Source organism: Maritimimonas sp. 2205BS37-2, assembly GCF_056591755.1.
Genome location: NZ_JBWQOI010000001.1, coordinates 1,384,112 through 1,441,782, shown reverse-complemented (window position 1 = coordinate 1,441,782; position 57,671 = coordinate 1,384,112). Strand labels below are relative to the sequence as shown.

Sequence of the window (57,671 nt, the reverse complement as noted above, 5' to 3'; positions counted from 1 at the left end):
AACTTCCGCATCAATTTCTTCCATTGAAGTTAATTGAACTCTATGTGTGCACATGGTGCCAAACGGACCTGAATCACCCAATCTGCCTTGAGTGGGTTTATCTTTTAATTTTAACCCAAGGTCAATGCGCGTTTTGGTTGCCGGTTTAATTAAGGCAAACTGTCGTTTTCTAATTAAACTTACACTTCCTTTTTTAGGAGTTTTAGTAACGTCATTACCAAATTTCATTATTTCTTCAACTAGTTTATTATAGATTGGTATTAGCGCTTCCTTTCCTTGGTATTGATTCGTAACGAGATCATCTGGTGTATCGTTACTTTGTTTTGATAAGGTTACAATTGTATTGGCAAAACCATGGGTAACACCATGTTCGGTTTTTAAAAACTTTACTGATTCACCATGTTTAGCAAAATTTTTGGTCTTTAAAATTTTAATCCATTCTTCTAATGATTTACCCGTTTTTTCTGGCATGTTACTGATCATTGTTTGCAATGCTTTATCCATTTTTTTGATTTAAAAGTGAATCTAATTTGTTTTTAAAGTTTTTAACGTCATCTATCTGTGCTAAAATAGTAGTATATCTTTTTTGTGAACCGTAGAATCCGTTAAGGATGTTTTCTTTTTTAAGTTTAATACTAATATTATGTCCTTCCATATGTGAAAAAGGAGATAGCTTTTTAATTTTTTTATCTGTTTTAACTTCTTTAGTTGTTATGGTGGCAGATTCAATATCTTTAACATTAATGATGGTTTCATTAAGGATGCCGTATTTTAAATATAATTTATTTTTTTCAATACGAATTGGTCTTTTTGGAATCGACTTTATAATGGCGATTATCTGAAGCATGGTATAAATACTAACCCCTGTAATGATCCATGCTACAATTGTATTCCACTTAGCAAGAAGTATGTGCACTACAACAGTTTCAATACCAATAATAAAAACAATACTCATTAAAAGTGTTATGCTCCCAGTATTTTTATGATAGGAAAACTCGTTATTGCCTAATTTTCTCTTTTTCCAATTAAAAAAGGTGTAATAAATAACTGCTATTTCTGTGGTCAAAAGCATTGCTATTTTCTTAGGTGCTATTTCATTACATACTTCTTTTGCAACAATAAAAAAATCTGTAGAATTTTTTTTTGTTTGGTTAAATAACTGAATTGTTCTATAAACTTTATACCCAACATAAGATAGTACTCCTAATTCTACCAAGGGTAATATCCAAGTTTTTGCCAGTTCTAATAATTGTTGATTTTCTTTGGGGATTATCATTGATCCTACAACTATTCCAAGAATAAAAACAAGAACAACCGTAGTTTTGGGTATCTTTCTTTTTCTAATGAGTAGATAGTAAATAAGAGGTGTAGATAATAAAAGGTCTATAGTTACAGCGAAAGACAAGGTGCTTTGATTGGCTTTAAAAGCTGGAATATGTATCAAAGCAATACAACTTACGATAAATAATATTGGTATTACGAAAACTACAAACGAACTATTAAAAAGAGTTGTTTTTGTCATTGTTATTTGAAATTTATAGTTCTATTTATTAGTTTCATTTCTGAGCTATTTGTTACAACTATTTTAAGTTTTACCAAGCTCCTAAAATAAGCCCCATTAAAGTTAGTGCTACAGTGCAGTATCCCGCATTTACTAGAAACGCTTTTAATGATTTCATTTCAAAGAGATATAAAATACCAAGCATGGTCGCTACCCACCCAAAACCAGCAAAGAACCCTGCTAATACGCCAAAAGTAATATCTGCTTTCGCACCAATAAAGAGATCTAAAATAAAGGCGGCAATAAATGCTAATATTAATGAAATACCAAAAGTTTTAGGGATGTTTCGTTGCTTTAAGTTTTCTTCATTAAAACCAAATTCGGTCATCCAGAGCTTTCCGAATAACGGCCCATACCAAATACCTCCTAATAGAAATGCAGAAATAGCGGCTATTAATACAGATAGCCAATTAATGTTTGAAAAAGCTGTTGTTAAATCCATGATAAATGTGGTTTAGTTTCTGCAAGTTTAACAACAGTTAGGTGTTTTGTATAGTAAAAAATTAACCTTGCTTATCAACAGGGAAAAAGTTCTTTTCGCCTTCTTGGTGGAAATCATTAGAAATAAATTCTTGCGGATTAAAACCCGAAAAATGGTTAAATTCTTTGATAAAATGTGATTGGTCTGAAAATCCGCTTTGATAAGCTATTTGAGCCCAGGAAATTTTTTCTTTCTGATAGATCTTTTGAAGAATTTCATTAAAACGTTGAATTCGCTGATAATACTTAGGTGTTAGGCCAACATATTTCTTAAACTGATCTATTAGATGTTTTTGAGTGTTAGGATAGTTATCTACAATCTTTTGGTAATTGGCAGACGAATCAGTACTTAATTTATCTAAGGCATCAATGATTTCTTCAGGAGGCTGTTTTTGATCATCATACTTATTGAGTAGCCAATTTTCTGCTTCGATAAATTTTTCCTCTGATGTGGTTTTCTGCACTATTGACTCTCTAAGTTTTAGAATTTCATTTCCAAAAACTTCTTCGGCTGGAAGAATTTTTTCGTTCAATAACACTATTGGTTTATGAATAAAGGGATAAGCCCCATAGGGTTTGAATTGGACAACAAACATTTCTGAATTTTCGTGTGCCGAAATTGAAATGTAATTTTTATGTGTTCCAGAAACCCAAACTTTGGTGAATTCTTTGTTGGGTTTTAAAGTCTCATTATCAAAAGTATTTCTTAGAAAACCATCAAGTTCAAAAATCAAGAAGATATGCCCTGTGGGCACCACACGTTCTATAGAATGATCTGGCACAAAGCCTTTAAAATGAAAAATAGATTCTATATACTTCTTTATTGGACTTTTTAAAACATGCGTATTAAATATCATTTTTTTGATTTAAAGTATATGACCAAAACAAAGAACATAACCGTCTATATCTTCTATTTCGAAATCACGATTGCCATATACAGTGTTTTGAATTTCTTTAATAAATATGATGTTTTTCTTTTTAAATTCATTGTATAACTCATCTGCATCATCGACCCACACATAAATATCCCAGGCCTCCTCTCCTTTAGTATGCCACCCAGCTTCCATAAGAGGAATTTTATTGGGTCGCACAAGATTTCCCTTCTTTAACTGTCGTAACATAAGTGAAAAATTGTCACGACTTAAAATAGCAAACAAGGGATTGTTCTCGCTGATCCAATCAACTTCAAAACCTAATTTTTCAGTATAAAATTTGATAGAATTTTTAAGATTTTCAACAATCCATTGTGGTGCTATTTTAGTAATCATGAGTGCTTATTTAATCGCGATGACCAAGACCACACCCGCAACCAGGTAATGTAAAGCTTTGTGCATCTTCATGCCATTCAAAAGATTGATTATACCTGTTATTTTCCCAATAAAATTTAGTTCTATTTTTTTCAGTATTGCCAATTTCGTTCATCGTTTCCGTATCATATAGCCTACCGTTAACCATGGTATATTTAACACTATCAGTGTTTAGAATATCATCTAACGGGTTTTTATCTAGCACTATTAAATCTGCTAGTTTGCCAGCCTTTAGTGATCCGATTTCTTTACCCAATCCAATATATTCAGCACCATTTAGGGTTGCCGCTCGTAAAGCTTCTAGATTTGTCATTCCTCCTTGTTGTAACATCCATAACTCCCAATGTGCACCTAATCCTTGTAATTGTCCATGTGCACCTAAGTTTACTTTTACACCAACGTCTGTTAGTGCCTTACAAGTTTTAGAGGTAAGAATATGTCCATTTTCATATTCTTCCATCGGCACCATTGTTCTATGTCGAGAACGGGCATCAACAACGCGTCTTGGAGTATATTTTAAGAGCTTTTCATTTTCCCAAATATTATCTTTTTGATACCAATAATATTCGCCGCTCATACCCGCATAATTAACAACTAATGTAGGAGTATAACCCGTTTTACTATTGCTCCATAAAGTAATTACATCTTTATAAACAGGAGCGATGGGTATATTGTGTTCTATGCCGGTATGACCATCCATAATCATATTCATATTATGATAGAAAGTAGAACCTCCTTCAGGAACTACAAAAATTCCTTCTTCGCGAGCTGCTTGTAAAACCTGTTGCCGTTGATTTCTTCGTGGTTGGTTATAACTTTTAACAGATTTTGCTCCGAAAGCTTTAGTTCTTCTTATGGCAGAACGTGCATCGTCTAAGCTATTTACTACAGCTTTAAAATCGCCATCTGCACCGTATAAAATCACGCCGGTAGAGTAGAGGCGAGGGCCCACCATAGTTCCATTTTTTATGAGTTCAGACATGGCGAAAATAGATTCTGAATTAGCCGATGGGTCATGCGCCGTTGTCACCCCGTAGGCAAGATTGGCATAGAATTGCCAATGTTTTTGTGTTGAGAGGCCATATCGGAACCCACCTACGTGTGCATGTGCATCAACGATACCAGGCATAATTGTTTTACCCGCTACGTCATATACTTTTGCATTACTAGGTATTGCAACTTCTCCAGTGTTTCCGATGGCTTCAATTTTATTCTCATTGATAACGATCGTGCCATTTTCAATTATTTGATCACCTTCCATTGTAATGATTCTGGCATTTGTAAAGACAATACGCCCTTTAGGCTTATCACTTTTAGATGTTAAACCAATTTTAAGACCTTTTTCGGTAACTGGAGGAATACTATCGGGTGAACCATTCAAAAAAGTAAATCTGTCGGTTACTTTATTTGAGAAATATTCATCACCTAAGGTCCAATATACTTTTTTACTGTCTTTAGACCAGTGTAAATTAATACCTGCATCTTTAGAAATTTGTGATACAGGAATAGCTTTTGTTTTATTATCTAGATTTATGGATTTGCCAGTTAATAATAATGGAGCGATATAAGCTTTGTGTAGATGACTGAACGCTATCCATTTATTATCAGGGCTAGGCACCAATCGATTTGCATACTTAGATTTTATATGTGTCTTCTCATCTTTCCCGTTAAGATCAACACTTTTTAATTGCTTGGTCAAGTTACCAAAGAGATAACCGCCTGTTTGATATAAAACACGTGAATCGTCTTTACTGAATGAAGGATAATTACCTGATTTTGTTAAACGCTTTGAGTTTGAACCGTTAGAATTTATTAAATAAATACCTGATTCTTTTGAAAAAGTTCTTCCCTGGTCTCCATTACCATTTTGCTTTACATAAGCGATTTTGGAGCCACTATTATTGAATTTTGGATTTCTATAAATTCCTTTTTGAGAGGTTAACTTTACAGGAGTTCCTCCTTTGGCAGGAATTCTATAAACTGCTCCTAAACTCTCATCATTCCAAGTAACATAAACGATAGATTTTCCATCTGAAGAAAAGCAAGGTTCAGATTCAAAATCTGTGCCTTTTGTCAGTCTTTTTGGTTTTCCATTTGGAAGTTTCTTCGTCCATAAATATCCTAATGCATTAAAAACAATAGATTTTTCATCAGGGGAGGTAACTGTACCACGAATTACTTTTGCTGTAAAATCATCTTCAAAAACGGGGTAATCAAAAGCTACTGTTTCCGCGATTTTAATTTTTGCTTCAGCTTCAAATGGAATAGTATCAATTTTGAGAGTATTGATATCTATTTTATGGATTTTACCGCCGGCCCAAAAAACGATTTCTTCGTTATTAGGCATCCAGCTAAATCCTGGATATACGCCAAAAATCGCCCAAGCTTCTTGTTGATCTTTATTTAAATTATCATAAACGGGCCATTCTTCACCAGTTTCTAGGTTATGTATAAACAATACAGATTTGGTTCTAACTCGTTTAACAAAGGCTAATTTTTTACCATCTCTAGATATTTGTGGTCTGGCTGCACCTCCAGGCCCCCCAGTAATAGTTTCAGTTTCACCATTTTCAAAATTATAACGTTTAATTACATAAATCTGCTTGTTTGGATCTTTGTTGTATTGAAAGAATCCTCCTGGGTATACATCTTCACTGTAGTACAAATATTTACCATCAAGAGAAGCATTCGGCTCATTAACATCTTGTTGATCATTTTTCCGCTTAGTGATTTGTGTTCCTGCGCCTCCGGTAATGTGGTATATCCACATTTCACCAGCACCCAATGAACGCTGTGAAGTGAAATGCTTACGAGCAATAATATAATTACCGTCAGACGCCCAAGTACCGTTATTTAATAATCGAAATTTTTCTTTAGTAATCTGTTTTGCATCTGAGCCATCAGTATTCATCATCCAGATATTATCACCACCGCCAGCGTCACTTGTAAATAATATTTTTGAACCATCGGGGCTAAATCGAGGTTGAACTTCAAAAGGAAGACCTTCGCGTAATAGTTTTGCTTTTCCCCCTGTAATAGGCATTTTATAGATATCACCTAATAGATCAAAAACAATTTCTTTTCCATTAGGGCTTACATCTAAATTCATCCAAGTGCCTTCATCAGTATTAAGAAGTATTTCCTTAAAATTAAAATCACCTTCGGGATTGGAAACATCCCATTTTTTATCCTTTTTATCTTGAGCGTTTATTCCAAAAAGGGATAACACCCCGATGAGGATGAAAAGTTGAATTTTGTACATAATATATTTGAATTAGTTGTTTAGTTTGATGTTAAAGTCTAATTTTTAATGGCTTTCCTATTATATAATTTTACGCCGGCATTATAATATTTATCACCTTCCTTCCAGAATGGAATTTCGGGATCATTGGCAATTAGCCTACACGCCAATACATATGATTGAAAGAATTTCTCAAGATAATCATAATCTAGACTATCAGGATTATCTGCTTGTTGGTGATAATATTTTCCGATTTCCGCATCAAAAGCTGTAAACCCTAAACTAAATGTTGGAGCGGGCACGCCTTTAGAGGCGAAGTGCACATTATCTGAACGATCAAATAGGCCTTGCTCTGGAGCTGGATCATCTGTTGCTTTTAAGCCAAAGGTCTCTGTTGCTTTTTTAATATGCTTGTCAGCCGTAGTCCTTTCTAAACCAATAATAGTGGCAATGCCAGTATCGTTATAACCACCATTGTCGCTGTTAAAACAGTAAACCATCTTATCAAGTGGTACCACCGGGTGCTCTACATACCATTTACTTCCTAATAGGCCTTTTTCTTCCGCAGTAAATAATATAAATAAAGCAGAACGCTTAGTAGGGTATTTTGCAATATTTTCTGCTGCACTTAAAACGGTAACTACGCCAACAGCATTATCTCGAGCGCCGTTAAAAATTGAATCTTTTTGAGCATTCGGTTTACCAACACCAACATGATCGTAGTGCGCAGAATAAATTACAAATTGATCTTTTAATTTAGGGTCTGTACCCTCAACCATGCCCACTACATTCTTTGCCTTTACCGGAGTTTTGGTAATTCCTTCTATATTTAAATTGGCATTTATTTTTTTATCATTTGCCAATTTATTTTGAATGGCTCCATCAGTATCTTGCAACCATAAGTGAATTGATTTTTCGGTATCATTATTGGCTAAGCCCATTTTATCATTATTGAAGAAATGGGCGAAACGTTCCCATAATTGATCATTTGCATCGCTTAATTCAATTAAACCGGTAGCTCCATTTTTTTTAGCAAGTTCTCTTTTAGTGGTACCAGCACCAAATGCTGCTTGCGGATTTGAACTTTCTGGTGTACCGGCTTTTGCTACAACAAGTTTCCCTTTTACATCTTTTCCCTTGTAGTCATCCTCTAATCCATAATTAAGATAAATAGCTTGGCCATTAAAAAAAGTGTTGCGCCCTCTTAATTGCATCAGTTTATTAGACGAAAAATCATTTAATCTAATGCCGAGTTTGGTTGGGGCAGAAGTATTTTGTAATTCAACTTCTTGATAGTAACTTCCATTATTAGCTGGTTTTGCGCCATATCTTCTTAAGGTATTGGCTAAATATGATGCAGCGATATCAATTTCTGGTGTTCCGGTTTGTCTTCCTCGTAATTCATCGGAAGCTAAAAAATAAATATGTCCTTCGATGTCATTTTTTGAAATCGTTTCTTTTGTTTTTTCTGCATCCGACTGCGAATTAAGAGCAATTGTTGGTATTAAAAATAGTAAGGTTAGTAGCGTTTTTTTCATGATTAAAATTTAAAGGATGCTAAAGGTAATTTAATATTGAATGATTTTCAAAAATTTAACAAAAACCAGATTTATTTAGAGCCTAGAATCTCTTTAGACATGTGCATAGTAACTAACATGTGAGGTACATCTACTGTTTCAGCTATTTTTAAATCACCTGCAAGAGAACATAATGCATAGGCTTCATGCTCAGTCAAGCTATGTTCTCGTTGAAGGTAATCTATCATATATAATGTTGCTTTTTTAGCTGCCTCATCTATAGTTGTGCCAAAACCAGTGGTTGCATAGTAGGTGTCGGTTTCATATTGAGGTTCTTTAATTGATTTGTCTTTAATCACCTCAAGTTGATAAATAAAACGCATGGGTGCCTCAATAGCTGTACCACAAACTTCACCAAGCCCTTGAACTGCATGTGCGTCACCAATAGAAAATAATGCACCCTCTACAAAAATAGGAAAGTATATGGTTGTTCCTTCTACGAGATTCGGATCATCCATATTGCCACCATTTGCCCTGGGTGGAATGGTTGATAGCATCTCACCGGTAGCAGGAGCAACACCCATTACTCCAGGAAAAGGATTTAACGGTATTTTCATGCGATCATTAAAATCGATGTGTTTTTTATCTTTACCAAGGCTATAGGTTTTTAGGTAAGCGCCTTTAATGGAGTCGGCGACAAAACTAAACCCAGGAAAGATTGCATTCCAACCCCATTCGCCCATTTCAATTTTATGTAGGGTTACTTTTAATACATCACCAGGCTTTGCATTTTCTACATAGACAGGGCCTGTTAGTGGGTGTATCGGATCAAATTTTAAGGAATCTAAAACTGAAACATCTGAATCTATTGAAATTTGCTCATCACTGGCATCTTCGGTGAAAGCCTCTATTATGGCACCCGATTTTACCTTAAGAATAGGAGGTATCTTACTACTAAATTTATTGTGAGTTTGATCTTTTGTTAAGGTGAAATCAGGTTTAATCTCTTGTTTTTGTATTTCAGAAGTGTTTTTAACACCTTCTTTTTGCTGATCACAAGAGATGAGCATTATAGATGTAAAAAATGTAATGATATAAATATTGATTTGTTTTAATTGATTCATTTTTATTGGGTTAAAGAATTGAATTTAAAACTACTAAAATATTTTCTATTTAATACCTTTGCAGGCTTAATGTAAACGATAAGATTTGAACGTTGAAATTATAACAATTGGTGACGAGATATTAATTGGTCAAATTGCTGACACGAACTCGCAATGGATTGCGCAAGAGTTAAATAAAATTGGTATTTCTGTTTTTCAGATAACTTCCATCCAAGATAAAAAATCGCATATTCTTAAGGCTTTATCTGAAGCCGAATCGAATGCTAATATTGTAATTGTTACAGGGGGCTTAGGTCCAACAAAAGATGATGTTACCAAGCATACTATGTCTCAATATTTTGATTCTTCACTTGAAATCAATGAAGAAATTGAAACGCATATCAAAGAAATGTTTGCAAAAATTGGCTACGAGTTTACAGAACTTAATAGGCAGCAGGCATTATTGCCAGTAAAGGCTACAATCTTAAAAAATTATTTAGGCACCGCTTCTGGGATGTGGTTTGAGAAGAATGGAAAGATTTTTATTTCATTACCAGGTGTTCCAAATGAAATGAAAGGTTTGATGTTAAGAAAGGTATTGCCTAAGTTAAAAGAATCATTTAATCTACCATATATAATTCATAAAACAATTCTTACCTATGGTATGGGTGAAAGCAAGGTTGCTGAGCGCATTGAAGATTGGGAAAATAACTTACCACATTTCATTAAACTGGCTTATTTACCAAATTATGGACAGCTACGCTTGCGTTTATCTGCTAAAGGGAACGATGAAAAATTAGTACAGAACACTCTAAACGAAGAAGTAGCAAAGCTTATGGAGTTGATTAGTGACATCGCGATAGGATTTGATGAAGGCGAAAGTCTAGAAGCCAAAGTGGGCAATTTGCTAAAAGAAAAGAATCAAACAGTATCAATTGCCGAGAGTTGTACTGGAGGAGCTATTGCCAAAATGATTACTTCGGTCTCTGGAGCCTCAAAGTATTTTATTGGATCTATAACAAGCTATCACGAACGTGTGAAAACGGAGTTTTTAAATGTTCCACAGGAAATTATTGATAAAAACTCGGTGGTGAGCGCTGAAGTTGCTAAAGCAATGGCCTTAGGAATGCAAAAAGTTTATGGAACAGATTACGCGATCGGTGTTACAGGAAATGCTGGGCCAACTAAAGATAAAACTGATGAATCTGTCGGGATGGTTTACATAGCAATTGCTTCACCAAGTGAGGTTTATGTAAAGGATTATTTATTTGGCCCTCCACGACAGAAGGTGATTCAAAAGGCGTCTGTTAAAGCATTGGAACTGCTAAAAAAGTCAATTTTAAAAAACAGTTAAAATAGTTTGCTGGGTTTCTTAAAATTTTCTATTTTTGCACCTCGTTTTAGAACAACCATAAAAACAGTTAAGAAATGTCAAGAGTTTGTGAGTTAACCGGGAAGAAAGCGATGGTAGGGAATAACGTTTCTCATGCCATGAATAAAACGAAACGTAAGTTCGATGCGAACTTAATAAAAAAACGTTTTTATATTCCTGAAGAAGATAAATGGATTACGTTAAAAATCTCTACTTCTGCTTTAAAGAATATCAATAAAAAGGGTATTTCTGCTGTAATTAAAGAAGCAAGAGCAAAAGGTTTTTTGAAAAAATAATAGTAGACAATGGCAAAGAAAGGTAACAGAATACAGGTTATTTTAGAATGTACAGAGCATAAGAATAGCGGTATGCCAGGTACTTCTAGATATATTACTACCAAGAGTAAAAAGAATACTCCTGATAGAATGGAATTGAAGAAATTCAATCCTATTTTAAAAAAAATGACAATTCACAAAGAAATTAAATAATTTCAGATAACACATTTTTGAATCATGGCAAAGAAAGCAGTAGCGTCGTTACAGACAGGTTCTAAAAGATTAACTAAAGCTATCAAAATGGTTAAGTCACCAAAAACAGGTGCTTATACTTTTGTTGAAGCGATTATGGATCCTTCTAAAGTAAACGATTTTTTAAAGAAATAAATAGCTGTAAAGCATATATATTAAGCTACTTTCATTCTATTGAGAGTAGCTTTTCTTTTTTATATTTACAGATGGGTTTTAAGAAGATTCAAATAAGCTAATACTATATTGTTTCTGATAAATTTTAAACTAAATAACGATAAGTCTATAAACACATCAATTAAAAATGAGTTTATTTAAAAATATATTTACAAAAGAAAAGAAAGAAACCTTAGATAAAGGTTTAGAAAAAAGTAAAACAACTTTCTTTTCTAAACTTTCTAAGGCAGTTGCCGGTAAGTCTAAGGTTGACGATGATGTTTTAGATAACCTGGAAGAGGTATTAGTAGCTTCAGATGTTGGAGTCGCTACAACTTTAAAGATTATTGAAAGAATTGAGGCACGTGTAGCACGTGATAAGTATCTTGGTACAGATGAGCTCAATCAGATTCTTCGCGATGAAATTGCAGGACTACTTTCGGAAACTAATATTGGCGAGGCAACCGAATTTTCCATTCCAAAAGATAAAAAACCTTATATAATTATGGTAGTTGGTGTCAATGGAGTAGGGAAGACTACTACTATTGGTAAACTGGCCGCCCAATTTAAACGCCAAGGACTAAAAGTTGTATTGGGGGCAGGAGATACATTTAGAGCTGCCGCTATTGATCAATTACAAGTTTGGGCAGATAGAGTAGGTGTACCCATAGTAAAGCAAAAAATGGGTTCGGACCCAGCTTCTGTAGCATTCGATACGGTACAGTCTGCAGTAAATCAAGATGCAGATGTGGTAATTATTGATACTGCTGGGCGTTTGCATAATAAGGTAAACCTAATGAATGAATTGTCTAAAATTAAGCGTGTAATGCAAAAGACCGTTGCTGATGCTCCACATGACGTATTATTGGTGTTGGACGGATCTACTGGTCAAAATGCTTTTGAACAAGCTAAACAGTTTACCAAAGCGACCGAAGTTACTTCGTTGGCAGTAACTAAATTGGATGGAACAGCAAAAGGAGGCGTTGTTATAGGTATTTCAGATCAATTTCAAATTCCAGTAAAATATATCGGTGTTGGAGAAGGTATCGATGATTTACAAGTGTTTAATAAACATGAATTTGTAGATTCTTTCTTTAAATAATGGAGAATTCTACGAGAAATTTAATGATCTTATATGCAATTGTTGTATTGTTTTCAATTGCGGGTGTTGCTTTAAATATTATCCCAATATTTAATTTAAGATCGGCAGAAGACCCTAAATTTTCTGAAGAGATAGCGAACCTTTTTATTAAAGCATTTTATACAAAAGCTTTACTCTATTTGATTATAGCTTTAATAGCCTCAAGTGCAATCATAAAAAGAAGATTTTCAAAACCACTTTTAATCATTTTGGCCATATTTCTTATTTCAATTTTTGTTTTCGGGCCATTAATACTCGAATTTTTTCTAGGAGATAGTGCGCTTGATGTAAATGTTAATTAAATGCGAACAAAGTCAACGAAGCAAAATAAAATCAATGTAGTTACTTTAGGATGCTCAAAAAATATATATGATTCTGAAGTTTTAATGGGGCAGCTTAAAGCCAATGGTAAAGAAGTTGTACATGAAGATGAGCAAGATGATGGAAATATAGTGGTTATTAATACTTGCGGGTTTATTGGTAAAGCCAAAGAAGAATCAGTAAACACCATTTTACATTATGCCCATAAAAAAGAGAGAGGTGAGGTTGATAAAGTATTCGTTACTGGTTGTTTAAGTGAACGCTATAAACCAGATTTAGAAAATGAAATTCCGGATGTAGACCAATATTTTGGAACACATGATCTGCCCAACCTTTTAAAAGTTTTAGAAGCCGATTATAAACATGAATTATTAGGAGAGCGCCTAACTACCACTCCAAAACATTATGCATATTTAAAAATTGCAGAAGGCTGTGATAGGCCTTGTTCGTTTTGTGCAATACCGTTAATGCGCGGTAAACATAAATCTACTCCAATAGAAGAGCTTGTAATTGAAGCCACTAAATTAGCAGAAAAAGGTATTAAGGAGTTAATTCTTATTGCACAAGATTTGACGTATTATGGTCTTGATATTTATAAGAAAAGAGCCCTTGCAGATCTCTTAAAAGAATTGATCAAGATTGATGGAATTGAATGGATTCGTTTACATTATGCTTTTCCAACCGGATTTCCACTTGATGTTTTAGAGGTTATGAAGAATGAGCCTAAAGTTTGTAATTATTTAGATATTCCGTTACAGCATATCAATACGCAACTTCTGAAATCAATGCGTAGAGGTACTACATTCGAAAAAACAAATAAACTCTTAGAACAATTTAGAGAAGCCGTGCCAAATATGGCAATAAGAACAACATTGATTGTAGGATATCCCGGTGAGACAGATGAAATTTTTAACGAATTAAAACAGTGGGTCATAGATACAAGGTTTGATCGTTTAGGAGCTTTTGCATATTCACATGAAGAAAATACACATGCAGCAACGCTAGAAGATGACGTTCCAGAGGAAGTAAAGGAAAAGCGTGTTGCCGAAATTATGGAGATTCAAAGTCAAATATCTTGGGAATTGAATCAAGAAAAAATAGGAAGAACCTATAAATGTATTTTTGATAGAAAAGAAGGTAATTATTTCTTTGGGCGTACAGAGTTTGACTCACCCGATGTAGATAATGATGTTATTGTAGATGCTCGTAATCATTATGTCCAAATAGGACAATTCGTTGATATTAAAATTACGAATGCGGGTGATTTTGACCTTGAAGGAATTCCGGTATAAAGAACAATGCTATGAAAAAAGCATTCTTTAATTGGAGTAGTGGTAAAGATTCTGCACTGGCTCTATATCATCTGTTGCAAGATCAGAACTTTCATACAGATCTTTTAGTAACTACTGTAAACAAAGACCTTGGAAGAGTTTCCATGCATGGTCTTCGCGAGGAATTATTGAATGCTCAGGTAAAAAGTATAGGTTTACCACTTAAAAAACTCTATTTATCTGGAGAAGTTTCAATGGAAGACTATAAGACTACTATGTATCGCGTAACTACAAGATTGAAAAATCAAGCTTATTCTCATGCTGCCTTTGGTGATATTTTTTTGGAAGATTTAAAAAAATTTAGGGAAGAACAATTACAGCAGGTAGGCTTAAAAGCACTATTCCCTTTATGGAATAAGAATACCAGTGAGCTTATAAATGAGTTCATAGCATTAGGATTTAAAGCTATAACAGTTAGCGTTAGTGCAAAACACTTGGATAAAAGTTTTGTGGGAAGGCTCATAGATCACGATTTTATTAATGACCTACCGCAAACAGTTGATCCTTGTGGCGAAAATGGGGAGTTTCATACTTTTGTTTATGATGGACCTATCTTTAAGAGACCTGTTGATTTTAAAGTGGGAGAAAAAGTATTAAAGCATTACCATACCAAAGAAAAAAGTAATTGGGACACCTCATTTTGGTATTGTGACCTCTTGCCATCATAAAAGTTAAAAATATGTTAGTAATATCTTTAACTAGCGACATATGGACTAAATTTTAGTAATTTTAGCCTTACCAAAAGCATTTCAATGACCGAAGAAGATTGTAAAGTTAAAGTAACAACAATTCCTTTTAAACAAACAGGTTATTTCTCAAAAACCATTTGTGACTATCTTGATAAGGACGAAGGCATCGTTCCTTTTTATAATAATTTTCCCAACATAAAGGGTTTTGCAAAACAAATAGATGAAAAACGCAATTCTAAGACTAGTTCAAAGTTGCATCGCGAAACATTAGTTGCTGCTCTTAAAAATCAATACACTCATATAAAATCATCTACTGAGACTAAAGAAAATATACAATCTTTACGGAGTGAAAATACTTTTACAATTACCACGGGGCACCAGCTAAATCTCTTTACCGGCCCGTTGTATTTTTTATATAAGATCATTTCTACAATTAATTTATCAGAAAAATTAAAGAAAGAATTTCCGGGAAATGATTTTGTGCCTATTTATTGGATGGCAAGCGAAGATCATGATTTTGATGAAATCAATTTTTTCAATCTTAACGGACACAAGATTCAATGGAAACGAGCGTGTGAAGGTGCTGTTGGACGCCTATCGACCGAAGGGTTAGATACTGTATTTGACGAATTCTCTAAGCTATTGCCAAATACATCTAACGCAAATTATTTAAAAGACCTTTTTAAGAAAGGGTATATAGAACATGCTACTTTAACAGAAGCCACGAGATATATTGCAAATGAGTTGTTTAAAGAGAATGGTTTGGTAATCATTGATGGCGATGATAAGGAGCTAAAAAAATTATTTGCTCCATTTGTGGAGGAGGAGTTGGTAAATCTAACTAGTCATAAAAGTGTGACCTCAACAATTGCGAGTTTAGAAAAGAATTATAAAATTCAAGTTAATCCTAGAGAAATTAACTTATTTTATTTAGCGGATAATTTACGTGATCGCATAGTTCTTGAAGAGGGAATTTATAGAGTGAATAATACAGATATTACTTGGAATAAGGGTGAGCTACTTAAAGAAGTCAATGATTTCCCAGAAAGATTTAGCCCAAATGCATTACTAAGGCCATTGTATCAGGAAGTAATCTTACCTAATTTATGCTACATAGGAGGAGGAGGGGAACTAGCCTATTGGTTCGAGTTGAAAACATATTTCGAGACGATCGATGTACCATTTCCTATTTTATTGCTGCGAAATTCTGTACTGTTGCAATCAGAAAAACAGCTAGAAAAGCTCGAAAAATTAAATATTTCGCAGAAAGAAATCTTTTTGAAACAGTCTGATCTTATTTCGAAAAAAATTAAAGATATCTCTGAACTTGAAATAGATTTTGGTAAACAAAAAGAATTTTTAAAAAATCAATTTGCGGAATTAGAGCGTATGGCTCAGCAAACCGATAAGTCTTTTATGGGAGCGGTAAAAGCCCAAACCAAGAAGCAGCTAAACGGGTTAGAAAAACTAGAAAAACGTTTATTAAAAGCAGAAAAAAGAAAACATCAAGGTTTAACCAATAGAATTTCTAAGTTGCAAGATGAGTTGTTTCCTAATTATAGTTTAGAAGAAAGACAGCGTAATTTTTCAGAATATTATTTAGAGTATGGGGGGTATTTAATAAAATCTTTGAAGGAACAGTTAGATCCATTAAAACAGGAATTTACCATAATTACTTTATAAAAGCCTGCATAATTGTAGTGCACGTGTATAAGCTTTGACCCTAAACCCAACATCAAAATTGGTCAATTGATTTGGGTCAATCCAATGTAATTCTTCGAATTCGTCATCCTGTGGTATTAATTCCCAAGTGTCTTTATAATTAATTTTGGCAACCGATAGTTCTTGACCTTTATAAATATAATACGGATCTTCAGGAGGGTAAGTGTATCGCACTTTTTCTTCAAAAAGCACTTCTATATCATCATCAGATATTGATATTCCTAGTTCTTCGTTAAGTTCTCTTTTTACCCCATCTAAAGCGTTTTCACCTTGATCTAAACCACCCTGAGGCAGCTTATAACCACCATCACGTGGTGATGAACCTATTAGTATTTTACCATCTTTATTTACCAATATGGCTAACACAGCTATGCGAAAAGTATCTACTGTCATAACCCAAAAATACCAATAATATTTAGAAAATTTTAGATCGCAGAAAGTGGAATTACTTCTTCAACCTCTTTGTTATCATCCTTTAAGATTCTTAAGGTAGGTATTCTAGATATTTGCCTCACAATTTGTTGAACATCTAGTACAAAATCGGTAAGTATTTTACCAACCTTTTTATCGGTATTTATTACTTCCTTTTGTGAATAATTTTCGGCTAAAAATCTAAAGTAATCATTGTCATCACTTATTAATACATCCTTTTTTAGCATTAAAGATTGATATAGTTTCGAATAGATTTCTAATTTCTTTTTATTAAGCGATGAAACAGATTTTATCTGTAGCAATAGATCCAAACGAGTTTCAAATGTCATTCGCCCTTTTAGGCCTAAGGCATTAATAGTTTCAATATCATTTACGCCTAAGCGTTTGATGAGGTAACTAGATATTAATTGATCAATGTTGTAGGTTGTAAAAAAGAATTCTTCTTTGACTTCATTTAATAAATTCATAGCATAACAGCATTAAAAACGTACTCTTAAATAGAGTATAAACAAATTAAAAAAAGGGAGAGAAATCGGGTTTCTCATAGCAACTTAAATCTATCATATTTCATATAGATTTGATCAAATATAATGAAGAATGCACTACAATTAACTGAAAATTTATGATTTACAGCTTTTTGCCAATAATTGGTATATTTTTTCTATCAATCAGTAAAGTGATGAACGCTAACACAAAAACTCCTACTGCCATTCCGAATAAAGTACCTCCATCACCATTAATTTCAATACCTAATTTTGTGAGATGCATAAAAATAGCTCCTGAGATTACACCTAAAGTGATTAGTGCTCCTAGCCAAACCGTTCTTGGTATTAAAATAAAAATAGCAGCGATTAGCTCAACAATACCAGATCCGATTCTGCCGGCTTTGCCCAATCCGGTTTTTTCAAAAATATAAATACTGTCTTCGTGACCGCCAAACTTAAAGTATAGGGTCTGAAGTAAGACCACTGCTACTGCTACTCTTATAATTAAAGGAAGATATTTTTTTAACATAACCTATCAGTTTGTTTTTTGAAACTTTAGACGCTCAAATCGAAAATCATTACATTCTAATTTTTAATACCGGGCTGGGTTATTTTGAAGTTTTCATTTTGTTTAGCTTTATCAACCATTTGTTTTACGCTCTTTAATAATTTTTTAGCATCATAGATAATCCCATCTTTAATGGTGTATTTTACGCCTCCTACGCGTACTACCTCATTATCTTCCGTTAACTTAATGGCACCGGTTCCATATAATACTTTTAAATTCTCTAAAGGGTTCTCTTCAACAATTACAAAATCTGCCAGTTTTCCAATTTCTACAGAGCCAATTTTGTCATCCATTTTTAAGGCTTCAGCACCATTTAAGGTTGCTGCTCTTATTACTTCTAATGGATGAAATCCTGCTTCACGCAATAATTCTAATTCTCGAACATAAGCGAATCCATATAACTGAAAAATGAACCCAGAGTCTGAACCCGCAGTAACACGACCACCTCTATTTTTATACTCATTGATAAAGGTCATCCAAAGCTTGTAATTTTTCTTCCAAGCAATTTCCTGTTCAGTGCCCCAATAGTGCCAATATGAACCATGAGATATTTTACTGGGTTGGTAAAACTTCCAAAGGGAAGGTAAAGTGTAGTCTTCATGCCATTCGGCTCTTCTAGCTCTTTGTAAATCTCTACTAGCTTCATAAATATTAAGAGTAGGGTCTAGTGTAAAATCTAATTCAAGTAATTCATCCATTACTTTGTTCCAATGGTCTGAATAAGGTTTTGCGGCTTGCTGCCATAACTTACCTGCTTCTTCAAAACGATGCTGTTCATTATTATAATTATAATTTAATGGGTAATGCTGAATGGTTTTATCTTCAAATAAAGCCTCGGGCAATCCATACCAATGTTCCATTGAAGTTAATCCTGCTCTAGCCGAATGTAAAACGTTCCATCGAGCAACTGATAATTGTGCATGATGGCAAGCCGAACCTAATCCCAACTTTTTGTTTTCATCAAGAGCAGCGATCATAATTTCTGGAGCGGCTCCAAAAAATTTAATACCGTCAGCACCCTTTTTAGCATTGTTCCGTACCCATTGCTGCGCCTGTTCAGTTGTGCTAATTGGTGTTTTAGATCCCGTTCCGAAAAAAGTATAGCTAACTATTCTGGGCGCAATAATTTCGTTGGCAGCACTTTGCTTTTTTAATTGAATGGCATCAATACCTCCCGGTTGTCTAACCGTTGTTACCCCATGAGCCATCCATAGTTTAAAGACATAATCAGGGCTGGCTCCTTGAGCTTCACCACCAATATGTCCATGCATATCAATAAATCCAGGTAGCAGATACATTCCAGTGGCGTCTAGTTCCTTACCTCCTTCTTTTAACTTTGGGCGTTTACTTTCATCAATTTTAACACCAGGGTAACCAACAACTTTAATGTCTTTAATACGATTCTTTTCTACTACAATGTCTACAGGGCTTATTGGAGGAGCACCATTACCATTAATTAAGGTGGCACCTCTAATAATTAATTGAGAATAAGGGCCGTCGCTAAATTCTTGAATTGAATTTTGCGAAAAGCCATGCATTGACACAAAAAGCGAAAAAGTGGTTAAAAGGGTTATTAGTTTGAAACTCATGTTGATAGATTTAGTTAAGTTTTAATGATCTGAATCTTTATAATCTTGGGTAACCATTGGGCCTAATTTTTTTCCGCCCAAGAGATGAAGGTGTATGTGGAATACCGATTGGCCGGCATCTTCATTAATATTCATAGAAACACGATATCCTGTCTCTGAAATACCTTTTTCTTTAGCTAATTTTTTAGCAACTAAAAATAACTTGCCAAGTAAGGCTTGATCTTCTTCACTTGCATCATTTATCGTGTAGATTTCTTTTTTTGGTACAATAAGTAAATGAACAGGCGCCTGAAGTCTTAAAGGAACAAAGGCTATTACGTCATCATCTTCATATACTATCGTAGCTGGTAATTCTCTCTTAATAATTTTGGTAAAAACAGAACCATCTTTTATTTTTTGAAGCTTCTTTTGTGTGTATGTCTCACTTTGAGCATAAGAAAAAAACAAATTTAAAAAGAAGATAATGGCTAGAGAAAATGATGGTTTCATTTGAATAAATTATAATCATCACAAAGTACTAAATATTTTGCAGAAACCATTTCAAGAATTCTCAATTAAGTTTTACTTTTGCAAATGCAACAGAAGGTACTTATTTTAGATTTCGGCTCACAGTTTACACAACTTATCGCCCGCCGAATTAGAGAGCTTAATATTTATTGTGAAATTCATCCTTTTAATAGTGAAAAGGTGAATCCTGACGATTATAAAGCGATTATTTTATCAGGAAGCCCACATTCCGTTCGAAGTGAAAATGCTCCTCAACCAGATCTTTCCAGAATAAAAGGGAAAAAACCACTACTTGGAATTTGCTATGGAGCACAATATCTGGTACATTTTTTTGGTGGACAGGTTGGTGCTTCGAATACTAGAGAGTATGGTAGGGCTAAGCTAACTTTAATCGATGATTCAAGTGAATTGTTTAAAGGAATCAAAGATGATAGCCAAGTATGGATGAGCCATTCTGATACGATCATAGAATTACCTTCTAATTACCAGCGTATTGCTAGTACCCATGATGTTATAAATGCTGCTTTTAGGGTAGAAGGAGAAGAGACGTATGCCATTCAATTCCATCCAGAAGTATATCATTCTACAGATGGAAAACAACTTTTAAAAAACTTTTTGGTAGATATTGCTGGTGTAGAGCAAAGCTGGACGCCAGACTCTTTTGTTGAAACTACGGTAAATGGTTTGAAAGAGAAACTGAAAGATGATAGGGTGGTGTTAGGATTGTCTGGAGGTGTTGATTCTACAGTTGCTGCCGTATTACTAGATAAGGCAATTGGTAAAAATTTATATTGTATCTTCGTTAATAATGGTTTACTGCGTAAGGATGAATTTGAAAGTGTACTTGAGCAGTATCATGGAATGGGCTTAAATGTTAAAGGGGTTGATGCTTCGGCACGTTTTTTGAAAGCCCTTGAGGGAATTACTGATCCGGAAGCGAAACGCAAGGCTATCGGTAATACGTTCATTGATGTTTTTGATGATGAAGCTCATAAAATAGAAAATGTAGCATGGTTAGGCCAAGGAACCATATATCCAGATGTTATTGAATCGGTTTCGGTAACTGGAGGGCCTTCAGCAACTATAAAGAGTCACCATAATGTAGGAGGATTACCAGATTTTATGAAATTGAAGATTGTTGAACCTTTAAGAATGATTTTTAAGGATGAGGTAAGACGTGTTGGTAGATCGTTAGGAATTAGTTCTAGCCTTCTCGGGAGACACCCATTTCCGGGGCCAGGCTTAGGAATACGTATTTTAGGAGATATAACTGCTGAAAAAGTACGAATCTTACAAGAAGTAGATGCGATTTTTACTAATGGATTGAGAAAGTGGGATTTGTATGATAAAGTATGGCAAGCGGGAGCTATGTTATTACCCGTTAATTCTGTGGGTGTAATGGGAGATGAACGCACATACGAAAAAGTGGTTGCTTTACGTGCAGTTACATCAACAGATGGTATGACAGCTGATTGGGCAAATTTACCCTATGAGTTTTTGCAAGAAACATCGAATAAAATTATCAATAATGTGCCAGGAGTGAATAGAGTAGTATATGACATAAGCTCAAAACCTCCAGCAACCATCGAATGGGAATAAAATTAGTATGAATAGGATAATAATTATTTTTTTAATCTTCTTTACAGGTGTATTTTCGGCATTTTCTCAGGAAAAGAAATACATTAAGTATCAAGTTCAAGAAGGGGAGACTATACAGAGTATATCTCAAAAACTTTCAATTACACCTTATAATTTATTAAAATTAAATCCAGACCTCAAAGATGGAATAGAAGGAGTAAGAGTATTGATCATACCAAATAAAAACTATAAAGCGACTTCACCCGAAGAACACATTGATTACGTGGAAGATGGTTTTTTATACCATAAAGTATTACCTAAAGAAAATTTTTCTGGGCTAAAGCGACAATTTGGAGTTAATAAAAAGACCTTGAGAAGACATAATCCGGCATTAAGAAGGGAAAATTTAAGAATTGGTCAAATTATTAAAATACCTGTCGATGCTGATTTTGAATTACCAGAATCTGATACTAAAGAATTATCTGAAAGTAAGACAAAACCTTATTTAGTTAAACCGAAAGAGACAAAGTATAGTATTGCTAAAAGGTTTGGTATAGATGTAGTTAAGTTGATAGCTATTAACCCAAACTTGGAAGACGAGGTTTTAAAAATTGGTGAAATTATTCAAGTACCAAATACCACTGAAATTCTGAATGAGAATGAAGACTATGTTACCCATCAAGTGGAAAAAGGAGATACTTTCTTTAATTTAAAACAGCGCTTTGGAGTTAGTGTTGAAGATTTACTAAGCATAAATCCTGATTTGCAAGATGGATTAAAAGAAGGAATGCTGATACAAATACCCTTAATAGGGGGTGAAGAGCAAATTTTCACACCTATAATTACTCCTGAGAAAGAAATAAGAGCCTTGTTGCTTTTACCTTTCATGAGCAATAAAGCATCTATAAACTTTGAAAAGAATAGAACAAGTGATATTGTTTCAGATTTTTATTTAGGGGCTGCAATGGCGCTAGATTCTTTAAAGAAACAGGGATTGTCGGTTCATGTTAAGGTGTTTGATACTCAAAACAATAAAGACAAGCTTAGGAGCATTTTTTCTGCAGTAGATCTCAGCAATACCGACCTAATTATTGGTCCGATGTTTTATAGTAATTTAGAGTATATGTCTAGCTTAATTAGAGATAATGATATTCCATTGATTTCTCCTGTTTCAAGAAACGATCATTCGAGTTTGGGTATTAGAAGTGTTATTCAAGAGGCGCCATCAAAAGAAGCTTTATCAGATAAGGTACTTTCATATATTTCTAAGAACTATAATAATCAAAATTTCCTTATTATTTCTGATACTGCTAAAGTTTCGCAACCATTTTTAAATAAAGCTTTGCATAGTTTAAAAAGAATCGATTCTATAAATAAGATTGAAGTTATTAAACCAGAAAAAGGATATATTAAACCTGAGATATTTAGAGAGAAATTATTGGAAGATAAAGAAAACTGGGTGCTTCTTATTAGTGAAGACGCTGTGGTAACACGTGACGTAATAAATAATCTGGGCGTATTACCTGAGGAGATTAAAACTACATTCTTTACTTTGAATAAAGGCAAAAATTTTGATGCTCAAAAAGATATTAATAACTACTTAGCGCATGTTAATTTTCATTATCCTACACATAGTTTTATTGACTATGAAGATGAGGATGTAAAACGTTTTATATCAAAATATAAGAGCTTAAACCATGCCGATCCGAGTGAGTATGCTTTTAAAGGGTTTGACATTACTTATGATGCTTTATTGCGATTTGCTAGTTATGATGTAATTAATGATGCATTGAATGCTGGAGTATCCGAACGTATGAGTACTAAATTCGATTATAAAGGCAGTGGTTTTAACAAAGGTTTTGTAAATAGCGGTGTTTTTCTGGTTAAGTATGACGGACTAAATTTGGTGAAAGTTGATGATAGAATCAAAACCGAAGTAGCAACTGAAGAATAAAAATAATAATCAATAAAAAAAGCGACTGATACTTACCAGTCGCTTTTTTTGTTTTATACAATTGCAGTTAAACTATCATTGTAACTGGATTTTCTATATATCCTCTTAAGGTTTGTAAAAATTCAGCGCCTGTTGCACCATCAACAGATCTGTGATCACAGGCCATAGTTAGTTTCATAGTATTACCTACGGTAATCTCTCCATTTTTAACAATAGGCTTTTGCACAATGGCACCAACGGAAAGAATTGCCGAGTTAGGCTGATTTATTATAGATGTAAAATCTGTAATACCAAACATTCCTAAGTTAGAAATGGTAAAGGTACTCCCTTCCATTTCTTGCGGGGTTAATTTTTTATTTCTTGCTCTTACTGCGTAATCTTTTACCTGTGCACCAATTTGCGGTAACGTTTGTTCATTTGCAAATCGAACTACAGGTACCACTAAACCATCTTCAACAGCAACAGCCACTCCGATATGCACGTGATGATTGCGTTTAATTCTATCATCAAACCATTGCGAGTTTACTTTTGGATGTTTTATTAATGCCAGTGCAGTAGCTTTTACTACAATGTCATTAAATGAAATTTTTGTGTCGGGTATTGAATTGAACTGCTGTCTAAAAGCAATCGCATTATCCATGTTAAACTCAACATTAAGATAATAATGTGGAGCTGAGAATTTGGATTCTCCTAAACGACGTGCAATTACTTTGCGCATTTGTGAATTAGGTACTTCTTCAGAGCTTTCAGTACTTGATGGCACGAATGGAGTTGCAGAAGCAGAACTCGTGGTTGGCGTGTAATTTTCTACATCTCTCTTAACTACTCTACCATTTTCTCCAGTACCTTTTACGTTTGCCAGATTAATACCTTTTTCTTCAGCGATTTTCTTCGCTAAAGGCGAAGCAATAATACGCCCATTCGAACTTGTGGTACTTACTGCAGGTGCAGGTTCGAAAGCTAGTACAGGAGTTTTTGATACTTCTTTGGCCGGCTCCATCTTAGCAGAAGCATGTTCTTTTTTAGCTTCTGGTTTAGCTTCAGCTTTTGAAAAAGCACCACTTTTTATTCCTTCAACTACACCAGAAATATCTGTACCTTTTTTACCAATGACTGCTAGAACACTATCAACTGGAGCAGAACCTCCTTCATCAATGCCAACATATAATAAATTACCTTCATAGAATGATTCAAATTCCATAGTGGCTTTGTCAGTTTCTATTTCGGCTAATATATCTCCTTCGCTTACATCGTCTCCAACTTTTTTTAACCAAGAGGCCACGGTTCCTTCTGTCATGGTATCGCTCAATCGAGGCATTGTAATAATTTCAACACCTTCGGGAAGATCAATGCCATTATCTACAGTTTCAGTGGTTTCTGTTTTAGCTGGGGTTTCTTCTTTTTCCTCAACCGGAGCTTCACTAGCAGCGTCACTTAATAATTGTGTGAAATCTTCTCCTTTTTCGCCAATAATTGCTAACAGCGAATCTACTTTGGCAGATTGTCCTTCTTCAATACCAATATGTAAAAGGGTACCTTCATGAAAGGATTCAAATTCCATGGTGGCTTTGTCAGTTTCAATCTCAGCTAAAATATCGCCTTCTTCAATTTTATCACCAACGCTTTTTAACCACTTTGCTACAACACCTTCTTCCATGGTGTCACTTAAACGAGGCATATTGATAATTTCTGCCATAAAGATTTAATTTTTTAAATTAAATTTTGTTTTAATTATTTTCTGTGTTTTAAAAAAGGATAGTCCTCTTGTTCATACACAACGTCATACATTACATTTTTCTCCGGAAAAGCTGATTCTTCAGCATATTTTTCGCATTCAGCTACCATACTTTTCACTTCTTTATTTATTGCTTCAACCTCTTCATCACTGGCATATTTCTCTTTCTTTATTACATCAAGTACCTGTGTAATAGGATCGATTTTTTTATACTCAGCAACTTCTTCCTTCGTTCTGTAATGTTGGGCATCACTCATAGAGTGTCCTCTATAACGATAAGTTTTCATTTCTAAGAAATATGGCCCGTCTTTACGCGCATGCTCAATAGCTTCATGTACAGCCTCGGCCACTTTCACAGGATTCATACCATCAACAGCTTTGCTTGGCATTTCATAACCCAAACCTAGTTTCCAAATATCTTCATGATTAGCGGTTCGTTCAACAGAAGTTCCCATGGCATATCCATTGTTTTCAACTATAAACACTACTGGTAATTTCCATAACATAGCCATATTAAAGGTTTCATGTAAAGAACCCTGGCGTGCAGCACCATCACCAAAACATGTTAATGTAACTGCATCAGAACCTTTATATTTATCGCCGAAAGCAATACCTGCACCTAAAGGAATTTGACCGCCAACAATACCATGGCCACCATAAAACCGGTGTTCTTTAGAGAATATATGCATAGAACCACCCAGGCCTTGAGAGGTACCAGTGCCCTTACCATATAACTCAGCCATTACTTTTTTCGGATCAACTCCCATACCTATTGGCTGAACATGATTACGATAAGCAGTGATCATTTTGTCTTTGGTAAGATCCATAGCATGAAGTGCTCCCGCCAACACGGCTTCTTGACCATTATATAAGTGTAAGAAACCTCTCACTTTTTGTTGTATATAAACGGCGGCAAGCTTATCTTCAAACTTGCGCCAAAACAGCATGTCTTTATACCACTTTAAGTAGGTTTCTTTCGTGATTTTTTTCATAGAGTAAAAATTCGATTAGTACAAACGTAACTACAAAAATACTATTTTAGAAATAGTGGGAAAAAAAATGAGAATATTATTTTACGTTAACGATTTAGTTCTTTGCCTGAGATACGTAACCGTTCAAATATTGTACTCACTTTTTAATAGAATAGATTGGGTTTTAAGAATGGCTTTAAAAGTTAAAATCCCGCCATGGCGGGATTTTCTTAAGCTTCTATATAATCTTCGATTGGATTACAATCACAGATCAGATTTCTATCTCCGTACGCATCATCTACACGTCTTACCGGAGGCCAAAATTTATTTTCGGAAACGAATGCTAGTGGAAAAGCAGCTTCTTGGCGAGAATAAGTATAATTCCATTCATCGGCGGTTATCATAGACTGTGTATGAGGTGCATTTTTCAACACAGAGTCTTCTCCATTGCTATAAGCATCTATTTCGGTCTTTATTTGAATCATGGCATCACAAAAACGATCTAATTCTTCTTTGCTTTCGCTTTCAGTTGGCTCTATCATCAAGGTACCAGCAACTGGAAAAGATAATGTTGGAGCGTGAAAACCAAAATCCATTAAACGCTTAGCAATATCAGTTACCTCAATACCCTTAGCTTTAAACTCTCTGAAATCAACAATCATTTCATGAGCAGCGAAGCCCATCTCTCCTGTATACAGAATTTTATAATGTTTCTCTAAACGTGCTTTTAAGTAGTTGGCATTTAAAATGGCATAAATGGTTGATTGTTTTAGGCCATCTGTGCCCAACATTTTGATATAGCCATAAGAGATTAAATCTACTAGAGCAGAGCCCCATGGAGCTGCAGAAATGGATGTAATAGCATTTTTACCACCTGTTGTGATTATAGGGTTGGAAGGTAAAAATTCTGCCAGATGTTCGGCGACACAAATTGGGCCTACACCTGGGCCACCGCCACCATGAGGTATGGCAAAGGTCTTATGTAAATTTAAATGGCATACATCAGCACCAATTGTTGCAGGATTGGTCAACCCTACCTGTGCATTCATATTAGCCCCATCCATATAAACTTGGCCGCCATTATCATGGATAATTTTAGTAATTTCTTGAATAGCACTCTCAAATACCCCATGCGTAGATGGATAGGTAATCATTAAAGCTGCTAAGTTATCTTTATGCAGCTCAGCTTTTTCTCTTAAATCGTTAACATCTATATTACCATCATCAGAAGTTTTGGTAACTACTACTTTCATTCCTGCCATTACTGCAGAAGCTGGATTTGTTCCATGAGCAGATGCCGGAATCAAGCAGATATTTCTATGATCATCATTACGAGATTCATGATATGCTTTAATAACCATGAGGCCACTAAACTCACCTTGTGCGCCAGAATTTGGTTGTAATGAGGTAGCATGAAAGCCAGTAATAATATTTAAAGATTTTTCAAGATCTTTAAGCATTTCTTGATAACCCTCGGCTTGATTTATTGGAACGAATGGATGAATGTTATTCCAAGAACTCGAACTTAAAGGGAGCATCTCTGAAGCCGCATTCAACTTCATGGTACAAGATCCTAATGAGATCATAGAATCTGTTAATGAAATATCTTTACGCTCTAATCTTTTGATGTAACGCATCATTTCAGTTTCCGAATGGTATTTTCTGAAGACCTCATTGGTCATAAATTCACTCTCTCTCTGCAGGCCTGCAGGAATTGAGGAGGTAACTACATAATCATTAATAGATATTGGTTCCTTATTTTCTGCTTTTGACAAAATAGTAGCAATAAGTTGTATGTCTTCTAAGGTTGTAGTTTCATTTAATGAAATACATGCGGTTGTTTCATTTGGAAAATAGAAATTTACCTCATTGGCTTCGGCAATGTTTTTTACATTTTTAGATGAAGTAATGTTTATTTGTAAGGTATCAAAAGCAACCGTATTTATTTGCTTTACGCCCATTTTCAATAAGGCTCCATTTAAAATATTGGTTAGCGAATGAATTTTACCAGCAATATACTTTAATCCTTCGGCACCGTGATAAACCCCATACATACCTGCCATTACTGCTAATAATACTTGAGCGGTACAGATATTAGAAGTTGCTTTTTCGCGTTTAATATGTTGCTCTCTCGTTTGTAAAGCCATACGTAAAGCGCGTTTTCCATCTGCATCTTTACTGACTCCAATTATTCTACCAGGAATTAATCGTTTGTACTCTTCTTTAGTTGCAAAATAACCAGCATGAGGACCTCCATAGCCCAACGGAACGCCAAAACGCTGTGAAGTACCTACTACTACATCAGCTCCCATTTCACCAGGAGCTTTAAAAATAGCAAGACTTAATAGATCAGCAGCAACTACAACTTTTGCATTATATTCATTTGCATTTCCTATAAAATTAGAATAGTCAAAAACTTGTCCGTTTTTATTTGGGTATTGAACGATAGCTCCAAATACATTATTTGTAAATTCAAAACTTTCGTGGTTTCCAAATATTAACTCTATGCCGATAGGAATTGCCCTTGTTTTTAAAATAGAGATCGTTTGCGGTAGGACATCTTCAGAGACAAAAAATTGATTCGCTCCACTTTTCTTTTGATCTCTTGACCTGGCCGCAAATAACAATGCCATTGCTTCGGCAGCTGCGGTACCTTCATCTAATAGCGAAGAATTGGCTAATTCCATACCTGTTAGTTCCGATACCATCGTCTGGTAATTCAAGAGCGCTTCTAAACGTCCTTGAGAAATTTCAGCTTGATAAGGAGTGTAGGAAGTATACCAACTTGGGTTTTCGAAAATATTACGCTGAATAACGGCTGGTAATTTTGTCGGATGATATCCTAAACCAATAAATGATTTGTATTGTTTGTTTTTAGTAGCCAGTTTTTGAATATAACCACTAAATTCATATTCACTCATAGCTTTTGGGAGGTTCAATGGCTCTTTTAATTCTATGTGTGAAGGGATCGTGCTAAAGATCAGTTCATTTAGCGAACTTACACCTATAGTAGCCAGCATTTCATCAACTTCATATGCTCTTGGCCCCAAGTGTCTTAAAGCGAAAGAATCTGTATTCATTTTACTAATTTAAAACGGTAAATGTTGTAGCTCAAAAGTACACAAAAACTGTTGATTTGCTAATGCCATAATTGATTATTTTTTAACCATTTCTTTTCACTATTTTTGTGCAATGCAGCTTCTTAAACGTTGGTTTGATTTCTATATTTTTAGTAATATTCATGTAGCATTGGCTACATTTTGTCTTACGAAAATAACCTTACTTTTTTTTAATATTCATCTTAATGAACTTCCTTTATTTGTTTTTTTTGCAACACTGTTGTCCTATAACTTTATTCGTCTTTATAGGAAGTCAGAAATTAAATCATGGCTTAATCAGTGGATTCAAATTAATCAGCGATATTTAATAGTTATTTCAGTAATTTCTCTTGGGATGCTAGTGTACTTAGTATTTCAATTACACATTAACACTTTAATAGCTTTGATACCTTTGGGTTTACTGACCGTGTTTTATAGTATACCAATTATAGGAAAGAGTTCATTACGTAATTTACCAGGAATTAAACTATTCTTAATTGCTTTTTGCTGGGCCGCCGTTACCGTTTTATTACCCGTAATTAATTATGAGTTTATTTTCTCTAAGGAAGTAGTAATTATTTTTGTACAACGAGTATTTTTTGTTGCTGCTATAACAATTCCATTTGATATTAGAGATGTTATTTATGATAATGAATCTCTTAAAACCCTACCAAAAGTTTTAGGAGTCGCTAAAGCCAAACGTTTGGGGATATTATTTTTGATGATTTTTCTAGGGCTTAATTTTTTGAAAGAAAGTCCTTCCGAAATGCTTAGAGTCGAATTTGCGATTGCTTTTTTTGCATTAATGCTCTTGGTAAGAGCTACATCAAAACAGCATAAATATTTTAGTGCATTCTACGTTGAGGCTTTACCTATTATTTGGTTGCTTCTAATTTTGATATACTAAAAAAGCCTTTCAATTACGAAAGGCTTTTATTTTGAGTTGTTGCTATTCTTATGAGAATAACTCTTCCATTTTTTGCTTTTCTTCTTCAGCTAATTGTGCATCAACCAAAATTCTACCACTATGTTCGTCCGTAGTGATTTTTTTACGATTGGCTATCTCCATTTGCTTTTGTGGTGGGATAGTAAAGAAAGATCCAGCCGAAGCTCCTCTTTTAATCGGAACTACTGCCAATCCGTTTTTTACCTTAGCGCGAATTCGTTTATATGCACTTAATAATCGCTGATCAATTAGCTTACTGAATTCTTCTGATTTTTGAGCAAGTAATTTTTCTTCTTTTTGAGTTTCTGCCATTATAGCATCTAACTCATCTTTTTTATGTTTTAAGTGATCTTGACGTTCTTTTAGCTTTTCTTTTGCTGCCTTAATCACTTCTTGTTTTTGCTCAATTTTTGCCGAAAACTCTTTAATGTGCTTTTCTGCTAATTGAACTTCAAGTTCTTGATATTCAATCTCTTTGCTTAAAGAGTCGAACTCGCGATTGTTACGAACGTTTTTTTGTTGCGTCGTGTACTTTTTAACTAAAGCGTTAGACTCTTCAATATTTTGTTTACGATTTTTAATACTAGTTTCTAAATTTTCAATGTCGTTATTAAAATTAGTTAACCTTGTATTTAATCCTTCTATTTCATCTTCTAGGTCTTCCACTTCTAAAGGTAATTCACCTCTAGTGTTTTTTATCTCATCAATTCTTGAGTCTATTAATTGCAGATCGTATAAAGCTCTTAATTTGTCTTCAACAGTTACTTCAGTCTTTTTTGCCATATTTATGAGTAATTGATAGGATTTGTATTGATTTCTGATAAAATGACCCTACTCGGTGGTAAGGCGGGTGCAAAATTAAGGAATTTTTTTGTAAGAAAGTCAGCCAAAAGGTTTTTTGTGAATTGTTCACTTTCATAGTGACCAATATCAGCTAAAACTAATTGACCTTCAGCTTTATAAAACTCATGATATTTAAAATCGGAAGAAACGTAAACGTCTGCATTAGAATGCTTTGCGGCATTAATGGCAAAAGCACCTGAACCGCCTAAAACGGCCACTTTTTTAATAGATTTATTCAATAATTGAGAGTGTCTAATACCTTTTAAATGAAAGGTTTCTTTCAATAGCTTAAAGAATTCCTCTTCAGAAAGCGCATTTTCAAGCTCGCCAATCATACCCATTCCAACATATTGATGTGTATTATCGGTAGTAATTATTTCATAGGCAACCTCTTCATACGGATGGCACGCGTAGAGCGCTTTTAGTATTTTACTCTCTATATGTTTTTCGAAAACTACACTTATCATAACCTCTTCTTCGCTGTGCAATTTTTCTTGTTCACCTAATGTGGGATTAGAATTTTCATTTCCTCTAAAAGTTCCTACTCCATCTAGATTAAAAGAGCAAGAATCATAATTACCTATTGACCCCGCACCAGCATCAAATAAAGACGCTCTTAATTGTTCTGCATCTTTTTTAGGGACATAGGTTGTTAGTTTTTTTATGAGTCCTTTTTTGGGGATTAATATCTTAGTCTTTTGCAGACTTAGCATCTCAGCCATTTTAGCCGAAACACCCTGAATGGAGTTATCTAAAGCGGTGTGCATGGCATAAATTGCAATATCATTTTTAATTGCCTTTAACACCACTCGTTCCACATAAGTAGAACCATTTATTTTCTTTAATCCAGAAAAGATAATGGGATGAAAACTTACTATTAAGTTGCATTTCTTTGCTATAGCTTCATCAACAACACTTTCTAATGTGTCTAGTGTTATTAAAACACCAGTTACTTTTGTTTGATAATTGCCAATTAGCAAGCCTACATTATCAAAATCTTCTGCATATTTCAAAGGTGCTATTTCTTCTATAGCTTTTGTAACATCGTTTACAGTCATGCTTTTATTTGAGTTTGCAGCTAATTTACTGGTTTTTAGTGATAGTTTTTTCCGATACAACTAATTTTAAAAAACGAACTATTTTTATATATAAACCAATGTTTGATTTATGTTGTTTTTAAACAGATTTAAAAGAAATAGACGCTATTGTAAACGAAGTAAAATTAAGCTTTTATCCATTAATTTTGACTTTTTTGTAATGGTGTATTCACCCAATACTCTTTTTTGTTGTCTGTATTATTAACAATAGATTCAGATAAATTAGCTGTTTTTCTTACATAGTGCTTATCATCTGAAAGCGGCTTATTTTGAAGAACCTCTTGCACAAAAAATTCTCTAAGTTGATTTACTCTAATAACAGAAGATTTATCTAGTTTTCTGTTTGCATAATCAACGATGTTTTTTACTGAATACTTAAAATCTGATAAATCAACAGACTCCATATCTATAGAACTCATAGAATTACCTGCCAATGTAACTTCTATTATTTTTGGCTTTTTAAGTCTTATATTGTCAATGGTAAGCTTGGTGTCTTTATATTTAAACTTGAAATTTCTTTGATTTTTTAAGGAGCTTGAAGCTACTACATTATTAAATTTGAGATTGAATACTTTTAAATCTTTATCAAAGGTAATCTCATTAAGTTTAAAGTCATTTTTACTTTTTACTTCAAACTCATTGTTGAATGAAATGTAGTTTAAGTACATACGCCCTCCTTTAGGTAAGTACTCAACTTTTACAGAATAAAGCGGACTTTTTTTGTTTTTTGTGAATACCTCATAATCGAGTTTATGAATTGCAAAATTATTTTTGGATATATATATAGTACCATTTGCCTTATATTCTCTACGCCTAACATATTTAGTGGTACTAAAACCAACTTCATATAAGGCAATATCTCCTAAGAAAAGTATCTTTTTCAATTTAAACGTATGGTTACGTAGAAAATCCTGATTAAAAATACCTACGAAAGAAAAGCTCTCTTTGTTATAGTTTCGAATTGGATCATGTGTGTTCAAAATGGTAAGCTCGTTTCCACCGTGTGCCGAAAGCGTTGCATTTTTAATATATTTCGATTCGCTATAAGAAGCTTCTAATTTCGGGTCTCTAATAAAATCAGTATTTTTTTTATAATTAAAGAGAATACTCTGGTTTAAAGAATTCATAACCTTATCTGTTAAAAACCCAGCATCATAAACTTGAATAATAGCCTCATTTAGATTGACATAATTATCTTTTAATAACTGATAGTCTCTATAATAACCTATATATGAAAAGGGATTTTTGGGAAAGTTAAGATCTATATTTTGAATTGCTTGACTAACAATTGCCTGCGCCGAGAGTTCTTCACTTTTAGTCTTCTTTTTTGAAACCAAAACAACTTCGTCTAAGGTTTCTACTTTAGGGGATAGAGTGATAATGTTTACTTCATTATCCTTTAATATATTTGCAAGTACTTCTTTGTTTTTATAACCTATTGATGATATTATTAAGGTGTCTTTTTGCTCTTTGTATTTATAAGGCAACCTAAAATTTCCATTCTCGTCGGCTATAACACCAATACTTTTATTTTTTAACTTGATTGTAGCGAAGACAACAGGTTCACTAGAATTTTCATCTACCACTTTAGAAATAATTTCTTGTGCATGTAAGAAATTACTTAAAACGAAAAGCAATGAGATAGAAAGAACGGTTTTCATTTGGTTGTTGATTTAAATTAGCAAAATTTGCTTAAAATCCCACAAAAAACATACCATGTTTTGGATAAAAAAATGTGCTATTTTATCTAAAGTTAATAAAAAAGAAATGTTATATATTAACCAAACCATACTAATTATTAAGCTAATTTTTTGAACTTTGAAACAAATGGAGATATTTTAACTCTTTTACATAAACTATAAAATGAATAAATATTTTTTCCTATTTTCTATTTTGATTTATAGTTACGCAAGTGCTCAAAATCTTGAATCAAAAAAAATCATTGGTAACGATTCTGTTTATATATCGTTAAAGAATCCTTTTTTAGCTCCAGTTGAACTTAAATTCACGTTAAAGGACAATTTTAAAAATAAACTTAAGATTAAGAAACATATACTTTTTAAACCTAAAGAAGTAATTAATAATGTTTTTGTTGCGCCATTAACAATAATTAAAGACACCACAAGTATTGATATAAATGAATATGTTTCAGTAGACGGTACATTAGGTGATTCTAAAAAGGCAAAGCATAACGATAAGTATTTATATACTTTACCTTTTTCAAAAGGGAGGTCATATAAGATTGTGCAAAGTTTTGGGGGCAAATTTTCTCATTACAAGAGGCACTCTAAGTATGCAATAGATTTTAATTTACAAATTGGAGATACCATCACTGCTGCCAGAGAGGGTTTAGTGGTAATGGTAAGGGAAGATTCTAAAGAGTATGGAAGAACTTATGAGTATGCTGACAAAGGAAATAAAATAGTTATTATGCACAACGATGGTACTTTTGCCAACTATGTACATTTAGATTTTAATGGCGCTATTGTTGAAATAGGAGATGTAGTTAGTGCAGGTGAACCCATTGGAATTTCAGGTTTAACCGGATTTACAACACTGCCTCATTTACATCTTGTGGTGTTGGAACCTGGCAATATTTCTGTTCCTATTTACTTTAAAGGTATTGGAAGAAAAAAATTAAAACCCGGTAAAAAATATAGGAGAAACAGATAAATTAATCTTCGTAAAATTTCACCACATTGTCTCCATTCGATTTTTTATAACCTCGGTACATTCCAGCTGTATTGAAAGACCAGGCAACATTACCATCTTTATCTAATCCTATTAAACCACCATCACCCCCAAGGTCACCAATTTGTTGAATGACATTGTCTAAGGCTTGTTGTAAAGACAGTTTTTTATATTGCATTAAGTTAGAAATTTCATGTGTAGCCAATGTCCGAATAAAATACTCCCCAGTACCAGTTCCTGAGGCGCCGCAAGTTTTATTGTTTGCATACGTTCCTGCTCCTATGATTGGAGTGTCTCCAACTCTTCCATATTTCTTATTCGTTAAACCTCCGGTTGATGTGGCGGTTGCAATGTTACCTTCTTTATCTAATGCCACGGCACCAACGGTACCATATTTATGATCATCGATCAACTCTTTAGTATTCATTGCAGAATGATCTAATAATACCTTGTCTTTTTCCTGGGCTTTAAGTAATTGATTATATCTTTTTTCGGTATGAAAATAGATGTCATCAACGATTTCTAATCCATGTAGCTTAGCAAAGTCTTCAGCTCCTTTACCGGCCATCATCACATGCCGGGTGCTATCCATCACTATACGTGCTGCGTTAATCGGATTTTTAATTTGTTTTACTCCAGCAACGGCACCAGTATTTAAGGTTTTACCATCCATAATAGAAGCATCCAATTCGTTTTTACCAGCGCTATTAAATACAGCCCCTTTGCCCGCATTGAACAGAGGTGAATTTTCCATAATATTTACTGTCTTTTGTACTGCATCTAATGCAGAACCACCTTCTTCCAGAATTTTAAAACCAGTATCTAACGCTTCTTGAAGCTTATCGCGATACGCAATTTCTTGTTCAGATGTCATGTGTTCTTTTTTGATGGTGCCTGCACCACCATGAATCACAATGGCAAAGCCTTTTTCTAGAGGACTTTTATTTACTTCGGAAGTATTTTCAGCGGAATGAGCTTCTGACGGTTCTTTTTTACAAGAAATAAATACGAAGAGCGAAATTATTGCTAAAAGGAAAAAGTTACGTTTCATAACGAATAGGTTTATTCGTTAAAAATACAAAGATTATTTGAACAATTTCTTCGAAGCCTCCCAATGTACATCCATTTCTGCTAAGGTCATATCAGAAAGTTGTTTTCCTTCTTTTTTGGCTGCTGCTTCTAAAAACTGAAAACGCTTAATGAACTTCTTATTAGTTCGTTCTAAGGCATTTTCTGGATTTACCTCAATAAAACGAGCATAATTGATCATTGAAAACAAGACATCACCAAATTCTTTTTCAATATTTTCTTGTGCACCAGTTTTGATAGCTTCGTTTAGCTCGAACAGCTCTTCTTTAACCTTATCAAATACTTGATGTGGCTCTTCCCAATCAAAGCCTACACCTGCTACTTTATCTTGAATACGATTTGCTTTTACCAAGGCTGGTAAACTCTTGGGCACACCTTCTAAAACTGACTTTTTTCCTTCTTTTAGTTTTAGTTTTTCCCAGTTCTGCTTAACCTCCTCTTCATCTTTTACATCTATGTTGCCATAAATGTGCGGATGACGATCAATCAATTTCTTTGAAATGGAGTTGGCAACATCGGCGATGTCAAAATCATTGGTCTCCGAACCAATTTTAGCATAAAAAACAATATGACATAAGAGATCACCTAATTCTTTCTTTACTTCTTCTAAATCATTATCAAGAATGGCATCTCCTAATTCATAGGTTTCTTCTATTGTTAAGTGACGTAAAGAATGAATGGTTTGCTTTTGGTCCCATGGACATTTTTCACGGAGCTCATCCATGATGTCTAAAAGCTTTTCGAAAGCGTCAAGTTGTTCTTTACGAGAGTTCAAGCTATTCTTCTTCTTGTGATATTTCTTCTTCAGCTAATGAAGCAAAGTCAAAATTGGCAGCAACCAGTATGTTATACCACTGTACAATTTTCTTTACGTTAGATGCATAAACGCGCTCGTCATCATAATTTGGTAATACTTCACCTAAAAATGATAATAGTTTATCATTACTTTCTTTATGACTGATGGTCTCTTTACCATTTTCTTTATCTGCTATCGTTGAAAAAATTTCACGCAATGGTACTTCTTCTTCGTATGTATATATAGCAATATCATTTAATACACTTACATTTTGAATGGCATTAACCGGGAAGCGTTTATTATCTGCTAATGAGCGTACAATAATCCCGCCTTTAGTTTGAGAAAGAATTTCAAATAATCCTGGCTTTCCAGAAATAGCTACAATTTTATCTATTGTCATTTTTTATTATTTTTTTGGGAATCGCATTCTGTATTCAACATCTACTTTTCCTTTGCTAATATTTTCTAATTTCTTTTTAATCAGTCGTTTTTTCAATGAAGATAGCTTATCTGTAAACAGTTTTCCTTCAATATGATCATATTCATGCTGTATAACTCGAGCCGCCAATCCTCCTACTGTTTCGGTATGTTTTTTAAAATTTTCATCAAGGTACTCTATGGTCACAAGTTCTTTACGAAACACATCTTCATTTATGTTAGGAATGCTCAAACATCCTTCTCCAAAAACCCATTCATTACCTTCTTCACTCAAGATTTTTGCATTAATGAATACTTTTTTGAAATTTTTTAAAAACTCTTGTTCTTCTAAATCAAGCTCATCATCATCTGCAAATGGAGAGGTGTCAACTAAAAACAAACGAATGGCTTTACCAATTTGAGGAGCTGCTAAGCCTACACCACGAGCGTTTTTCATGGTATCTTGCATATTCTCAATAAGTTCTTTAAGCTTTGGGTAGTCTTTATCTATTTCAACACCTACTTTTCGGAGTACAGGGTCGCCATAGGCAACAATGGGTAACACCATATTTTTTGATTTATTGAGGGGCAAAAGTACAAATAATATAACTCAAAATTCAAATAACGAAATTCAAAATGTTCTAATATAAAAAGTATGTTTAGCGATTAAGTTTAGCCATCTATTTATTTAATATATTATTTTTTACTGTAGAGGTATGATTGTAAGATTATAGTAGCACTAATTTCATCTACTAATGACTTGTTTCTACGTTGCTTCTTTTTAAGTCCGCTATCGATCATTGTTTGAAAGGCCAATTTGGAAGTAAAACGCTCATCGATTCGCTTAATAGGTATTTTAGGAAATAAATGCTCTAATTTTTCCATAAAGGGTTTAATCAGCGCTTCGCTTTCAGAAGCCGTGTTGTCTAGTTTTTTGGGTTCACCAATAATGACCAATTCTACATTTTCAGTAGTAAAATAATCAGTTAAAAAAGAGATAATAGTATCTGTACTTACCGTTGTTAAACCTGATGCAATGATCTGTAATTCATCGGTAACGGCAATACCTGTTCTCTTTTTACCATAATCAATGGCTAATATTCTACCCATATTATAATTTTTAACAAAAATAGCTTTTCTGTATTTACCTAACTAAAGTTGTGCCAATAATAAGTAAGCTTTTATATTTGCGTAAATTATTTTAGACCATGACTACATTACAACAGACTATAGAGGCCGCTTGGGAACACCGAGATTTATTAAAAGAAGAATCAACTCAAAATGCAATACGTGAGGTTATTAACCTAATAGATAAAGGAGCACTACGTGTTGCAGAACCTAATAACGATGGTTGGCAAGTAAATGAGTGGGTTAAAAAAGCAGTGGTATTGTATTTTCCGATTCAAAAAATGGAAGTTTTGGAGGCCGGAATTTTTGAATACCATGATAAAATTCCACTTAAAAGAGGGTATCAAGAAAAAGGAATTCGTGTGGTGCCTCATGCGGTGGCACGCCATGGTGCTTATATTTCCAAAGGAACTATTTTAATGCCTAGTTATGTAAATATTGGTGCATATGTTGACGAAGGAACTATGGTAGATACTTGGGCAACAGTTGGATCATGTGCTCAGATTGGTAAAAATGTACATTTATCTGGTGGTGTTGGAATTGGTGGTGTATTAGAACCATTACAGGCCGCTCCGGTAATCATTGAAGACGGATGTTTCATCGGTTCTCGTTGCATTGTTGTTGAGGGTGTTCGTGTTGAAAAAGAAGCAGTGCTTGGAGCGAATGTAGTTTTAACAATGAGCACAAAAATTATTGATGTTACTGGTGACGAACCGGTTGAAATGAAGGGTAGGGTACCGGCAAGATCTGTGGTGATTCCAGGGAGTTATACCAAGACATTTGCGGCTGGTGAATATCAAGTACCTTGTGCATTAATTATCGGCAAACGTAAAGAAAGCACAGACAAAAAGACTTCATTGAATGATGCTTTGAGAGAACACGATGTAGCCGTTTAAAATTATTATTTGAGAAAAATTCTAATCATACAACAAAAAATGATTGGCGATGTGCTGGTCTGTTCTATTCTTTGTAATAACCTTAAAAAAGCATTGCCAAATGTAGAGATTCATTATATGGTTTATGAATCTACGCTTCCGGTTTTAAAAGGAAATCCGAATATAGATAAATTAATACTTTTCACTGAAAAAGAACGTAAAAGCAAACGCGCATTATTTCATTTTTTAATGAAAGTTAGGCGAGAGCATTACGATGTGCTTATAGATTCTTACTCTAAACTGGAGAGTTGGTTAACAACGCTTTTCTCTGGAGCAAAAAGACGAATCTCTTATAAGAAACCTGGCAGGAATTTTTTATACACCGATTTAATCAATGCACATGATGTTTCTATTTCAAATCTAGGATTAATTATCGAACGAAGGCTCTCCTTACTTGATCCACTAAATTTAGATATAGATATTGATCCTGTTCCTAAGTTATATGTCGATGAAAGCGAAAAAGTTGAGGTTAGAAAACTATTAAATGAACATGGCGTTGATCGAAACAAAAAGACTATCATGATGTCAATAATTGGTAGTTCAGATATAAAAACGTATCCGTTTAGTTATATGGCTGAGCTCATCGATGTTATTGTAGATAGAACCAATGCTAATGTACTATTTAATTATATCCCTAATCAGTTAAGAGAAGCGCAAGAGATTTTTAATAAATGTAAGCCGAATACTCAAAAGAATATCTTTTTTGATTTACTTGGTAAAAACTTAAGAGAATATATCGCTTTAATGAATGAATGTGATATGATTATTGGAAATGATGGAGGCGCAATTAATATGGCTAAGGCATTGAATAAGCCATCTTTTATTGTTTTTTCACCATGGATAGAACAACAAATGTGGGCCACTTTTGAGGATGGAAAGTTTCATAAATCAGTTCATCTTAAACAATATAAACCAGAATTGTTTAAAGATAAAACCGAAAAAGAGCTAAAGAAGAATTCAATTAATTTATATCAATATTTTAAACCAGAATTTATTTATAATGAATTAGGATTGTTTCTTGATTTTAATTTAAAGAATGGTTCAGATTTAAATATAGACGCGCTTGTTGAATCAAAGAGCGATCAAAATAGAAAACCTTTTTCGGCAATTATAATAACTAAGAATGAAGCCAAAAATATTCCTTCTTTAATCAAGAATTTAGAATTTGCTGATGAGGTTATTATCGTTGATTCACTGAGCGATGATAACACTGTAGATATAGTTAAGAACTATCCAAATGTTAAGTTTATTCAACGCGAATTTCTAAATTATTCGAATCAAAGAAATTTTGCTATTAGCAAAGCTAGGCATGACTGGGTATTGTTTGTAGATGCCGATGAAAGAATACCTAAATCACTGCAAAGCGAAATATATCAAGCGCTATCTTCATTAAATAAAGCGGTGGCTTATGAAATGTTTAGACAATTCTATTTTAAAGACAAACCACTAAAATATGGTAGTTTTCAGACGGATAAGGTGACACGCTTATTTCATAAGAATCATGCATCTTATAATGTAGATAAATTTGTACACGAAACATTAAGTGTTCAGGGAATTAAATCAGTTTTAAAGAGTAAGATCTTGCACTTTTCATTCAAAGATGAAGATAGTTATAAGAAGAAATTAGCTGATTATGCGAAACTTAGAGCGCAAGAACTAGCGCAAAAGAACCTTAAGCCGAACTTTTTTCACCTAGCAATAAAACCCTTATACCGTTTCTTTTATCAATATTTAATTAGAAGAGGCTTTTTAGATGGAAAGTCGGGGTATATAATGGCAAAACTTAATGCTTTTGGTGTGAAGCAACGTTTTATAGAGTTAAAGAAAATGACTAATCAACGGTAATAGGCTTACCTAGCAGCCTTTTTTTCCAGCGCTTTTTTCTAAAGAAACGAAATTGAAAAGCTTCAGTTTCTCCCCACATTTTATTAAACACTTTTTCGTAAGGTTCATTGATGAGTTTAGCATACTCATCACTCATTATGGCTACCATTTCTTTTTTAGGAGTTAAACGAGAAAAATTAGTAACACGTGCATCGAAATCTAGATTAAAAAATTTCATTCGGTTTAGGTCAACCAAATAAAAGTCATAATTATCTCCATTTTTCTTAATAAGTGTATTTCCAGGAGAATGATCTTTAAAGTAAATGCCTTTTTCATGCATTTTATATGTGAATCGGGTGAATTGCCTTAAAATTTTTTCATGCTCAGGATAATTGGGGTCAGCAACCAAGGTTCTGTACATGATATCATAATCAATATGCTCACTGAAATAATAGCTGTTTCTTATTCCGTAAGGGGAAAAAAACTCATAGTAGGCAATCGGCTGAGGTGTTTCAATTCCATTTTCAAGAAGAATATTGGCATAGGTATATGATCTTTTGGCTTTTGATTTTCTAAAAAATTTATAAGCAACTTGATTAATGATGTTGGGTATTTTAAATGATTTTACATTAACCTTAAAACCCTCAACATCTATTGAACGCATTTTGTTTCGCTTTTCATAATCAAAAGTAACTCCTGGCTTATCAAAATTCTCTATAATAGAATCAAATTGAGGTGCTAAATGCTTGAAATTGTGATGAATTACACGATTCATAGATAGTTGTTAAATCATTGCAAATGTAGTAATCTAATTTTAGAATATGTTTTATACTTTTGTGGTCTCTCAAAACAAAAATCTCCAAGATGTTTGACTTTGCTGTTATCTTAGTAAATTATAATTCTTCTAATTTCACAACCGATGCGATCAAGTCATTAATTGAGAAAACATCTAGCAAGGTTAAATATCAAATAATTGTAGTTGATAATGCTTCTGAGATAGAAGATTTTAAGAAGCTAGAAAATAATATCAAAGAAATTGATTTTGAACATTTAATAGCATTTAGAAGTAAAATTAATACCGGTTTTGGTGGAGGAAATATGCTCGGTGTTCAGTTTGCTAATGCTAAATATTATGCATTCGTAAATAATGATACCTTATTAAAAAATGATTGCTTAAGTATTGTTCTAGATTTCTTTAACGACAACCCTAATGTTGGTATTTGTGCACCTCAAAGCTTTAATGAAAATGATGAAGTGTTAAAGTCATTTGATCATTTTTTGACTTTTAAGAGAGAGCTATTTGGTAGAAAGCTTTTAGAAAGGCTTAACCCTAAAAGATACCCTAAAAGAGATAAAATTTATAGCAAACCGATTAAGGTTGAATGTGTACCCGGTTCGTTTTTAGTGGCTGAAGCTGATGCATTCAATACGGTTGGTGGGTTTGATACAAATATTTTTTTGTACTATGAAGAAACTGATTTAGCCTATAGGGTTAGTAAATATGCAGAAAGGACCCAATGCTACTTGGTTCCAGAGGCTCAATACATTCACTTTCAGGGGAAAAGCACAAAAAAGAACATATTAATTAAGCAAGAATTGAAAATATCTCTTTTGTATGTTTTAAAGAAAAATTCCTCGTATGTAGGTGGTTTATTACTTCAATTATTTATGATTATTAAATACACGTTTAAAGGAATGCTTAAGCCTGCTTATTTTCAATTGGTTATCGCTTTATTGCAAGGTCTTCCGTTATATAAAAGCCTTAAATTGAAACAAAAAATTGCTACTGAATAATGATAAATATTTTACATGTTTCCGCAGTTAAAGAATGGGGAGGAGGAGAAAACCATATTGAAAACTTATATAATGAGTTAAGTGCTAATTATAAAGGAGAAGTTAAACAATATATCTTATGCGTTAAAGGTAGTCAGTTCTACAATAGACTAAAAGCGGGTGGTTATAATTATATTGCTGCTCCGTTAGCAATAAAAATGGACTTACGCTTTTCTTTAAAGCTTATTAGCTTATGTCGATCTAAGAAGATAGACATCGTGCATATGCATGATCCTACTGCTTTAACTTTAACGGTAATTGCAGATAGAATATATGGTAAACTACCACCTTTTATTTATCATAAGAAAACTTCTTTTCCAATAAAGCAAAGAAAGCAGACCTTGTATAAATATAACTATCCGAAAATTAAAAAAATGATTTGCGTTTCTGATGCTACTAAAAAAGTTGCAGAAGATAGTATTGAAGATCATTCGAAGTTAGTAAGTATTTATAATGGCATTCGTTTTGATAATAAAACAGAAAATGCCCCATTTCTATTGAGAGACAAATTTAATATTCCAAAAGATAGAGTTATTATTGGGCATATTGGTAATCACATACGTGCAAAGAATCTGTTAACATACGTTGATGTAATTAATGAAATAGTGAATAAAAAGAAGATCAGCGACTTTCATTTTATTCAAATTGGGTCTTTTACAGAGAGAACTCCTATGTATACTGAAAAAGTAAAAGAATTGAAATTAGAAGATTATGTAACTTTTACCGGTTTTTTAGATAACGCATCGGCTTTTTTATCGCAATTTGATATCTTCTTATTTACATCACAATCTGAAGGATTACCACAAGTAATAAACGAAGCGTTTTATTTTAAAATTCCGGTGGTTACCACAAACCCGGGAGGAATTCCTGAAATAATTAAAGACGGTGTAAACGGATTTATTACAGAAGTAGAAAACTATAAAGTACTTGCTAATAAATTAGTTGAAATAAGTGAAAATAAAGAATTAGCAAAACAATTTGTTGAATTATCTCACAAACAAGTAATCGAGGGTTTTTCTAGTAAAACAAACGCTAAAAAAATTCTAGAAGTATATAAATCATTAACAGAGAAATAATGGATTACGAACATAAACCCGATGGATATTATAATGACGATAGAGAAGAAATGCTATTGTATCTTCCTAAAACAGCTAAAACAGTTTTGGATGTGGGGTGTGGCAATGGTATTTTTGCAGCATCTATAAAAGATAAGAACAATAGAGAAGTTTGGGGTATTGAGTTAATGGAAGATGAAATTGCCAAGGCTAGCAAGGTACTTGATAAATCATTTGCCGGACCTATTGAAGAACATATTGATAATCTTCCAGATAATTATTTTGATGCTATTTTCTTTAATGATGTTCTTGAACATTTAGTAGATCCATATGTAGTATTAGAAAAGATGAAAAGTAAGCTCACCAATAAAGGAGTTGTAATAAGTTCGATACCAAATATTCGCTTCCATAGTGTTTTGATACCGCTAATTTTTAGTAAAAAATTTGAGTATAAAAGCTATGGAGTGATGGATAAGACGCATTTGCGTTTTTTTACTAAAAAAAGTATTAAAAAGATGTATGAAGATTTAGGATATGAAGTGGTTACTCACAAAGGAATTAATAGAAGTGGTTCATTAAGGCCAATTTTATATAATATTCCATTACTATTTTTGGCAAATGATATTCGTTATCCGCAATATGCAACTGTTGCCAGCGTAAGAAAATAGCATTGAAGAAAGAATTAAAACATACATTACAATCTTTAAATAAGGGTAAAACAATTCTCTATCCTACAGATACGGTATGGGGTGTTGGTTGTGATGCCACCAATGAAAATGCGGTAGCCGAAATATTTAAGATTAAGGAACGTGCAGAAAGTAAGAGCTTGATCATTTTGGTAAATTCTCTTAAAATGCTAAAAGATTATGTTTCAACCATTCCGAATAAGACTTTAGACATTCTTAAAAATTCCAAAAAACCTACTACGGTAATCTACCACAATCCTAAGGGGTTGGCAAAAAATGTGATTGCAAAAGATAATACTGTAGCTATTAGAATTATAGAGAATACATTTTGTGAAAACTTAATTGAAGAATTTGGCAAACCCATTGTCTCTTCATCAGCAAATATTAGCGGAGAGGCCACACCTAAAAGTTTCAAAGAAATAAACCCGAAAATTTTAGAGGCCGTTGATTATGTGGTAAATTTGCACCACGATAAAATTTCAACTAAATCATCAAGAATTCTTAGAATCTTAGAGGATGGTGAAGTAGAAGTAATACGAGCATAACAATCACTCATTTCAAGCTTGAAGATGTGATTTGATAATTGAAAATTGCATGACACATAAGGAAGCATTAAATAATCCAATATTTCAGATAATTTCTAAATCCGCCAGAGAACTAGCTGTTGAAGCGTATGTTATTGGAGGTTATGTGCGCGATTTTTTATTAGAAAGAGGAGATGCAAAAGATATTGATATTGTAGCCGTAGGAAGTGGAATTGAACTAGCCAAAAAAGTGGCACAAGCATTACCTGATAAGCCCAAGGTTCAAATATTTAAAACTTATGGTACCGCAATGTTGCGCTACAATGAAATAGAACTTGAATTTGTTGGTGCAAGAAAAGAATCTTATTCAGAAGAAAGTAGAAATCCTAATGTAGAAGTTGGCACTTTACAAGATGATCAAAATCGAAGAGATTTTACTATTAATGCTTTAGCCTTAAGCTTAAATGAATATACATATGGCGACTTACTAGACCCATTTAATGGAATTCAAGATATTGAGAATATGTGTATTCGCACACCATTAGATCCCGATATTACGTATTCTGATGACCCTTTACGCATGCTACGTGCTATTAGATTCGCTACACAACTTAATTTTAAGATTGAAGACCAATCACGTATAGCTATTACTAGAAATGCTGAACGTTTAGATATCATAACAAGAGAACGCATTGTGCAAGAACTTCATAAGATTTTATTGTCTGATAAACCATCGATTGGATTTCGATTATTAGAAGAAACAGGTTTGTTGATTCGAATTTTACCCGAACTAATAGCTTTAAAAGGAGTGGAAGAAGTTGAGGGGCAGAAACACAAAGATAACTTCTATCATACTTTGCAGGTGGTAGATAACATCTCAGAAAAAACAGAGAATCTTTGGTTGCGTTGGGCAGCGTTATTGCATGATATTGGCAAAGCTCCTACAAAGAAATTTCATAAAAAGATTGGTTGGACTTTCCATGGGCATGAATTTGTCGGATCAAAAATGGTTTATAAAATCTTTAAACGTTTACGGATGCCGTTGAATAATAAAATGAAGTACGTTCAAAAAATGGTACTGTTGAGTTCGCGACCGGTTATACTAGCTGAAGACGAGGTAACTGATTCTGCTGTGCGTCGTTTGATCTTTGATGCCGGAGATGACATAGAGGATTTAATGACTCATTGTGAGGCAGATATTACTACCAAAAACCCGAAAAAACAAAAAGAATATCTCAACAATTTTAGAAAGGTAAGAGATAAAATTAAAGAGGTTGAAGACCGCGACAGAATTCGCAATTTCCAACCGCCAATTTCTGGTGAATTGATCATGCAAACCTTTAATCTAAAACCTTGCCGTGAGATAGGCCAGATTAAAGAAGCTATAAAAAATGCTATTTTAGAAGGTGAAATAGCAAATGAGTATAATGAAGCTTATGAATTTATGCTATTAAAAGCCGAGAAATTAGGTTTGAAAAAGTAGTATATTTAACTTTATGAAATTAACCACATTTATTGCTTCTTTTTTACTCGTTTCGATTTTATCTTTTGGTCAAACATCCAATGACACCTTACTAGTTGCATACGCTCCGGCAGCTCCTTTTATTATCAAAAATAATGATAAGCTATCTGGAATAAATATTTGGCTATGGAATCGCGTATCCAACGATTTAAACCTCAACTTTAAATTTGTTGAAATGGATTTTTCGAACATGCTTAATAGTCTAAGACATGATAAGGTAGATGTTTGTATTAATCCGTTAACAATAACTAGTGAGCGCAGCAGAACAATGGAATTTACACATTCGTTTTATGCCTCTAATTCTACTATCGTAGTAACAAAAAAAGGAACTTTCAGCAAAGCGTTTGAATTTGTAAAGTCTTTTTTTAACCGCAATTTTTTAAGAGGAATTGTAATACTACTTTCTGTAATCGCAATTTTTGGTTTAGCAACATGGTTCTTTGAACATCGAAAGAATCCTACACATTTTAGACCAGGATGGAAAGGGTTTTTTGATGGTATGTGGTGGTCTGTAGTTACCATGACGACTGTTGGTTATGGTGATAAATACCCTAAAAGTAGAGGAGGTAAAATTGTAGCATTGATATGGATGTTTAGTGGATTATTGTTTGTTTCTGGTTTAACGGCGGGTGTAGCATCAAGTCTTACCGTAATGAATTTAGAAAATGAAGTAGAAGACTTTAATAATTATAAAAACAAACCCGTAGGTAGTGTAACTAGCTCAAGTTCTACAGACTTTTTAAAAGATCATTTTTTTAATCAAGTTAAAACGTATCCTACTGTTGAAGATGGTCTAGAAGATCTTAAAAATAAAAATATTCATGCGTTTTTATATGATGAACCTATATTAAAATATAGACTTAAGCAGCAAGATTCCTTTAATGATATTAAATTATTACCGGTTAAATTTGACCTTCAGCTATATGCTTTTGGCTTACCTAAAAAACATGCAGCGTTAGAACAATTAATATCTCAAAAGATTCTTGAGATAACCGAAAGTCATGAATGGCGTGTTGTTTTGAATGAATTTGGGTTAAATCAAATTTAATTTTTTAAAAAAATCTTAGTAACTGTAACAAACTTGTATTTAAGTTCGTCTATTAGCTAAACAACTCTTCAAAAATAATATTTAGTACCTTCTTATATGTTCGACATAGATCGTTGGCAAGAAATTTTTGATACCATCCGTAAGAATAAGCTTCGTACATTTCTTACAGGCCTTTCTGTGGCCTCTGGTATATTTATTCTTGTTATTTTATTGGGTTTTGGACAAGGTTTTCAAAACGGAATTAAAAAAGAATTTGAAGCCGATGCCACTAATCGCGTTTGGGTATGGACTCAAGTTACTACAAAAGAACACAATGGCTTAAACCCAGGAAGAACCATTCAATTAAAAAATGAAAATCTCGATTATTCCAATGAGGCCTTTGCTGAAGATTTAGAATTTAATTCTGGCGTATTTAGAGTTAGAGGAGTTACACTCAACTATAAGAAAGAATCTGGTTCTTATGGGATACAAGGAGTGAGTCCAGACTACCAACGAATAGAAAACATGAAAATGATTTCTGGGAGGTATTTGAATCAACTTGACATGGATGCAAACCTAAAGGTTGTGGTGATTAGTAAAAAGATAAAAAGAGAAATGATGAAAGAGGTTGAAAATCCTTTGAGCGAATATCTTCAACTATCGGGCATAAATTTTAAGATTATTGGTGTATATACCGATGAAGGGGGAGATCGAGAGGAAAATAGAATCTATATTCCTATGACAACTGCTCAGAATGTTTTTAATGGACAAAATAGATTGAATAATATGTCTTTCACATTGGCTCCTCAAGAAACATTTGACGAATCAGTTTTTGCTGCTAATCAATTTACTGAAAAGCTGAAAAAATACCTTAAAAAGACACATCAAGTATCACCAGATGATAATAGTGCAATAGGTGTATATAGTGCAGAAGAAGAAGCAAAACGATATTTTACCTTAACGAATAATATTGCTATGTTCTTTTGGTTTGTGGGTATCTGTACCATAATTGCTGGTGTAGTAGGAGTGAGTAATATTATGTTGATCATAGTTAAAGATCGTACTAGAGAGATAGGAATCCGGAAAGCATTAGGAGCCAAACCTTGGTCAATTGTTGGAATGATATTACACGAGGCAATTTTTGTAACAGCAGTTTCTGGTTTTGCAGGTTTGATATTTAGTATGGGCTTACTAGAGTTGGTAGGACCAAATGTTGAAGTAGATTACGTGTCTAATCCAACAGTAAACTTTTCAATAGCTATAACCATGGTCATTTTGTTAATAGTTGCTGGGGCAATCGCAGGTTTTTTTCCTGCATGGAGAGCAGCAAGAGTTCAACCTATAGAAGCATTAAGAGACGAATAAGTATGTTTAGTAGAGATCGCTGGAAAGAAATAATAGAAGTACTATCAAGTAATTGGTTTAGAACAGTATTGACTGCTTTTGGAGTTTTCTGGGGGATTTTCATATTGATTATACTATTAGCTGCCGGTAAGGGATTTGAAAATGGGGTGAATATGGAATTTGGCGATGTAGCTACGAATACCATGTTTATGTGGACACGTACAGCCACAAAAGCATATCAAGGGATGCCAAAAGATAGACGATTTAGCTATCGCCTTTCTGATGTAGAAGATATTAAGAGGAATGTTCCTAATTTACGATATGTTTCTCCTCGTAACCAATTAGGTGGTTTTAATGGCTCTAACAATGTAATAAGAGGTATAAAAACAGGAGCCTATGATGTTTATGGTGACTATCCAGAGATCATTAAACAAGAGCCTATGGATATAACCTCTGGTAGGTTTATTAATTATAATGATATTAATCAGAATCGAAAAGTAGCTATTATTGGCGAAGGTGTGCGAAATGAGTTATACGATAAAAACGAAGAAGTATTAGGTACCTATGTTAAGATTCAGGGTGTTAATTTTATGGTAATTGGCACCTATAAAAAGAAAAGCAGTGGCGGTGATGGAGAAGAAGATCAAAAACAGGTTTATGTGCCGTTTACAGCTTTTTCTCAAGCCTTTAATCGTGCTGATAGAGTAGGATGGATGGCGATTACAGCTGTAGATAATACACCAATAACTAATATTAAAGATAAAATATTCGATATTGTTAGAAAAAACCACAAAATTCATCCAGATGACGAACGCGCGGTAGGTCACTTTGATCTTCATCAAGAATATAGTAGAGTGCAACGATTGTTCACTGCAATTAGAGTAATCGCCTATTTTGTAGGAACGTTAGTATTGCTTTCAGGAATTATCGGAGTAAGTAATATTATGCTGATTGTAGTAAAAGAGCGAACTAAAGAGATTGGTATTAGAAGGTCTTTAGGAGCATCTCCATGGAATATCAGAAGTCAAATTTTAACAGAATCGGTGTTTTTAACCATCATTTCGGGTATGGCAGGAATCGTTTTTTCTTCGCTACTTATTTACCTGATAAATTTGGCTTTAGACAGTAGCGGACCCGTAGATATGTTTGCCAATCCGAGTGTAAATATTGGAGTTGTGTCTATTGCACTTACAATTCTTATTATCTCGGGCCTTTTAGCAGGATTCATACCCGCACAAAATGCCATTAAAATTAGACCAATAGAAGCATTAAGAACAGATTAAAAAATAAACCAGAAACGAACACAAATGAAAAAATCAGTAACCATTTTTATTTTAGTCTTTATAGTAGTTGCTTTTGCAGGAGCAATGTATTATCTATACCAAAAAAATCAGGAAGATCCGGTGGTTTATAAAACCGAAAAACCTGAGAAAAAAAGTATCGTTAAAAAGACGGTTGCAACCGGAAGTATTTTACCCTTAGAAGAAGTTTTAATTAAACCAAATATCTCAGGTGTTATTCAAGAGGTATATGTAAAGGGAGGAGATTATGTAAAACGAGGCGATTTATTAGCTAAGATTAAGGTTATACCCAATCTAAATTCTTTAAATGACGCTAAGAATAGAATCCAAACCACAAAAATAGCCTTAGACGACCAACAACGAAATTACGATCGTCAAAAAGCACTATTCGATAAAGGTGTTATTTCAAGACAAGATCTTGAACGCGCTGATGTAACCTATAAGCAAGCTCAACAAGATTACAATGCAGCAAATAGAAGCTATGATATTGTTCGTACTGGTTCTACCAGAGGATTAGGTAATGCTGCTAATACTTTAATTAGAGCCACAGTTTCGGGCATGGTGCTAGATGTTCCGGTTGAGGTAGGTAATCAGGTAATACAAGCCAATAATTTTAATGAAGGTACTACGGTGGCTTCATTGGCCGATGTAAATAAATTAATTTTTGAAGGTAAAATTGATGAATCAGATGTTGGTAAGGTAAAAGAAGGGTTGCCGTTAGAAATAACTGTTGGAGCTGTTGAAAATACGGTTTTTGATGCCGTTTTAGATTACATTGCACCTAAGGGAAAATTAGAAAATGGCGCTATTCAGTTTGAAATAAAAGGAACATTGAACAAACAAGATACCACCTTTGTTCGAGTTGGATTAAGTGCTAATGCTTCGATTATTTTAGCACGTGCAGATAGTGTAATAGCTATCAAAGAAGCATTGGTGCAATTTGATAAAGAGACCAAAGCACCTTTTGTGGAGATAAAGAATGGAGACGGATTTGATAGAAAAGATGTTAATTTAGGTGTTAGCGATGGTATACATGTTGAAATTAAAGAAGGTATCGCAGAAGGTGACGAAATAAAAGTTTGGAACGGCTTAAAAGAAGAGGACAAGAAGAGTTAACTATTCGCTCTTAAATCGGGCTTTTGTGCTGTCTACTACCAATACCGAAGTGCCTTGCCATTCTCTAGGAATGCTTTTAAGGATTCATGTATTAGATATTTCCAACCGCCAATAAAATTTTTCCTTTTAAAGTCTGGGTTTGTAAATGTTTCAAGCCCTTCATGGATGAGCTTAATTTTGGTTTTATCGCCGAGAGTTGATAGTACGAAGGTGACAAAAGAGATACCTTCGTTTCCTTCGTATTTCCATGAGTACTTTAGTTTTTTGTGAGGAATTATTTCCAAAATCTCACAGAGATGCATGTAGCGCTTGCCTTCTTCACCACCTTCGAACCGGAACTTATTACCTACCTCTAGTTTGAACCCAGAGATATCGAAATACCATTTTTCCATTAATTCTTTTTCGGTAATTGCTCGCCAAACGAGATCTATTGGGGCGTTGAACTCTTGTTCTATTATCAATGGTTTATTTTCCATTTTAATTGTGTTTTATAGTTCTGTTTTAGATTTAGTTTGCATTTCTTCCAATAACACGTCAAGCTGATTCAATTTTCTAGTCCACATCTTTCTAAAAGGTTCTAACCAATCCGCTACTTCCGTTAATTTTTGAACTTCAACGCTGCAATAACGTTCTCTTCCCTTCTTCTGTACAGATACCGCACCGCATTCTTGCAAGTACTTTATATGTAATGATACGGCCTGCCTGCTCATATCAAACTTATCAGCTAATGCATTAACATTCTGTGATTCATTTGTCAAAGACATTAATATGCCCCTTCTTGTAGGGTCTGCAATGGCATTAAATATATCTCTTCTCATAATTTTAATATTATACGCAAGTAATTGCTTGCAAATGTATGTGAAAGTATTTACTTGCGCAATAATTTAGAAAATAATTTTGTAGTAGATAAAGTTGGGATTATAAGTTGACTATAGTTCTTTGTTCTAGGTCAATCCATAGATTGAGTCTTTTAGTTTAAGTCAAATAATTAATTTTTTGAAATCTTCAATTATGTTTAGAGCTTCGCGATCAATTTTACCGTTTTCAACCCAAGCATGTATATCACCTAAATAATTCATGCCAAGGTAATCGGCAGATGCTATAAATGGCATTTCAAACCCTTTTTTTAAGTCATTAGCATTGCTAATGCTAATCATTGCCATGTCTTTTCCTCGTAATTGCCTGCCTAAATTTTTCTTGTAATGCAAAAGATCAGATATCCTGTCAAAGAAAACTTTCATAGGCCCGCTCATTGAATACCAATATACGGGTGTAGCAAAAACCAATGTATCATATTTAGCTATGATATTTTTCAGTAATGGTATGAAATCATCGTTAGCGTTCTTAAATTCATAGTCAAAATGGCCAATTTGATAGTGTTTTAGATCAATGATGTCAAAATTATCATTGTTGTTTAATTGTTTAACAACGAGCTGCGTATCGCCATTGCTTCTTGCGCTTCCTTTAATTATTACCGTTTTATTTTTCATATTGTTAAATAACAACTTTTAAAGTTTCAATACTTTGAAAAAGTATAGATATTTCTAATAGAAGAAATGCTTTTATTTATATCTTTAGCCATCATTTTTTTGATTATGAGCACAGACAACTATAAAGTTTCAGGGAAAGTAGTTTTAAAGAAAATTGCTACGAAAGAAGTTAAAGAATCTGCTAAAAAGAAATTAAAAGACCTTCGTAAAGAATTAAGTGAATTACAAGATACTATGTATGCACATGGTAAGTATAGTATGTTGGTTTGTTTGCAAGGGATGGATTCTGCTGGTAAAGATAGTTTAATACGAGAGGTGTTTAAAGATGTAAATGCTAGAGGAGTGGTTGTACACAGTTTTAAAGTACCAACAGATAAAGAACTTAGACACGACTATTTATGGCGTCATTATATCGCTTTGCCAGAAAGAGGTAAAATAGGTGTATTCAATAGAACACATTATGAAAATGTATTGGTAACTCGTGTTCACCCTGAATATATTTTAGGAGAGAATATCCCAACAATAAAAAGTGTAAAAGACATAGATGATACTTTTTATCATAACCGGATGGAGCAGATCAATAATTTTGAAAAGCATATTGCAGCTAATGGCACTATCGTTTTAAAGTTCTTTTTGCACCTATCAAAAGAAGAACAAGCTTATCGTTTATTACGTAGAATTAATCTCAAAGAAAAGAATTGGAAATTCTCTAGAGGTGACCTAAAAGAACGAAAGTTATGGAAGGAATACCAAGAATGCTATGAAGATTTATTAAATAGAACTTCTAAAGAGCATGCGCCATGGTATATAGTTCCAGCTGATGACAAGCCTACAGCAAGGTATATCGTAGCCAAAACGATTATAGAAACATTAAGACAATATAAAGATATTAAAGAACCCGAACTGGACGCCGAAACTAAAAGTAAATTAACCGATTTTAAGGCACAGTTAGAAAAAGAATTGTAAGATATACTTCTTAGGAGTAATTAATTTAGAAACAACCAACATTTGTTGATATAATTTATGAAAAAAATAATCACACTTCTGCTCTTGATTTTTTGTTTAACGCTTACGGCACAAACGAACTACACGAAAGACTCCACTGAGATTAGAAAAATATTTAATAAAGTACTTGTTGATGGGAAAAGTTACGAATGGCTTCGACATCTCTCAAAAAAAATAGGACATCGACTTTCTGGTTCAGAAGGTGATAAAAAAGCAGTGGCATGGGGGAAAACCGAACTTGAAAAACTAGGTTTAGACAACGTTTGGCTTCAACCTGTTACAGTTCCTCATTGGGTTCGTGGCGCTAAAGAAGAAGCGTATGTTGAATTGAAAAACGCGAAATTCAAAGTACCAATCTTGGCTTTAGGTGGCTCTGTTGCCACCCCTAATGAAGGTATTTTAGCAGAGGTAGTAGAAGTGCAGAGCCTAAAAGAAGTAGAAGAATTAGGTGATAAGGTAAAAGGGAAAATTGTCTTTTACAATCGCCCAATGCCAGCTGATAAGATAGAAACGATGAAGGCTTATGGAGCTAGTGTTAATCAACGCTATAGCGGCGCTCGGGTAGCGGGAAAATATGGAGCCGCAGGAGCAATAGTACGTTCAATGAATTTGAGGCTTGATGACTATCCTCATACCGGTGTAATGAGCTACGGAGATAACCCTGAAAACCAAAGGATACCTACAGCGGCGATTAGTACCAATGGAGCCGAAATATTGAGTAAACTCCTTAAGAATAAAACTATGGAAGTAAAATTCAGGTTTAAAATGAGCTGTCAAACCTTACCAGATGCACAATCATATAACGTAATTGGAGAGATCAAAGGGTCAGAATTTCCTGATGAAATTATTGTTGTTGGTGGGCATCTCGATTCTTGGGATGTCGGTGATGGATCTCATGATGATGGAGCAGGTATAGTTCAATCAATGGAGGTAGTACGCTTATTTAGAGAGCTAAAAATTAGACCTAAAAGAACAATTAGAGTAGTGCTATTTGCGAATGAGGAGAATGGCTTAGGTGGTGGAAAGGAGTATGCTAGAGTTGCCGAAGAGAAAGGCGAAAAGCATATTGTAGCATTAGAATCTGATTCAGGAGGATTTACACCTCGTGGTTTTGGGTTTACTTGTAATGATAGCAATTATCAACAAGTTTTAAGTTGGACGCCTCTATTTAAACATTATAATTTACATATTTTTGATCGTGGTGGAGGTGGAGCCGATATAGGGCCACTAAAAAAGGATGGAAATGTTATATTAGGTCTACGTCCAGATTCACAACGTTACTTTGATTATCATCATACCGCAATAGATACTTTTGATAAAGTAAATAAACGTGAGTTGGAATTAGGCGCAGCGTCAATGGCCTCTATTATTTACTTGTTTGATACTTACGGAATAAAATAATTAATGAGCTATCCCAAAGACGAGCTTGCGCAGTTAGTAATTGCGCACTGTGCAGCCTACCAGATTGAAGATGTTATAATTTCTCCAGGTTCTCGTAATGCGCCTTTAACAGTTGGTTTTACGAATCACCCAAATATAAAAACGTATAGTATAGCAGACGAGCGTTGCGCAGCTTTTTTTGCATTGGGCATTGCACAACAAAAAAGAAAACCTACTGCTGTGGTATGCACTTCAGGTTCAGCATTATTGAATTATTATCCAGCTTTAGCCGAGGCTTTTTATAGTGATATTCCTTTGGTTATAATTTCTGCTGACCGCCCCAAACATTTAATTGATATTGGAGATGGTCAGACCATTAGGCAAGAAAATGTATTTAATAATCATTCATTATTTAACGCCAATTTAATAGCTAATGCAGATCAAAGTAAGCACAACGCATTACTATTGCAAGATGCTTTAAAAACAGCTATTAATAAAAAAGGCCCGGTGCACATCAATGTTCCATTTGATGAACCTTTGTATGAAACAGTTGAGGAGTTATCTTTTGATGTTTTACCTGAGAAGAGTAGTGTAACTTACGATTCAATAAATGAATTGCACAAGTTTGCAACAGTTTGGAATGAAAGTCAACGGAAAATGATATTAATTGGCACAAATTTTCCTAATCCAGAATTACAAAAGCAGCTTGATTATTTTACTGATAAGGAATCAGTAATAGTTTTAACAGAAACCACCTCTAATGTTGCGAACTCAAAATTTATTAATAGTATTGATAAGGTCATTTTACCACTAGATAATATCGAACTTGAAAAACTGCAACCAGAAATCCTACTAACTTTTGGGGGACTGATTGTTTCGAAAAAAGTAAAGCAATTTTTAAGAAGTTTCAAGCCAAAGTATCATTGGCACGTTGATACTAAGAAAGCTTTGAATACGTACAATAGCTTAAACCAGCATTTTAAAGTTGCACCTATTGACTTTTTTAGGCAATTCAATCCGCTTATAAAAATAACAAAGAATGGTGAGTATCAACAAAGCTGGCTACGGTTAAAAGATATTAGAAATCAAAAACACCACCAATATTTAGACACAATTGAATTCTCAGATCTAAAAGTATTCGATTATGTTTTAAACACTTTACCCAATAATATACAATTGCAATTGGGTAATAGTTCAGTGGTGCGTTATTCTCAGTTGTTTGACCTCAATAGTACGTTAAAAGTATTTTGTAACCGGGGTACAAGTGGGATAGATGGTAGTACATCTACGGCAATAGGTGCTTCATTACCCATTAATGAACAAACAGTACTTATTACTGGTGATATTAGCTTTTTTTATGATAGTAATGCATTGTGGAATAGCCATATTAGAAATGATTTTAGAATTATTCTTATTAATAATTCTGGAGGCGGAATTTTTCGTTTTATACCAGGCCCTCAATCTACTAATGCTCTAGATTATTTTGAAACACCACATAATTTGAACGCCTCACACCTATGTACGATGTTCGGGTTTGATTACGAGAATGCGGTTAACATTACAGACTTAAAAGATAAACTCAAGGACTTTTATGAACTTACTGATCAACCAAAATTACTAGAGATTATTACACCTAGAGAAAGTAATGATCAAATTCTTAAAGAATATTTTAACTACATCAAATAAAAAAAGCCTGAGAAAAACTCAGGCTTTAAATTTATATCTAAAATAAGTTTAGAACATTTCTCTCTCAGCAAAATGAAATGCACCTTCAATCGCTGCATTTTCATCACTGTCAGAACCATGAACTGCATTTTCGCTGATAGACTCAGCAAACATTTTTCTAATTGTTCCTTCAGCAGCTTCAGCTGGATTTGTAGCTCCAATTAAAGCTCTAAAATCCTCAACAGCGTTATCTTTTTCTAAAATCGCCGCTACAATAGGTCCTCTTGTCATGTATTGTACTAACTCTCCAAAGAATGGACGCTCTTTATGAATTGCGTAAAATGTTTCAGCATCCCTTTGCGTCATTTGTGTTAGTTTCATCGCTACAATTCTAAAACCTGCAGCATTTATTTTTTCTAAAATTGCTCCTATATTACCCTTTTCTACAGAATCAGGTTTAAGCATAGTAAATGTTCTATTTGTTGCCATTTTGTCTTTTGTAAAATTTGCTGCAAAAATAGATTATTTTATTGATTGCCAAAATTATCTATATGTTAATATTTTAGGCGCAAACA

Annotated in this window: 56 protein-coding genes (1 of these 56 cut by a window edge); 27 read left to right on the top strand and 29 right to left on the bottom strand. The window is 33.8% G+C overall.

The genetic code is table 11. From position 1 onward, the window contains the following. From AC1EUU_RS06845 to AC1EUU_RS06810, 8 genes are all read right to left on the bottom strand, one after another. Positions 1-504: the 5' portion of a DUF5655 domain-containing protein gene (locus tag AC1EUU_RS06845; protein ID WP_480200642.1), read on the bottom strand. Its footprint begins 39 nt before the window's first position; only the first 504 of its 543 coding nucleotides appear in the window; the start codon lies at positions 502-504; its stop codon lies beyond the left edge, outside the window. Then, a complete protein-coding gene (locus AC1EUU_RS06840; RefSeq protein ID WP_480200641.1) occupies positions 497-1,522 on the bottom strand; it encodes a hypothetical protein in 1,026 nt (341 codons plus the stop codon). Before AC1EUU_RS06840 ends, AC1EUU_RS06845 begins: the two co-directional genes overlap by 8 nt. Positions 1,523-1,592: 70 nt before the next feature. Then, entirely contained in the window at positions 1,593-2,003 is a 411-nt protein-coding gene (locus tag AC1EUU_RS06835; protein WP_480200640.1) for a DUF1761 domain-containing protein, read from the bottom strand. A 61-nt stretch (positions 2,004-2,064) separates the two neighbouring features. Then, positions 2,065-2,898: a helix-turn-helix domain-containing protein gene (locus AC1EUU_RS06830; RefSeq protein ID WP_480200639.1), complete on the bottom strand. Its 834-nt coding sequence runs from the start codon at positions 2,896-2,898 to the stop codon at positions 2,065-2,067. 9 nt (positions 2,899-2,907) lie between these two features. After that, entirely contained in the window at positions 2,908-3,309 is a 402-nt protein-coding gene (locus tag AC1EUU_RS06825; RefSeq protein WP_480200638.1) for a VOC family protein, read from the bottom strand. Between the two features lie 10 nt (positions 3,310-3,319). After that, on the bottom strand, positions 3,320-6,610 hold the full coding sequence (locus tag AC1EUU_RS06820) for an amidohydrolase family protein (protein WP_480200637.1): 3,291 nt from the start codon (positions 6,608-6,610) through the stop codon (positions 3,320-3,322). 38 nt (positions 6,611-6,648) lie between these two features. Continuing rightward, a complete protein-coding gene (locus AC1EUU_RS06815) occupies positions 6,649-8,127 on the bottom strand; it encodes a M28 family peptidase (RefSeq protein ID WP_480200636.1) in 1,479 nt (492 codons plus the stop codon). 71 nt (positions 8,128-8,198) lie between these two features. Then, positions 8,199-9,230, bottom strand: a complete 1,032-nt coding sequence (locus AC1EUU_RS06810) for an acetamidase/formamidase family protein (RefSeq protein ID WP_480200635.1) — start codon at positions 9,228-9,230, stop codon at positions 8,199-8,201. An 85-nt stretch (positions 9,231-9,315) separates the two neighbouring features. On the opposite strand from AC1EUU_RS06810, the gene AC1EUU_RS06805 reads away from it, so the two are divergent. The 9 genes from AC1EUU_RS06805 (at position 9,316) to bshC (ending at position 16,426) form a co-directional block, all read left to right on the top strand. After that, positions 9,316-10,563, top strand: a complete 1,248-nt coding sequence (locus AC1EUU_RS06805) for a competence/damage-inducible protein A (RefSeq protein WP_480200634.1) — start codon at positions 9,316-9,318, stop codon at positions 10,561-10,563. 74 nt (positions 10,564-10,637) lie between these two features. Beyond that, a complete protein-coding gene (gene rpmB / locus AC1EUU_RS06800; RefSeq protein WP_480200633.1) occupies positions 10,638-10,877 on the top strand; it encodes a 50S ribosomal protein L28 in 240 nt (79 codons plus the stop codon). Positions 10,878-10,886: 9 nt separating this feature from the next. Beyond that, positions 10,887-11,069, top strand: coding sequence for a 50S ribosomal protein L33 (rpmG, locus tag AC1EUU_RS06795; protein ID WP_480200632.1), 183 nt, complete (start codon positions 10,887-10,889; stop codon positions 11,067-11,069). Positions 11,070-11,093: 24 nt separating this feature from the next. Beyond that, positions 11,094-11,243 (top strand): DUF4295 domain-containing protein, encoded by a 150-nt coding sequence (locus AC1EUU_RS06790; RefSeq protein WP_480198155.1) that lies wholly within the window; start codon positions 11,094-11,096, stop codon positions 11,241-11,243. Between the two features lie 166 nt (positions 11,244-11,409). Further along, positions 11,410-12,363 (top strand): signal recognition particle-docking protein FtsY, encoded by a 954-nt coding sequence (gene ftsY, locus AC1EUU_RS06785; protein WP_480200631.1) that lies wholly within the window; start codon positions 11,410-11,412, stop codon positions 12,361-12,363. Beyond that, a complete protein-coding gene (locus tag AC1EUU_RS06780; RefSeq protein ID WP_480200630.1) occupies positions 12,363-12,704 on the top strand; it encodes a hypothetical protein in 342 nt (113 codons plus the stop codon). The genes ftsY and AC1EUU_RS06780 overlap by 1 nt, the downstream gene beginning before the upstream one ends. Next, a complete protein-coding gene (gene rimO, locus AC1EUU_RS06775; RefSeq protein WP_480200629.1) occupies positions 12,705-14,015 on the top strand; it encodes a 30S ribosomal protein S12 methylthiotransferase RimO in 1,311 nt (436 codons plus the stop codon). A gap of 11 nt (positions 14,016-14,026) precedes the next feature. After that, positions 14,027-14,722 carry a Dph6-related ATP pyrophosphatase gene (locus AC1EUU_RS06770; protein ID WP_480200628.1) on the top strand — a complete coding sequence of 232 codons (696 nt, stop codon included), beginning with the start codon at positions 14,027-14,029 and terminating at the stop codon, positions 14,720-14,722. 84 nt (positions 14,723-14,806) lie between these two features. Further along, a complete protein-coding gene (gene bshC / locus AC1EUU_RS06765) occupies positions 14,807-16,426 on the top strand; it encodes a bacillithiol biosynthesis cysteine-adding enzyme BshC (protein WP_480200627.1) in 1,620 nt (539 codons plus the stop codon). On the opposite strand, the gene AC1EUU_RS06760 is transcribed toward bshC, so the two are convergent. The 5 genes from AC1EUU_RS06760 to AC1EUU_RS06740 form a co-directional block, all read right to left on the bottom strand. After that, on the bottom strand, positions 16,421-16,858 hold the full coding sequence (locus AC1EUU_RS06760; RefSeq protein ID WP_480200626.1) for an NUDIX hydrolase: 438 nt from the start codon (positions 16,856-16,858) through the stop codon (positions 16,421-16,423). The two genes, bshC and AC1EUU_RS06760, sit on opposite strands and share 6 nt — an antisense overlap. A gap of 32 nt (positions 16,859-16,890) precedes the next feature. Then, positions 16,891-17,364, bottom strand: coding sequence for a hypothetical protein (locus AC1EUU_RS06755; protein ID WP_480200625.1), 474 nt, complete (start codon positions 17,362-17,364; stop codon positions 16,891-16,893). A 160-nt stretch (positions 17,365-17,524) separates the two neighbouring features. Continuing rightward, positions 17,525-17,911, bottom strand: a complete 387-nt coding sequence (locus AC1EUU_RS06750) for a DoxX family membrane protein (protein WP_480200624.1) — start codon at positions 17,909-17,911, stop codon at positions 17,525-17,527. Between the two features lie 56 nt (positions 17,912-17,967). Next, positions 17,968-19,488, bottom strand: a complete 1,521-nt coding sequence (locus AC1EUU_RS06745) for an amidohydrolase family protein (protein ID WP_480200768.1) — start codon at positions 19,486-19,488, stop codon at positions 17,968-17,970. A 72-nt stretch (positions 19,489-19,560) separates the two neighbouring features. Further along, a complete protein-coding gene (locus tag AC1EUU_RS06740) occupies positions 19,561-20,028 on the bottom strand; it encodes a histidine triad nucleotide-binding protein (RefSeq protein WP_480200623.1) in 468 nt (155 codons plus the stop codon). Positions 20,029-20,112: 84 nt separating this feature from the next. Here AC1EUU_RS06740 and guaA point away from each other — a divergent pair, with 84 nt between their 5' ends. Together guaA and AC1EUU_RS06730 are read left to right on the top strand one after the other, a co-directional pair. Further along, positions 20,113-21,645, top strand: coding sequence for a glutamine-hydrolyzing GMP synthase (gene guaA, locus AC1EUU_RS06735; RefSeq protein WP_480200622.1), 1,533 nt, complete (start codon positions 20,113-20,115; stop codon positions 21,643-21,645). A gap of 7 nt (positions 21,646-21,652) precedes the next feature. Next, entirely contained in the window at positions 21,653-23,578 is a 1,926-nt protein-coding gene (locus AC1EUU_RS06730; protein ID WP_480200621.1) for a LysM peptidoglycan-binding domain-containing protein, read from the top strand. Positions 23,579-23,645: 67 nt separating this feature from the next. On the opposite strand, the gene AC1EUU_RS06725 is transcribed toward AC1EUU_RS06730, so the two are convergent. The 3 genes from AC1EUU_RS06725 to gcvP form a co-directional block, all read right to left on the bottom strand. Next, complete coding sequence (locus AC1EUU_RS06725) at positions 23,646-25,274, bottom strand: pyruvate dehydrogenase complex dihydrolipoamide acetyltransferase (protein WP_480200620.1); 1,629 nt, start codon at positions 25,272-25,274, stop codon at positions 23,646-23,648. Between the two features lie 35 nt (positions 25,275-25,309). Continuing rightward, positions 25,310-26,305: a pyruvate dehydrogenase (acetyl-transferring) E1 component subunit alpha gene (gene pdhA / locus AC1EUU_RS06720; RefSeq protein WP_480200619.1), complete on the bottom strand. Its 996-nt coding sequence runs from the start codon at positions 26,303-26,305 to the stop codon at positions 25,310-25,312. A gap of 209 nt (positions 26,306-26,514) precedes the next feature. Continuing rightward, complete coding sequence (gcvP, locus tag AC1EUU_RS06715) at positions 26,515-29,364, bottom strand: aminomethyl-transferring glycine dehydrogenase (RefSeq protein ID WP_480200618.1); 2,850 nt, start codon at positions 29,362-29,364, stop codon at positions 26,515-26,517. Between the two features lie 373 nt (positions 29,365-29,737). Here gcvP and AC1EUU_RS06710 point away from each other — a divergent pair, with 373 nt between their 5' ends. Next, positions 29,738-30,289, top strand: a complete 552-nt coding sequence (locus AC1EUU_RS06710; RefSeq protein WP_480200617.1) for a UbiA prenyltransferase family protein — start codon at positions 29,738-29,740, stop codon at positions 30,287-30,289. 48 nt (positions 30,290-30,337) lie between these two features. Here the strand turns inward: AC1EUU_RS06710 and AC1EUU_RS06705 are convergent, their stop codons facing one another. The 3 genes from AC1EUU_RS06705 to AC1EUU_RS06695 form a co-directional block, all read right to left on the bottom strand. Then, positions 30,338-31,111, bottom strand: coding sequence for a zinc ribbon domain-containing protein (locus AC1EUU_RS06705; RefSeq protein ID WP_480200616.1), 774 nt, complete (start codon positions 31,109-31,111; stop codon positions 30,338-30,340). A 2-nt stretch (positions 31,112-31,113) separates the two neighbouring features. Then, entirely contained in the window at positions 31,114-32,229 is a 1,116-nt protein-coding gene (locus AC1EUU_RS06700; RefSeq protein ID WP_480200615.1) for a Nif3-like dinuclear metal center hexameric protein, read from the bottom strand. Positions 32,230-32,408: 179 nt separating this feature from the next. Next, entirely contained in the window at positions 32,409-33,929 is a 1,521-nt protein-coding gene (locus AC1EUU_RS06695) for a carboxypeptidase-like regulatory domain-containing protein (protein ID WP_480200614.1), read from the bottom strand. A gap of 202 nt (positions 33,930-34,131) precedes the next feature. On the opposite strand from AC1EUU_RS06695, the gene AC1EUU_RS06690 reads away from it, so the two are divergent. After that, complete coding sequence (locus AC1EUU_RS06690) at positions 34,132-34,941, top strand: M23 family metallopeptidase (protein ID WP_480200613.1); 810 nt, start codon at positions 34,132-34,134, stop codon at positions 34,939-34,941. Between the two features lies 1 nt (position 34,942). Here the strand turns inward: AC1EUU_RS06690 and AC1EUU_RS06685 are convergent, their stop codons facing one another. The 5 genes from AC1EUU_RS06685 to ruvX all read right to left on the bottom strand — a co-directional run bounded on the left by AC1EUU_RS06685 (position 34,943) and on the right by ruvX (position 38,371). Then, positions 34,943-36,010, bottom strand: a complete 1,068-nt coding sequence (locus AC1EUU_RS06685) for an isoaspartyl peptidase/L-asparaginase family protein (RefSeq protein WP_480200612.1) — start codon at positions 36,008-36,010, stop codon at positions 34,943-34,945. Positions 36,011-36,043: 33 nt separating this feature from the next. After that, positions 36,044-36,823, bottom strand: coding sequence for a nucleoside triphosphate pyrophosphohydrolase (mazG, locus tag AC1EUU_RS06680; protein WP_480200611.1), 780 nt, complete (start codon positions 36,821-36,823; stop codon positions 36,044-36,046). Between the two features lies 1 nt (position 36,824). Continuing rightward, entirely contained in the window at positions 36,825-37,244 is a 420-nt protein-coding gene (locus tag AC1EUU_RS06675) for a DUF5606 family protein (protein WP_480200610.1), read from the bottom strand. 6 nt (positions 37,245-37,250) lie between these two features. Beyond that, entirely contained in the window at positions 37,251-37,829 is a 579-nt protein-coding gene (gene def / locus AC1EUU_RS06670; protein WP_480200609.1) for a peptide deformylase, read from the bottom strand. A 128-nt stretch (positions 37,830-37,957) separates the two neighbouring features. Beyond that, positions 37,958-38,371: a Holliday junction resolvase RuvX gene (gene ruvX / locus AC1EUU_RS06665; protein WP_480200608.1), complete on the bottom strand. Its 414-nt coding sequence runs from the start codon at positions 38,369-38,371 to the stop codon at positions 37,958-37,960. Between the two features lie 98 nt (positions 38,372-38,469). Here ruvX and AC1EUU_RS06660 point away from each other — a divergent pair, with 98 nt between their 5' ends. After that, on the top strand, positions 38,470-39,285 hold the full coding sequence (locus AC1EUU_RS06660; RefSeq protein ID WP_480200607.1) for a 2,3,4,5-tetrahydropyridine-2,6-dicarboxylate N-succinyltransferase: 816 nt from the start codon (positions 38,470-38,472) through the stop codon (positions 39,283-39,285). 9 nt (positions 39,286-39,294) lie between these two features. Beyond that, positions 39,295-41,169 carry a glycosyltransferase gene (locus tag AC1EUU_RS06655; RefSeq protein WP_480200606.1) on the top strand — a complete coding sequence of 625 codons (1,875 nt, stop codon included), beginning with the start codon at positions 39,295-39,297 and terminating at the stop codon, positions 41,167-41,169. Here AC1EUU_RS06655 and AC1EUU_RS06650 read toward each other — a convergent pair. Continuing rightward, a complete protein-coding gene (locus AC1EUU_RS06650) occupies positions 41,156-41,923 on the bottom strand; it encodes a lipopolysaccharide kinase InaA family protein (protein WP_480200605.1) in 768 nt (255 codons plus the stop codon). The two genes, AC1EUU_RS06655 and AC1EUU_RS06650, sit on opposite strands and share 14 nt — an antisense overlap. Before the next feature lie 89 nt (positions 41,924-42,012). Between AC1EUU_RS06650 and AC1EUU_RS06645 the strand changes: the two genes are divergently transcribed. From AC1EUU_RS06645 to AC1EUU_RS06605, 9 genes are all read left to right on the top strand, one after another. Continuing rightward, entirely contained in the window at positions 42,013-42,942 is a 930-nt protein-coding gene (locus tag AC1EUU_RS06645) for a glycosyltransferase family 2 protein (RefSeq protein WP_480200604.1), read from the top strand. Then, positions 42,942-44,057: a glycosyltransferase family 4 protein gene (locus AC1EUU_RS06640; RefSeq protein WP_480200603.1), complete on the top strand. Its 1,116-nt coding sequence runs from the start codon at positions 42,942-42,944 to the stop codon at positions 44,055-44,057. The genes AC1EUU_RS06645 and AC1EUU_RS06640 overlap by 1 nt, the downstream gene beginning before the upstream one ends. Beyond that, entirely contained in the window at positions 44,057-44,704 is a 648-nt protein-coding gene (locus AC1EUU_RS06635; RefSeq protein ID WP_480200602.1) for a class I SAM-dependent methyltransferase, read from the top strand. The genes AC1EUU_RS06640 and AC1EUU_RS06635 overlap by 1 nt, the downstream gene beginning before the upstream one ends. A gap of 2 nt (positions 44,705-44,706) precedes the next feature. Next, complete coding sequence (locus AC1EUU_RS06630; RefSeq protein ID WP_480200601.1) at positions 44,707-45,267, top strand: L-threonylcarbamoyladenylate synthase; 561 nt, start codon at positions 44,707-44,709, stop codon at positions 45,265-45,267. Positions 45,268-45,316: 49 nt separating this feature from the next. Beyond that, positions 45,317-46,729 (top strand): CCA tRNA nucleotidyltransferase, encoded by a 1,413-nt coding sequence (locus tag AC1EUU_RS06625; protein WP_480200600.1) that lies wholly within the window; start codon positions 45,317-45,319, stop codon positions 46,727-46,729. A gap of 13 nt (positions 46,730-46,742) precedes the next feature. Next, complete coding sequence (locus tag AC1EUU_RS06620) at positions 46,743-47,816, top strand: transporter substrate-binding domain-containing protein (RefSeq protein ID WP_480200599.1); 1,074 nt, start codon at positions 46,743-46,745, stop codon at positions 47,814-47,816. A 96-nt stretch (positions 47,817-47,912) separates the two neighbouring features. Further along, positions 47,913-49,160 carry an ABC transporter permease gene (locus AC1EUU_RS06615; protein ID WP_480200598.1) on the top strand — a complete coding sequence of 416 codons (1,248 nt, stop codon included), beginning with the start codon at positions 47,913-47,915 and terminating at the stop codon, positions 49,158-49,160. A 2-nt stretch (positions 49,161-49,162) separates the two neighbouring features. Then, on the top strand, positions 49,163-50,422 hold the full coding sequence (locus AC1EUU_RS06610) for an ABC transporter permease (protein ID WP_480200597.1): 1,260 nt from the start codon (positions 49,163-49,165) through the stop codon (positions 50,420-50,422). 24 nt (positions 50,423-50,446) lie between these two features. After that, the gene (locus tag AC1EUU_RS06605) at positions 50,447-51,556 is read left to right on the top strand and encodes an efflux RND transporter periplasmic adaptor subunit (RefSeq protein ID WP_480200596.1); all 1,110 of its coding nucleotides are present in this window, start codon (positions 50,447-50,449) and stop codon (positions 51,554-51,556) included. Between the two features lie 35 nt (positions 51,557-51,591). Here the strand turns inward: AC1EUU_RS06605 and AC1EUU_RS06600 are convergent, their stop codons facing one another. The 3 genes from AC1EUU_RS06600 to AC1EUU_RS06590 form a co-directional block, all read right to left on the bottom strand. After that, the gene (locus tag AC1EUU_RS06600; RefSeq protein ID WP_480200595.1) at positions 51,592-52,032 is read right to left on the bottom strand and encodes an SRPBCC family protein; all 441 of its coding nucleotides are present in this window, start codon (positions 52,030-52,032) and stop codon (positions 51,592-51,594) included. 12 nt (positions 52,033-52,044) lie between these two features. Further along, the gene (locus AC1EUU_RS06595; protein ID WP_480200594.1) at positions 52,045-52,374 is read right to left on the bottom strand and encodes an ArsR/SmtB family transcription factor; all 330 of its coding nucleotides are present in this window, start codon (positions 52,372-52,374) and stop codon (positions 52,045-52,047) included. A gap of 162 nt (positions 52,375-52,536) precedes the next feature. Further along, positions 52,537-53,046: a flavodoxin family protein gene (locus tag AC1EUU_RS06590; RefSeq protein WP_480200593.1), complete on the bottom strand. Its 510-nt coding sequence runs from the start codon at positions 53,044-53,046 to the stop codon at positions 52,537-52,539. A gap of 105 nt (positions 53,047-53,151) precedes the next feature. Here AC1EUU_RS06590 and AC1EUU_RS06585 point away from each other — a divergent pair, with 105 nt between their 5' ends. The 3 genes from AC1EUU_RS06585 to menD are packed head-to-tail and all read left to right on the top strand — an operon-like array spanning position 53,152 to position 57,117. Continuing rightward, positions 53,152-54,012, top strand: a complete 861-nt coding sequence (locus AC1EUU_RS06585) for a PPK2 family polyphosphate kinase (protein ID WP_480200592.1) — start codon at positions 53,152-53,154, stop codon at positions 54,010-54,012. Positions 54,013-54,069: 57 nt separating this feature from the next. Next, positions 54,070-55,452, top strand: a complete 1,383-nt coding sequence (locus AC1EUU_RS06580; RefSeq protein ID WP_480200591.1) for a M20/M25/M40 family metallo-hydrolase — start codon at positions 54,070-54,072, stop codon at positions 55,450-55,452. A gap of 3 nt (positions 55,453-55,455) precedes the next feature. After that, positions 55,456-57,117 (top strand): 2-succinyl-5-enolpyruvyl-6-hydroxy-3-cyclohexene-1-carboxylic-acid synthase, encoded by a 1,662-nt coding sequence (gene menD / locus AC1EUU_RS06575; protein WP_480200590.1) that lies wholly within the window; start codon positions 55,456-55,458, stop codon positions 57,115-57,117. Positions 57,118-57,165: 48 nt separating this feature from the next. Here the strand turns inward: menD and AC1EUU_RS06570 are convergent, their stop codons facing one another. After that, the gene (locus AC1EUU_RS06570) at positions 57,166-57,585 is read right to left on the bottom strand and encodes a nucleoside-diphosphate kinase (protein ID WP_480200589.1); all 420 of its coding nucleotides are present in this window, start codon (positions 57,583-57,585) and stop codon (positions 57,166-57,168) included. Between the last annotated feature and the right edge of the window lie 86 nt (positions 57,586-57,671).

Coding starts and splice junctions, on each gene's coding strand:
- AC1EUU_RS06840 (WP_480200641.1), bottom strand. CDS start 1,522: ATGACAAAAACAACTCTTTTTAATAGTTCGTTTGTAGTTTTCGTAATA.
- AC1EUU_RS06835 (WP_480200640.1), bottom strand. CDS start 2,003: ATGGATTTAACAACAGCTTTTTCAAACATTAATTGGCTATCTGTATTA.
- AC1EUU_RS06830 (WP_480200639.1), bottom strand. CDS start 2,898: ATGATATTTAATACGCATGTTTTAAAAAGTCCAATAAAGAAGTATATA.
- AC1EUU_RS06825 (WP_480200638.1), bottom strand. CDS start 3,309: ATGATTACTAAAATAGCACCACAATGGATTGTTGAAAATCTTAAAAAT.
- AC1EUU_RS06820 (WP_480200637.1), bottom strand. CDS start 6,610: ATGTACAAAATTCAACTTTTCATCCTCATCGGGGTGTTATCCCTTTTT.
- AC1EUU_RS06815 (WP_480200636.1), bottom strand. CDS start 8,127: ATGAAAAAAACGCTACTAACCTTACTATTTTTAATACCAACAATTGCT.
- AC1EUU_RS06810 (WP_480200635.1), bottom strand. CDS start 9,230: ATGAATCAATTAAAACAAATCAATATTTATATCATTACATTTTTTACA.
- rpmB (WP_480200633.1), top strand. CDS start 10,638: ATGTCAAGAGTTTGTGAGTTAACCGGGAAGAAAGCGATGGTAGGGAAT.
- rpmG (WP_480200632.1), top strand. CDS start 10,887: ATGGCAAAGAAAGGTAACAGAATACAGGTTATTTTAGAATGTACAGAG.
- AC1EUU_RS06790 (WP_480198155.1), top strand. CDS start 11,094: ATGGCAAAGAAAGCAGTAGCGTCGTTACAGACAGGTTCTAAAAGATTA.
- ftsY (WP_480200631.1), top strand. CDS start 11,410: ATGAGTTTATTTAAAAATATATTTACAAAAGAAAAGAAAGAAACCTTA.
- AC1EUU_RS06780 (WP_480200630.1), top strand. CDS start 12,363: ATGGAGAATTCTACGAGAAATTTAATGATCTTATATGCAATTGTTGTA.
- rimO (WP_480200629.1), top strand. CDS start 12,705: ATGCGAACAAAGTCAACGAAGCAAAATAAAATCAATGTAGTTACTTTA.
- AC1EUU_RS06770 (WP_480200628.1), top strand. CDS start 14,027: ATGAAAAAAGCATTCTTTAATTGGAGTAGTGGTAAAGATTCTGCACTG.
- bshC (WP_480200627.1), top strand. CDS start 14,807: ATGACCGAAGAAGATTGTAAAGTTAAAGTAACAACAATTCCTTTTAAA.
- AC1EUU_RS06760 (WP_480200626.1), bottom strand. CDS start 16,858: ATGACAGTAGATACTTTTCGCATAGCTGTGTTAGCCATATTGGTAAAT.
- AC1EUU_RS06755 (WP_480200625.1), bottom strand. CDS start 17,364: ATGAATTTATTAAATGAAGTCAAAGAAGAATTCTTTTTTACAACCTAC.
- AC1EUU_RS06750 (WP_480200624.1), bottom strand. CDS start 17,911: ATGTTAAAAAAATATCTTCCTTTAATTATAAGAGTAGCAGTAGCAGTG.
- AC1EUU_RS06745 (WP_480200768.1), bottom strand. CDS start 19,488: ATGCATGGCTTTTCGCAAAATTCAATTCAAGAATTTAGCGACGGCCCT.
- AC1EUU_RS06740 (WP_480200623.1), bottom strand. CDS start 20,028: ATGAAACCATCATTTTCTCTAGCCATTATCTTCTTTTTAAATTTGTTT.
- guaA (WP_480200622.1), top strand. CDS start 20,113: ATGCAACAGAAGGTACTTATTTTAGATTTCGGCTCACAGTTTACACAA.
- AC1EUU_RS06730 (WP_480200621.1), top strand. CDS start 21,653: ATGAATAGGATAATAATTATTTTTTTAATCTTCTTTACAGGTGTATTT.
- AC1EUU_RS06725 (WP_480200620.1), bottom strand. CDS start 25,274: ATGGCAGAAATTATCAATATGCCTCGTTTAAGTGACACCATGGAAGAA.
- pdhA (WP_480200619.1), bottom strand. CDS start 26,305: ATGAAAAAAATCACGAAAGAAACCTACTTAAAGTGGTATAAAGACATG.
- gcvP (WP_480200618.1), bottom strand. CDS start 29,364: ATGAATACAGATTCTTTCGCTTTAAGACACTTGGGGCCAAGAGCATAT.
- AC1EUU_RS06710 (WP_480200617.1), top strand. CDS start 29,738: ATGCTAGTGTACTTAGTATTTCAATTACACATTAACACTTTAATAGCT.
- AC1EUU_RS06705 (WP_480200616.1), bottom strand. CDS start 31,111: ATGGCAAAAAAGACTGAAGTAACTGTTGAAGACAAATTAAGAGCTTTA.
- AC1EUU_RS06700 (WP_480200615.1), bottom strand. CDS start 32,229: ATGACTGTAAACGATGTTACAAAAGCTATAGAAGAAATAGCACCTTTG.
- AC1EUU_RS06695 (WP_480200614.1), bottom strand. CDS start 33,929: ATGAAAACCGTTCTTTCTATCTCATTGCTTTTCGTTTTAAGTAATTTC.
- AC1EUU_RS06690 (WP_480200613.1), top strand. CDS start 34,132: ATGAATAAATATTTTTTCCTATTTTCTATTTTGATTTATAGTTACGCA.
- AC1EUU_RS06685 (WP_480200612.1), bottom strand. CDS start 36,010: ATGAAACGTAACTTTTTCCTTTTAGCAATAATTTCGCTCTTCGTATTT.
- AC1EUU_RS06675 (WP_480200610.1), bottom strand. CDS start 37,244: ATGACAATAGATAAAATTGTAGCTATTTCTGGAAAGCCAGGATTATTT.
- def (WP_480200609.1), bottom strand. CDS start 37,829: ATGGTGTTACCCATTGTTGCCTATGGCGACCCTGTACTCCGAAAAGTA.
- ruvX (WP_480200608.1), bottom strand. CDS start 38,371: ATGGGTAGAATATTAGCCATTGATTATGGTAAAAAGAGAACAGGTATT.
- AC1EUU_RS06660 (WP_480200607.1), top strand. CDS start 38,470: ATGACTACATTACAACAGACTATAGAGGCCGCTTGGGAACACCGAGAT.
- AC1EUU_RS06650 (WP_480200605.1), bottom strand. CDS start 41,923: ATGAATCGTGTAATTCATCACAATTTCAAGCATTTAGCACCTCAATTT.
- AC1EUU_RS06645 (WP_480200604.1), top strand. CDS start 42,013: ATGTTTGACTTTGCTGTTATCTTAGTAAATTATAATTCTTCTAATTTC.
- AC1EUU_RS06640 (WP_480200603.1), top strand. CDS start 42,942: ATGATAAATATTTTACATGTTTCCGCAGTTAAAGAATGGGGAGGAGGA.
- AC1EUU_RS06635 (WP_480200602.1), top strand. CDS start 44,057: ATGGATTACGAACATAAACCCGATGGATATTATAATGACGATAGAGAA.
- AC1EUU_RS06625 (WP_480200600.1), top strand. CDS start 45,317: ATGACACATAAGGAAGCATTAAATAATCCAATATTTCAGATAATTTCT.
- AC1EUU_RS06620 (WP_480200599.1), top strand. CDS start 46,743: ATGAAATTAACCACATTTATTGCTTCTTTTTTACTCGTTTCGATTTTA.
- AC1EUU_RS06615 (WP_480200598.1), top strand. CDS start 47,913: ATGTTCGACATAGATCGTTGGCAAGAAATTTTTGATACCATCCGTAAG.
- AC1EUU_RS06610 (WP_480200597.1), top strand. CDS start 49,163: ATGTTTAGTAGAGATCGCTGGAAAGAAATAATAGAAGTACTATCAAGT.
- AC1EUU_RS06605 (WP_480200596.1), top strand. CDS start 50,447: ATGAAAAAATCAGTAACCATTTTTATTTTAGTCTTTATAGTAGTTGCT.
- AC1EUU_RS06600 (WP_480200595.1), bottom strand. CDS start 52,032: ATGGAAAATAAACCATTGATAATAGAACAAGAGTTCAACGCCCCAATA.
- AC1EUU_RS06595 (WP_480200594.1), bottom strand. CDS start 52,374: ATGAGAAGAGATATATTTAATGCCATTGCAGACCCTACAAGAAGGGGC.
- AC1EUU_RS06590 (WP_480200593.1), bottom strand. CDS start 53,046: ATGAAAAATAAAACGGTAATAATTAAAGGAAGCGCAAGAAGCAATGGC.
- AC1EUU_RS06585 (WP_480200592.1), top strand. CDS start 53,152: ATGAGCACAGACAACTATAAAGTTTCAGGGAAAGTAGTTTTAAAGAAA.
- AC1EUU_RS06580 (WP_480200591.1), top strand. CDS start 54,070: ATGAAAAAAATAATCACACTTCTGCTCTTGATTTTTTGTTTAACGCTT.
- menD (WP_480200590.1), top strand. CDS start 55,456: ATGAGCTATCCCAAAGACGAGCTTGCGCAGTTAGTAATTGCGCACTGT.
- AC1EUU_RS06570 (WP_480200589.1), bottom strand. CDS start 57,585: ATGGCAACAAATAGAACATTTACTATGCTTAAACCTGATTCTGTAGAA.